Origin of the sequence: Candidatus Paralachnospira sp. LCP21S3_A2, from assembly GCF_052118925.1 — a bacterium.
Classification (GTDB): Bacteria; Bacillota; Clostridia; order Lachnospirales; family Lachnospiraceae; genus Lientehia.
The window spans coordinates 1-57,671 of the sequence record NZ_JBQKGG010000013.1 but is presented as its reverse complement, the minus strand read 5'-3'; the positions used below and the strand labels follow the sequence as shown (position 1 = coordinate 57,671).

The 57,671-nt window shown below is 50.4% G+C and carries 43 protein-coding genes, 1 tRNA gene and 1 pseudogene (1 of these 45 running past the window's edge); 22 read left to right on the top strand and 23 right to left on the bottom strand.

Features of this window, described 5'->3' with window-relative positions; genetic code table 11:
- On the top strand, positions 1–2,585 hold the 3' portion of the coding sequence (locus ACTQ3K_RS09760) for a transglutaminase-like domain-containing protein (protein WP_441567414.1). Its footprint begins 148 nt before the window's first position; the window shows 2,585 of its 2,733 coding nt (coding positions 149–2,733); its start codon lies beyond the left edge, outside the window; it ends in the stop codon at positions 2,583–2,585.
- Between the two features lie 98 nt (positions 2,586–2,683).
- On the opposite strand, the gene ACTQ3K_RS09755 is transcribed toward ACTQ3K_RS09760, so the two are convergent.
- The 7 genes and pseudogenes from ACTQ3K_RS09755 to ACTQ3K_RS09725 all read right to left on the bottom strand — a co-directional run bounded on the left by ACTQ3K_RS09755 (position 2,684) and on the right by ACTQ3K_RS09725 (position 9,826).
- Positions 2,684–3,274 (bottom strand): AAA family ATPase, encoded by a 591-nt coding sequence (locus ACTQ3K_RS09755; RefSeq protein ID WP_441567416.1) that lies wholly within the window; start codon positions 3,272–3,274, stop codon positions 2,684–2,686.
- Positions 3,275–3,435: 161 nt separating this feature from the next.
- Entirely contained in the window at positions 3,436–4,539 is a 1,104-nt protein-coding gene (gene tnpB / locus ACTQ3K_RS09750; protein ID WP_441567417.1) for an IS200/IS605 family element RNA-guided endonuclease TnpB, read from the bottom strand.
- Positions 4,540–4,557: 18 nt separating this feature from the next.
- Positions 4,558–4,962: pseudogene (gene tnpA / locus ACTQ3K_RS09745) on the bottom strand (IS200/IS605 family transposase).
- A 49-nt stretch (positions 4,963–5,011) separates the two neighbouring features.
- On the bottom strand, positions 5,012–6,835 hold the full coding sequence (locus tag ACTQ3K_RS09740; RefSeq protein WP_441567419.1) for an ABC transporter ATP-binding protein: 1,824 nt from the start codon (positions 6,833–6,835) through the stop codon (positions 5,012–5,014).
- Between the two features lie 16 nt (positions 6,836–6,851).
- The gene (locus tag ACTQ3K_RS09735) at positions 6,852–8,615 is read right to left on the bottom strand and encodes an ABC transporter ATP-binding protein (protein ID WP_441567421.1); all 1,764 of its coding nucleotides are present in this window, start codon (positions 8,613–8,615) and stop codon (positions 6,852–6,854) included.
- A gap of 55 nt (positions 8,616–8,670) precedes the next feature.
- On the bottom strand, positions 8,671–9,096 hold the full coding sequence (locus ACTQ3K_RS09730; RefSeq protein WP_441567423.1) for a hypothetical protein: 426 nt from the start codon (positions 9,094–9,096) through the stop codon (positions 8,671–8,673).
- A gap of 166 nt (positions 9,097–9,262) precedes the next feature.
- Complete coding sequence (locus tag ACTQ3K_RS09725; RefSeq protein ID WP_441567425.1) at positions 9,263–9,826, bottom strand: TetR/AcrR family transcriptional regulator; 564 nt, start codon at positions 9,824–9,826, stop codon at positions 9,263–9,265.
- Between the two features lie 178 nt (positions 9,827–10,004).
- On the opposite strand from ACTQ3K_RS09725, the gene ACTQ3K_RS09720 reads away from it, so the two are divergent.
- Both ACTQ3K_RS09720 and ACTQ3K_RS09715 read left to right on the top strand, forming a co-directional pair.
- Positions 10,005–10,340, top strand: a complete 336-nt coding sequence (locus ACTQ3K_RS09720) for a DUF6110 family protein (protein ID WP_441567427.1) — start codon at positions 10,005–10,007, stop codon at positions 10,338–10,340.
- Positions 10,337–12,412, top strand: coding sequence for a heavy metal translocating P-type ATPase (locus tag ACTQ3K_RS09715; RefSeq protein ID WP_441567429.1), 2,076 nt, complete (start codon positions 10,337–10,339; stop codon positions 12,410–12,412). Before ACTQ3K_RS09720 ends, ACTQ3K_RS09715 begins: the two co-directional genes overlap by 4 nt.
- A 152-nt stretch (positions 12,413–12,564) precedes the next feature.
- Here the strand turns inward: ACTQ3K_RS09715 and trxA are convergent, their stop codons facing one another.
- The gene (gene trxA, locus ACTQ3K_RS09710) at positions 12,565–12,873 is read right to left on the bottom strand and encodes a thioredoxin (RefSeq protein ID WP_441567431.1); all 309 of its coding nucleotides are present in this window, start codon (positions 12,871–12,873) and stop codon (positions 12,565–12,567) included.
- A gap of 38 nt (positions 12,874–12,911) precedes the next feature.
- Positions 12,912–13,106 carry a ferredoxin-thioredoxin reductase catalytic domain-containing protein gene (locus tag ACTQ3K_RS09705; protein WP_441567433.1) on the bottom strand — a complete coding sequence of 65 codons (195 nt, stop codon included), beginning with the start codon at positions 13,104–13,106 and terminating at the stop codon, positions 12,912–12,914.
- Positions 13,107–13,259: 153 nt separating this feature from the next.
- On the opposite strand from ACTQ3K_RS09705, the gene ACTQ3K_RS09700 reads away from it, so the two are divergent.
- The gene (locus ACTQ3K_RS09700; protein WP_441567435.1) at positions 13,260–13,814 is read left to right on the top strand and encodes an NUDIX hydrolase; all 555 of its coding nucleotides are present in this window, start codon (positions 13,260–13,262) and stop codon (positions 13,812–13,814) included.
- A gap of 242 nt (positions 13,815–14,056) precedes the next feature.
- Here the strand turns inward: ACTQ3K_RS09700 and ACTQ3K_RS09695 are convergent, their stop codons facing one another.
- Positions 14,057–15,181 (bottom strand): aldo/keto reductase, encoded by a 1,125-nt coding sequence (locus ACTQ3K_RS09695; protein WP_441567437.1) that lies wholly within the window; start codon positions 15,179–15,181, stop codon positions 14,057–14,059.
- A 521-nt stretch (positions 15,182–15,702) separates the two neighbouring features.
- Here ACTQ3K_RS09695 and ACTQ3K_RS09690 point away from each other — a divergent pair.
- Complete coding sequence (locus tag ACTQ3K_RS09690) at positions 15,703–16,038, top strand: metal-sensing transcriptional repressor (protein WP_441567494.1); 336 nt, start codon at positions 15,703–15,705, stop codon at positions 16,036–16,038.
- Between the two features lie 8 nt (positions 16,039–16,046).
- Complete coding sequence (locus ACTQ3K_RS09685) at positions 16,047–16,994, top strand: exonuclease domain-containing protein (protein ID WP_441578597.1); 948 nt, start codon at positions 16,047–16,049, stop codon at positions 16,992–16,994.
- A 91-nt stretch (positions 16,995–17,085) separates the two neighbouring features.
- Here ACTQ3K_RS09685 and ACTQ3K_RS09680 read toward each other — a convergent pair whose 3' ends face one another.
- Positions 17,086–18,531, bottom strand: coding sequence for a D-alanyl-D-alanine carboxypeptidase family protein (locus ACTQ3K_RS09680; protein ID WP_441567441.1), 1,446 nt, complete (start codon positions 18,529–18,531; stop codon positions 17,086–17,088).
- Between the two features lie 220 nt (positions 18,532–18,751).
- Between ACTQ3K_RS09680 and trmB the strand changes: the two genes are divergently transcribed.
- The 3 genes from trmB to ACTQ3K_RS09665 all read left to right on the top strand — a co-directional run bounded on the left by trmB (position 18,752) and on the right by ACTQ3K_RS09665 (position 21,680).
- The gene (gene trmB, locus ACTQ3K_RS09675) at positions 18,752–19,486 is read left to right on the top strand and encodes a tRNA (guanosine(46)-N7)-methyltransferase TrmB (protein ID WP_441567443.1); all 735 of its coding nucleotides are present in this window, start codon (positions 18,752–18,754) and stop codon (positions 19,484–19,486) included.
- 31 nt (positions 19,487–19,517) lie between these two features.
- A complete protein-coding gene (locus ACTQ3K_RS09670) occupies positions 19,518–19,658 on the top strand; it encodes a hypothetical protein (protein ID WP_441567444.1) in 141 nt (46 codons plus the stop codon).
- Positions 19,659–19,886: 228 nt separating this feature from the next.
- Complete coding sequence (locus tag ACTQ3K_RS09665; protein WP_441567446.1) at positions 19,887–21,680, top strand: oleate hydratase; 1,794 nt, start codon at positions 19,887–19,889, stop codon at positions 21,678–21,680.
- Positions 21,681–21,968: 288 nt separating this feature from the next.
- Here ACTQ3K_RS09665 and ACTQ3K_RS09660 read toward each other — a convergent pair.
- From ACTQ3K_RS09660 to ACTQ3K_RS09620, 9 genes are all read right to left on the bottom strand, one after another.
- Positions 21,969–22,041, bottom strand: a tRNA-Lys gene (locus ACTQ3K_RS09660).
- A gap of 258 nt (positions 22,042–22,299) precedes the next feature.
- The gene (locus tag ACTQ3K_RS09655) at positions 22,300–23,001 is read right to left on the bottom strand and encodes a response regulator (RefSeq protein WP_441567448.1); all 702 of its coding nucleotides are present in this window, start codon (positions 22,999–23,001) and stop codon (positions 22,300–22,302) included.
- Positions 22,994–25,687, bottom strand: coding sequence for an ATP-binding protein (locus ACTQ3K_RS09650; RefSeq protein ID WP_441567450.1), 2,694 nt, complete (start codon positions 25,685–25,687; stop codon positions 22,994–22,996). Before ACTQ3K_RS09650 ends, ACTQ3K_RS09655 begins: the two co-directional genes overlap by 8 nt.
- 72 nt (positions 25,688–25,759) lie before the next feature.
- Positions 25,760–26,278: a hypothetical protein gene (locus ACTQ3K_RS09645; protein ID WP_441567496.1), complete on the bottom strand. Its 519-nt coding sequence runs from the start codon at positions 26,276–26,278 to the stop codon at positions 25,760–25,762.
- A gap of 211 nt (positions 26,279–26,489) precedes the next feature.
- Positions 26,490–27,098: a potassium-transporting ATPase subunit KdpC gene (kdpC, locus tag ACTQ3K_RS09640; RefSeq protein WP_441567452.1), complete on the bottom strand. Its 609-nt coding sequence runs from the start codon at positions 27,096–27,098 to the stop codon at positions 26,490–26,492.
- Between the two features lie 13 nt (positions 27,099–27,111).
- Positions 27,112–29,181, bottom strand: coding sequence for a potassium-transporting ATPase subunit KdpB (gene kdpB / locus ACTQ3K_RS09635; protein WP_441567454.1), 2,070 nt, complete (start codon positions 29,179–29,181; stop codon positions 27,112–27,114).
- A 15-nt stretch (positions 29,182–29,196) separates the two neighbouring features.
- On the bottom strand, positions 29,197–31,011 hold the full coding sequence (gene kdpA / locus ACTQ3K_RS09630) for a potassium-transporting ATPase subunit KdpA (protein WP_441567456.1): 1,815 nt from the start codon (positions 31,009–31,011) through the stop codon (positions 29,197–29,199).
- A 613-nt stretch (positions 31,012–31,624) separates the two neighbouring features.
- On the bottom strand, positions 31,625–33,505 hold the full coding sequence (locus tag ACTQ3K_RS09625) for a heavy metal translocating P-type ATPase (protein WP_441567458.1): 1,881 nt from the start codon (positions 33,503–33,505) through the stop codon (positions 31,625–31,627).
- Positions 33,506–33,618: 113 nt separating this feature from the next.
- Positions 33,619–33,837 (bottom strand): cation transporter, encoded by a 219-nt coding sequence (locus tag ACTQ3K_RS09620; RefSeq protein WP_441567460.1) that lies wholly within the window; start codon positions 33,835–33,837, stop codon positions 33,619–33,621.
- Positions 33,838–34,049: 212 nt separating this feature from the next.
- On the opposite strand from ACTQ3K_RS09620, the gene ACTQ3K_RS09615 reads away from it, so the two are divergent.
- From ACTQ3K_RS09615 to ACTQ3K_RS09590, 6 genes are all read left to right on the top strand, one after another.
- On the top strand, positions 34,050–34,787 hold the full coding sequence (locus ACTQ3K_RS09615; protein WP_441567462.1) for a metalloregulator ArsR/SmtB family transcription factor: 738 nt from the start codon (positions 34,050–34,052) through the stop codon (positions 34,785–34,787).
- A gap of 254 nt (positions 34,788–35,041) precedes the next feature.
- Complete coding sequence (locus ACTQ3K_RS09610; protein WP_441567464.1) at positions 35,042–36,244, top strand: dicarboxylate/amino acid:cation symporter; 1,203 nt, start codon at positions 35,042–35,044, stop codon at positions 36,242–36,244.
- Positions 36,245–36,284: 40 nt separating this feature from the next.
- A complete protein-coding gene (locus ACTQ3K_RS09605) occupies positions 36,285–36,845 on the top strand; it encodes a chromate transporter (RefSeq protein WP_441567466.1) in 561 nt (186 codons plus the stop codon).
- Positions 36,842–37,402, top strand: coding sequence for a chromate transporter (locus ACTQ3K_RS09600; RefSeq protein WP_441567468.1), 561 nt, complete (start codon positions 36,842–36,844; stop codon positions 37,400–37,402). Before ACTQ3K_RS09605 ends, ACTQ3K_RS09600 begins: the two co-directional genes overlap by 4 nt.
- Before the next feature lie 135 nt (positions 37,403–37,537).
- Positions 37,538–38,506: a biotin synthase BioB gene (gene bioB / locus ACTQ3K_RS09595; RefSeq protein WP_441567470.1), complete on the top strand. Its 969-nt coding sequence runs from the start codon at positions 37,538–37,540 to the stop codon at positions 38,504–38,506.
- 13 nt (positions 38,507–38,519) lie between these two features.
- Positions 38,520–39,431 carry a hypothetical protein gene (locus ACTQ3K_RS09590; protein WP_441567472.1) on the top strand — a complete coding sequence of 304 codons (912 nt, stop codon included), beginning with the start codon at positions 38,520–38,522 and terminating at the stop codon, positions 39,429–39,431.
- A gap of 61 nt (positions 39,432–39,492) precedes the next feature.
- Here the strand turns inward: ACTQ3K_RS09590 and ACTQ3K_RS09585 are convergent, their stop codons facing one another.
- On the bottom strand, positions 39,493–40,761 hold the full coding sequence (locus tag ACTQ3K_RS09585; protein ID WP_441567474.1) for a PTS transporter subunit EIIC: 1,269 nt from the start codon (positions 40,759–40,761) through the stop codon (positions 39,493–39,495).
- Between the two features lie 205 nt (positions 40,762–40,966).
- Between ACTQ3K_RS09585 and ACTQ3K_RS09580 the strand changes: the two genes are divergently transcribed.
- The 6 genes from ACTQ3K_RS09580 (at position 40,967) to ACTQ3K_RS09555 (ending at position 52,196) form a co-directional block, all read left to right on the top strand.
- Positions 40,967–42,943, top strand: coding sequence for a hypothetical protein (locus ACTQ3K_RS09580; protein ID WP_441567476.1), 1,977 nt, complete (start codon positions 40,967–40,969; stop codon positions 42,941–42,943).
- A 25-nt stretch (positions 42,944–42,968) separates the two neighbouring features.
- Entirely contained in the window at positions 42,969–43,637 is a 669-nt protein-coding gene (locus ACTQ3K_RS09575; protein ID WP_441567478.1) for an HAD family hydrolase, read from the top strand.
- Between the two features lie 102 nt (positions 43,638–43,739).
- Positions 43,740–44,441, top strand: coding sequence for a response regulator transcription factor (locus tag ACTQ3K_RS09570; RefSeq protein WP_441567480.1), 702 nt, complete (start codon positions 43,740–43,742; stop codon positions 44,439–44,441).
- A gap of 31 nt (positions 44,442–44,472) precedes the next feature.
- Positions 44,473–47,379: a histidine kinase dimerization/phospho-acceptor domain-containing protein gene (locus ACTQ3K_RS09565; protein WP_441567482.1), complete on the top strand. Its 2,907-nt coding sequence runs from the start codon at positions 44,473–44,475 to the stop codon at positions 47,377–47,379.
- A 105-nt stretch (positions 47,380–47,484) separates the two neighbouring features.
- A complete protein-coding gene (locus tag ACTQ3K_RS09560; protein WP_441567484.1) occupies positions 47,485–49,776 on the top strand; it encodes a hydratase in 2,292 nt (763 codons plus the stop codon).
- A 161-nt stretch (positions 49,777–49,937) separates the two neighbouring features.
- The gene (locus ACTQ3K_RS09555; RefSeq protein WP_441567486.1) at positions 49,938–52,196 is read left to right on the top strand and encodes a carbohydrate-binding domain-containing protein; all 2,259 of its coding nucleotides are present in this window, start codon (positions 49,938–49,940) and stop codon (positions 52,194–52,196) included.
- A 204-nt stretch (positions 52,197–52,400) separates the two neighbouring features.
- Here the strand turns inward: ACTQ3K_RS09555 and ACTQ3K_RS09550 are convergent, their stop codons facing one another.
- Entirely contained in the window at positions 52,401–53,639 is a 1,239-nt protein-coding gene (locus ACTQ3K_RS09550) for a hypothetical protein (protein WP_441567488.1), read from the bottom strand.
- A 386-nt stretch (positions 53,640–54,025) separates the two neighbouring features.
- A complete protein-coding gene (locus tag ACTQ3K_RS09545) occupies positions 54,026–55,879 on the bottom strand; it encodes a DUF885 domain-containing protein (protein WP_441567490.1) in 1,854 nt (617 codons plus the stop codon).
- Positions 55,880–56,340: 461 nt separating this feature from the next.
- Between ACTQ3K_RS09545 and ACTQ3K_RS09540 the strand changes: the two genes are divergently transcribed.
- The gene (locus ACTQ3K_RS09540) at positions 56,341–57,294 is read left to right on the top strand and encodes a hypothetical protein (RefSeq protein WP_441567492.1); all 954 of its coding nucleotides are present in this window, start codon (positions 56,341–56,343) and stop codon (positions 57,292–57,294) included.
- The last annotated feature ends 377 nt before the right edge of the window (positions 57,295–57,671 follow it).

The following is a 57,671-nucleotide window of genomic DNA, read 5'->3' as shown; positions in this document are numbered from 1 at the left end:
TTTTAATGGAAACCGCGGCGATGGCTGACGAGATGAGCGGCGCCTGCAGCATTCTGTATGAACAGATGCAGACAGATGATTCGGCGGTAGACAGCTTTGTGGAGCGGTGCCGGGAAAGTCTGGAAAAGCAGGAACAGAATATCGAAGCCTTTCAGAATCTGAAGAAGGAGGCGGAACAGGTATCAGCAAAATCGGAGACCGGACAGGCCGTTCAGGACGCGCAGGAGGAATATTTTTCCGACGGTCTTGCAGTCATGGAGGATATGAAAAAGACGCTGGAATTCTATATCGCCCAGAATGATGCGTTCCAGCCGTTGATGGGAGCCATGGCAACGGACAATTCGGAGATTCAGCAGTATCTCCAGACGGTTTATGATTCTGCGAGACAGGTAAAGACAGAGCTTCTGGCGTTGGAAACGCCGTCTTATCTGTCCGATGTCTGGCCTCATTATGTGGGATCCATGGATCTTCTGTTAAAGTACATGGAATCTCAGTCCCAGGGACTTGCGTATTCGGATGTGCTGCGGCTGTATTCAGCCAACCAGCTCATCAGCCGCATGGGACTGGAGGCGGCTCAGTATGAGGAGACCATTTTTGACCTTATGAGCTGGGAATTTACCCATTCGGCAGAGGTGGCGGAAAACAGTGTGAAGCGTCTCGGAGAGGAGATCCTTTCTGACTGCAGACAGGGAACGGTGCAGGAGAACGGTTATCAGACGGAGAGCCCGGTCGTGTATGTCCACAAGTCTGTGGTGGACGAGATCCATCCGAACCTGTATCCGTCCATGGATTCTGTGGCCAACCTGCTTCTCTACACCGATAAGGGGATCAGCAGTGTTATGGTACGGGCGGAGATCGATGGATTCTCCCAGGTTTATGAACAGAAGGTTACGCTGTCGGAGGAGATGACCTATCTTATGATCAAACCGCCGGTGCTGTCGGATATGCCGGATCTTTCGTCCGGGCGTGACACTCAGCTTACGATTTCTGTGACGGACACGGCTACGGGCGATGTGATCGAGCAGGAAACGAAAAACCTGAAGATTTACAGTATTTATGATTATAAGACCAGCAGTGATGAGTTCGGGATTATTCAGAATGACAATATCCTGGCCTGGATGACGCCGGAGACGGACGGTGTGCTGGCGGTACGGCGGAATGCGATTTCCTGGCTGGAGAGCAATTTCGGGAGCCAGTATGGAATCCTGCCGGGTTATCAGTATGCGTACGGCTTTGGTGAGGGAGAAGAGCAGTATGTGACATATTATCAGGTGGCGGCAATCCAGAGCGCCATCAGCAATATGGGTGTACGCTATAACATGGGAGCGTATTCATTTAATGCGACGCAGCGGGTGCTTATGCCTGATGCGGTGCTTCAGAGCGGATCGGGAATCTGTATTGAGACGGCGGTGCTCATGGCCAGCGTGCTGGAATCGGCAGGCATGCACGCCATGATCGTTTTGACACCGGGTCATGCGCAGACGGCGGTGGAGACCTGGTCAGGCTCCGGCCAGTATTTCCTGATTGAAACCACCTGCCTGCCGTTCACGGCAACGGAGGATGGACTGAACAGTCTGATTACGCCACTGGACAACCAGGGCTGGGCGGATTATCTGTCCAATGCAGAGCAGAGGGCACAGCAGTCCGGCGGCATGGTTTATATTGTAGACTGTGATCTGGCGACCACGCTGGATATTAAGGGACTTGCTTATGGGAATGCCAGGCTCCAGGCGGACACCTCCGGTACAAACCAGACACCTGCAGACGGCGGACAGACAACGCCGGGAACAGACAATGGAACCGGGAATGGAAGCGGCGGGACTCCGACCGCAAAGGGCAGCGCATATACCCTGACTCATTATGACGGCGGCTTTTTCAGTATGGATCTGCCGAGCGGCTGGAAGCTGGAGACAGTCGGCCAGTATGCAGGCTTCGGATATCGTGCGTATGATCCGTCCAATCCGGATATTCAGATCTTTTATTTTGGAGAACTGGGGCCGTATTTCCGAAGTGAAGCGGGACGGCAAAAGTATATCAGTACCGGGATGGATGGAAGACTGGCACTTCTTCCGGTTCTGGATCCGGCGTCCGTGTTATCAGCAGTAAATGCCATGAGCAGCTATGCCCAGGCGTATACGACAATCCAGGGAGAAACGTTTAACTTCCCGGCGATTCAGAGCTTTTCCCTGAGCGAGGAGAAGCAGATAACAACGGCACTTTCCTCTCTGGCGGTATATGAATCCGTTATCAGCGGTACACTGATTTCGGGATCGGGGGCATCCTGCCGCGGAATTATACAGGGATCCGTAGTGGATATGGGAAGCTATGAGATTGACGGGGTGGATGCGATGCCGACAATGGCACTGAGCAATGTTTACGGAGTCATTGCACCGGAGGAGACGTTTGAGGCAGTTGCGCCGACACTGCTCCAGTCGCTGGCAAGCTTTGCCTTTACGGAGGAATATGTTCAGGAGGCGATGAATGCGTCCAACGCGATCGCTCAGAGTGCCCAGGAATATTCCCGACAGAATTCGGCTATGATGGAAGAAATTACAAGGGAGTTCAGTGAATATATAAGGCAGTAAAAGAAAGCCGGGGTATGCAGACTGGGAACGCTGCATATCCCGGTGATTTTTTGTTTCATAGGAAAGTGCGTCCTATGAAGCAAAAAATGTGAACGTGTTTAAGAACATACGCTGAGCAGCAGATTTGCACATTCTTCGGCGGTGAGAACACTGGTGTTCAGCTCGATGTCGTAGTTTTTGCGGTCGTCCCAGTCCTTCTGGGTCCAGTATTTGAAATAGTTGCGGCGCTGGCGGTCTCTTTTATCGATCAGCTGTCTGGCGGCTGCTTCCGAACAGCCTTCGCTGTTCATGGTTCGGCGGACTCTGGAATCCAGGCTGGAGGAGTAGATGTAGACTCTCAGCGCGCCGGGGTCGTCCTTCAGGATTTCAGTGGCACAGCGGCCGATGAAGACAGCGGGGCTTTCCTTGGAAAGCTTGCGCATGGTCTTCTGAAGTCCGTAGAAGAGCTGGTGGACGGTGATACCGGGGTGAAGCTGCATCTGGTTCACATAGCTGGACAGGTCGTAGAGGAGGCTGCCGCTCCGCTTTTCATCATAATATTCCAGCATGCTGACGGGAACGCCCTGATCTCTGGCGGCTTTCTTTAAAAGCTCGCCGTCGTAATAGGGGATCCCGGCCAGCTTTGCAGTCAGGATCCCGATCTCCCGGCCGCCGCTTCCGAATTCCCGTTCAATGGCGATTGATTTCATGGAATACTCCTTTCCGCAGCCGGAGCTGCTTTGTGATCCGGTTAAGATACCTGGTGAACTACCCATTGTCTAAAGCCAATGGGCTTCCTGCTTCGCAGACCTCGTAACCTACTATCTCCACAGGCGTTAATTCGGGCAGTCCCTGCCCTATATTGTTATTTTTATGCTATTTGTCTTAATCCTTCTTCCAGTATATTTTTTGCTGCGTTGATATCCCTGTCATGATTTGTTCCACAGACAGGACATGTCCATTCCCTTACTGATAGATTTTTTGTCTCTGTATTTTGGTATCCACAGACTGAACACAGCTGACTACTGGCATAGAATGTGTCTATTTTGACATATTTCCTGCCATTCCACTTTGCCTTATATTCTAACTGTCTTGTCAGCTCATACCATGATACATCACTTATAGACTTTGCCAAACGGTGATTTTTTACCATGTTTTTTATCTGCAAATCTTCCGAAACTATCACTTGGTTTTCGCTGATAATCTCATGGGACATCTTGTGCAGATAATCTTTTCTTGTATTTGTTATTTTTTCATGGCATAATGCTATCTTTTTCTTTGTTTTGTAGTAATTTTGACTTCTTTTCTCTTTATGGGCTAACTGCCTTTGCAGTTTCATCAGTTTTTTTTCGTGTTTTCTGATGATTTTTGGATTTTCGTATTTCTTTCCAGCAGAAGTAATACATAACTCCTTAATACCTAAATCTATTCCTGTATTTTGATTTATATGTGGCAGTTCCACGTGTTCTGTTTCCACTAAAATTGATACATAATATTTTCCACTCGGAACTTGTGATATCGTTGCCGATTTTATCTGTCCGATAAAATTTCTATGCAGTTTTGCTTTTATTCCTTTTAATTTAGGCAGTTTTACTCTATTGCACCCGAAATCTACTGTTATATTGCCATTCGTAACATTTGTTGTATATGACTTATGATTATTGTGTTTACTCTTAAACTTCGGATAACCTGCGTGTTCCTTGAAAAACTTCTGGTATGCAGCATCCATGTTGTAAATCGCATTTGTCAGAGCAAATTTATCCACTTCTTTCAGCCATTCATACTCTTTCTTTAATTGTCTATTGCAGTAATTGTTACAGTCGGTTTTACTAACTGATTTTTTCTCTTTCTCATATACTTCTTTCCGGTATGCCAGTGTCTGATTATATACAAAACGGCAACAGCCAAATGTTTTTGCAATCTGTATTTTCTGCTCATTATTTGGATATATTCTATATTTATATGACTTTAACATCCACTGTCACCGTCTTTCTCAACCTTGATTTTCTATATATCTCTTCCGCATTTCTTCCGATACATTTCCTACACTACAGGCAAAATATCCATCTGTCCAAAAGGTATGTTCTTTCCAGAATTATTTTCGTAAATATTGGAGATATCTTTTCCATATATGGTATGTTGTATAGCTCTTCATCAGGTTTACAATCTTACTAATAGACATTGTTGGTTCTGTCTCTATCATATAGTGAATGTGGTCTTTATCTGTTTCCATATATCTTATTATCACACTGTGTCTCTGACATATTTCATACGAAAACTGTTTTATATCATCTGATATCTGCCTCGAAACCAGTAATTTCTTCCTATATTTACAGACAAAAATAATGTGATATTGTAATAGGTATTTGTGTCTGTTTTTAGATTTCCATGTTCCCATGCCATGAGTATACAATAATTTCTGATTTTTGGCTACCTTAACCCACCGTCTAAAGCCAGTGGGATTGCGGTAGCCTTATTTCAAACTGGCTGTTGTAGAGATCGGCATAGAAGCCGCCCTTTGCCAGAAGCTCCTCGTGGCTGCCCTGCTCGATGATGTCGCCGTCCTTCATTACGAGGATCAGGTCGGCGTTTTTTATTGTAGAAAGACGGTGGGCGATAACAAAGCTGGTACGGCACTCGGTCAGCTGATCCATTGCTTTCTGGGTGATCAGTTCCGTTCTGGTATCGACGGAGCTGGTAGCTTCATCGAGGATCAGCATGGGGCTGTTCTGTATCATGGCGCGTGCGATGGTGAAAAGCTGCTTCTGTCCGGCAGAAACGGCAATGTTTTCCCCAAGAACCGTATCAAAGCCCTGAGGGAGTGTTTCGATAAAGTGGTAAATCCCACAGGCCCGGCAGGCGTGCTCTAACTGTTCGTCAGTGACATCCGTATGGTTGTAAACAAGGTTTTCACGGACGGTTCCCTCCATGAGCCAGGTGTCCTGAAGCACCATGCCGAAGAGGTCATGGACGTTCTCCCGGGTCAGCTCAGAGGTGGGGATTCCGTCAATGCGGATGTTTCCGCTGTTCACCTCATAAAACCGCATCAGCAGGTTTACCATGGTCGTTTTTCCGGCGCCGGTGGGGCCGACGATGGCAACCTTCTGGCCGGGCAGCACATGGGCGGAGAAATCCTTGATGATGATCTTGTCCGGTGTGCTGGGGTAGCTGAATTTCACATGAGAAAATTCTACTTCTCCGCGGACATCCGTAAGGCGTGTTGTCTTTGCACTCTCATCGGAAAGCTCTTCCTCCTGTAGGAAGTCAAAAATCCGGTCACCGGCGGCTGCGGCACTCTGCATCTGGGTCATACCCTGCGCCAGAGTGGTCAGAGGGGAGGTGAAGAGACGCACATACATGATAAAGGCGGTGATCACGCCGAAGGTGATCTGGCCGTTCATAACTAACACGGCGCCGAGAACGCAGACAGCCACATAGCCCAGGTTTCCGATGACGGTCATCAGAGGCTGCATGATACCGGAGAGGAACTGGCTTTTCCGGCTGGCCTCATAGACCTGACGGTTCATTTCATTGAAGGTTTTCTTCACATGATTGTTTGCTCTGGAAAGGCGGACAACGGCATGGCCGGAGTAGATCTCCTCAATGTAGCCGTTCATGCGGCCAAGGCTTTCCTGTCTGGCGATAAAGAATTTCTGAGAGCGTTTCATAATGAAGGCCATGAGTGCAAAGCCAAGAAGCGTTACAAGGATGGCAGCCAGAGCCATCCGCCATTCGGTCACAAACATCATGAGCAGGCAGCCGAGAAACTGAAAGATGGCACTGATCATGGAGGGCAGGCTGTTGGCCATGGCCTGCTGGAAGGTGCTGACATCGTTGGTCACACGGCTTAAAATATCACCATAGGAGATCTTTCCGAAGCATTTCATGGGAACGCGGTTGATCTTTTTACAGAGATCCTGCCGCATCTTCCAGGAGAGCTTTAAGGTGATGGTGGCCATAATGTAATGTTCAATATAGGTAAACAGGCTGCTGCACAGATAAAAGATCAGAAGCATTACTCCGACCCTTCCGATGGCAGTCAGGTCAATGGAGGAGGTCAGTCCGTCTGCGATCAGATCCGTGATCCGGCGGAGCTGGTTAGGTCCGATGAGGGTCAGGACTGCTCCGGCGATGGCCAGAACCATTGCTGCGATCATGGGGATCAGAATATTTCCGGAGTAGGAAATCATTTCCTGAAGGACACCGGTAATCCCACGCTTACTCTTTTCCGGCACATTCATGCCGCGGTTCATCATTCTTCTGTTATTCATAATCGATTTCACTCCCTTATGCACCGAGCTCTTTTTCGGACAGCTGTGACATGGCAATCTCGCGGTAGACAGAACAGTTCTTCAGAAGCTCTTCATGTGTTCCGATGCCCACGGCTTTTCCTTCGTCCAGAACGACAATCTTATCGGCGTTTTTGATGGTGCCGATCCGCTGTGCCACGATCATGCAGGTGGTGCCGTTTAACTGTTCGGCCAGGCCTTTGCGCAGCATGGAATCGGTTTTGTAATCCAGGGCGGAGAACGAGTCGTCAAAGATCAGGATCTCCGGCTTTCGTGCCAGTGCTCTAGCAATGGACAGACGCTGCTTCTGACCACCGGAGACATTGCTGCCTCCCTCGGTGATGGGGGCATGAATGCCATTGGGAAGCTTTGATACAAATTCTGTTGCCTGAGCGAGAGACAGTGCCTGTGTTACGTTTTCATCCGTAGGGGCAGCGGTGCTTTCACCGAACAGGACGTTTTCGCGGATATCACCGGCGAAGAGTACGGCCTTCTGGGTTACATAGCCGATCCGGTTGTAAAGCGCATCGAAGCTGTAATCCCGGATATTTCTGCCGTCCAGCAGCACCTCTCCGGAGGAGACATCATAGAACCGCGCCGCCAGGCTGACCAGGGTAGTCTTACCGCTTCCGGTGGCACCGATGAAGGCGATGGTCTCTCCCTTATTGACCTTAAAGCTTACATGCTCCAGGACATCCTTTCCGGAGGAGGAAGGATAATGAAAGGAAACATCTTTAAATTCCAGAGTACCCTGTTCGGGGGCTTCAGAAGCAGTGCCTTCTTTCAGCCCGATTTCTGTGTCCAGCACCTCGTTGATACGTCCGGCGGAAACCTGGGCATAGGGAAGCAGCATGACGATCATGACCATCATCATAAAGGACATGATGACGTAGGTGGCATATGTTCCGAATACGACGATGTTGCTGAACTGGGAGATCCGGCCGGTCATATCGGTCAGTGCCGTGTTTTCCACGATGGAAGCACCGACCCAGTAGATCACCAGAGCCAGGGCATTCATGGCAAAGGTGACGGTTGGCATGAGGACTGCCATTCCCCGCTGGTTAAAGAGCTGGGTGTTCATCAGAATATCGTTGGCCTTCTCGAATTTATCCTCCTGGTACTGCTCGGCGTTGAAGGCATGAACGACATTGATGCCGGTTAAATTTTCTCTGGAGATCCGGTTGATGTTGTCGGTCAGCTTCTGAACACGCTTGATCCGGGGAAGGATAATGGTCACGATGGTAAGCATAACCACCAGAAGGGCAGCAACGAAGCCGGCAGTGATCACAGAAAGCGTCCAGCTCTTTCCGATGATCTTGATGACCGCCCAGACAGCCATAATGGGAGCCTTGATCAGGATCTGCAGTCCCATTGCCAGGAACATCTGGATCTGGGTGATATCGTTGGTGGTACGGTTGATCAGGCTGGGAACGGAGAAGGCCTGCATCTGTTCCTGTCCGAAATCGGCAACCTTATGAAAGACCTTTTCACCGGTGGTATAAGTGAAGCCGGAAGCAACCTGGGCGGCAAGATAACCGCAGAGGATGCTCAAGAAGGCACTGACAAGGGTGCAGCCCAGCATTTTTAGGCCCTCCCGGCCAACCTGGGCGATCGTACTGCCCTGGGTCTCGATGAGCACGGTCAGGCTGCTCATGTAATCGGGAAGCTTTAAGTCAAAATAAATTTGCCCCAGGATCAGGAGCACACATAAACCGGCCATGCCCCATTCCCGTTTTCTCATTTTTTTCAAAAGTTTTAACACGTTAGTCCTCCTTGATGTTGTCATAGCCTGGAACTGCCAGGGAAACTGCCGATGCTTATTCTCTGCGGCTGTTTAGTTCTTTTTCTTCCGCAGCCAGGGCTTCCAGTGCTGCCAGAAGCGCCCGCTCCGCAGTCTGAACGGCGAAATCCAAGGCATATTCTGCCCGCAGAAGCTTTGATTCCGCCGACTGGGTCATCAGAAAATCATCGGGGCAGGTCTGCTTTAGCTGCTCCTTCGTCTGACAGATGATCTGCTCGACCTGATCATAGGATTCAAAAAGGATCCTGGCGGTTTTTGCGTGAGAATATTTCATGTTATTCCGAAGAATCTGCTGATTGTTACTGATTTCACTCCGAAGCGTGCGGATCATGGCATCGCGCTGTTCGCCGGTCATGGAGCTGATCTGGCTGAGCTGATCTCTCAGCCTGCTGATTTCGCAGTCAAGCTGCTCCAGCTTGATGCAAAGTGTGGTATCCGGCATGTTGATTCCTCCTTGCAGACGGATATGGTCTTTCCTTGAAACGTTACTTATTTTAGCCGGGAACGGAGAAAAGTGCAACTGACAGGTTTTGAATGGTGTATAGACAAAAACGGAAAAGTGTAAAAGAAAATGAAAAAGGGAGATCTCGGAAAGAGATCTCCCGGGTCTATTTTACTGTGGGGCAAGGCCCTGCTTTCGTCTGTGGCGGGATTCCTTCAGTGATAAGACGGTAAACTGTATGGACGATCTCATCCAGATTTTCACTGTCGGCATCGGTCCAGCCGGCAAGGATGCCCATAATGGCCTGGCAGTGGTAGCGCTTTACCAGGTCGAACTGGGACTGGCTCAGATCGGCATACAGATGACGGCTTCTGGCGAAGCTGTCAAAAATATCATAAGCCTGATCGGTCAGCATACCGCGGATTTCCGCAGCATAGTTGGTATTCTGGCTGCGGCGGATATAGGGAATGGAATTAACCGCAGTCAGAAAGAAGAAGCGAAGCTTTTCCTCCGGCCCGGCCTGGGAATCCATGCCCTTCAGCCAGTGTGTGATCCCCTGTTTCATAGCCCAGCGCAGAAGATCCGGAATATCTGCAAAATGATAATAAAAGGTCTGTCGGGTGATCCGGCATTTTTCCACAATATCCTTTACGGTAAGCTTTTTGACCCGCTTTTCAAAGAGCAGGGTTCTGGCTGCCAGTGCGATGGTTTCTTTCATATCTGCTGCCATAAAATTCCTCCGGTCATAACTGCAAGATGGTACAGACCATTATACAGAAAAAAACGGTGGAGGGGAAGAGAGAATTTTATGACGGGCTAAATGAAAAAAATATCAGGAAGGAAGGTTGCGCTTGACAAGACGGGGTTTCAGGATATAATATGCGGTTATTCAAAGGAGGAATTGTATCATGGCAAAAGATTATAAGAAATTAGCGTTGTTTGTAGGCGGCACTTTATTCGGGAGTGCAGGAATCAAGCTCTTATCCAGCAAGGACGCAAAGAAAGTATACACGAACATAACAGCTGCCGTCCTTCGGATGAAAGACAGTGTAATGAGCACTGTGACAACGGTACAGGAGAACGCGGGAGATATTCTGGCAGATGCAAAGGAGATCAATGAGAACCGCGCCGCTGCAGCAGAGACCGTTGAAGATGCTTCGGAAGAATGTGGATGTGAGGATGAAGGCAAGTGCGAAGAGTCCTGCGCATGTGATGAAAAGGAAGAAGCAGCAGAAGAATTATGAAATTTCAGATTGAACATGAAAGCCGCGGGCGGATCCGTATCCGCGCGGTACAGAAACGGATGACGCTGGAGCAGGCCGATCTGTTTGAGGCATGGCTGGGGCAGTTAAAGGGCGTGTCTCAGGCCACCGTTCATGAACGGACCTGCTGTGCCGTGATCTGTTATCAGAGCGACCGGAATGAACTGATCACGGCCATCAGCCGGTTTTCCTATCAGGCAAAGGGCATGGATGCTCTGATGCCGATCCACAGCAGCCGGGAGCTGAACAGAACCTATCAGGAAAAGCTGGTCAGCATGACGGCGTTCAAGTTTTTAAGACGTCTGTATCTTCCGGCTCCGTTAAATGCCATTTATACGGTATGCTGCGGAATTCCCTATGTATGGCGTGCGGCCAGATGCGTAGCAAAGCGTCGGATGAAGGTGGAGCTGCTGGACGGTGTTTCCATCGGAATTTCTCTGGTTCGCCAGGACTTCGGAACGGCCGGCTCGGTTATGTTCCTTCTGCGGCTGGGTGAGCTTCTGGAGGAATGGACCAGGAAGAAGTCCATGGATGATCTGGCACGGTGTATGTCTCTGAACATCGACCGGGTATGGTTAAAGACCGGAGACGAAGAGGTTCTGACACCGATCTCCAGGATTCAGGCGGGCGATGAGGTCTGCGTCCGGGTTGGCGGCATGATCCCGCTGGATGGTGTTGTGACCGAGGGTGAGGCCATGGTAAATCAGGCGTCCTTAACCGGGGAATCCATTCCGGTTGCAAAGCGTCCCGGCTCTGCTGTTTATGCAGGAACCGTCATTGAGGAGGGCGAATGGGTTCTCCGGGTAACGAAGCAGTCCGGAACCGGACGGTATGATAAGATCGTTACCATGATCGAGCAGTCGGAGCGGCTGAAATCCGCAGTGGAAAACCAGGCGTCCAGCCTGGCGGACAAGCTGGTTCCTTATACCCTTGTGGGCAGCGGACTGGTATATCTGATGACGAGAAATGTGACAAGGGCGCTTTCTGTGCTCATGGTCGATTTTTCCTGTGCGCTGAAGCTGTCCATGCCGCTGGCGGTGCTCTCGGCGATGCGTGAGGCAAGCACCTGCCATGCCACGGTTAAAGGTGGGAAATATATGGAAGCGCTGGCAAAGGCAGACACCATCGTGTTCGATAAGACAGGAACTCTGACGTATGCAAGTCCTGTCGTGGCGAAGATCGTGACCTTTGGCGGACGGAAAGAAGATGATATGCTGCGTCTGGCAGCCTGCCTGGAGGAGCATTTCCCTCATTCCATGGCCAATGCGGTGGTACAGGCGGCAAAAGAGCGCGGACTTGCCCATGAAGAGATGCATTCCCAGGTTCAGTATCTGGTGGCCCATGGGATCGCCAGTACGGTTGGCGGGAAAAAGGTCATCATCGGAAGTCATCATTTTGTATTCGAGGATGAGGGCTGTGTGATCAAGCCGGAGGAGCAGGAGGCCTTTGACAGTCTTCCGGTGCAGTACAGCCATCTGTATCTTGCCATTGCCGGAGAACTGGCGGCAGTCATCTGTATCGCGGATCCTCTCCGGGAAGAGGCGGCAGACGCCGTAAAGGCACTGAAGGCTCTTGGAATCAAAAAGACAGTTATGCTCACCGGCGACAGCGAGCGGACGGCAGCAGCCATTGCCGCACAGGTCGGTGTGGATGAGTATCGTTCCGAGGTACTGCCTGAGGACAAGGCAAACTTCGTGGAGGCAGAACGGAAGGCCGGTCATGCGGTCATTATGCTTGGCGACGGCATTAACGATTCTCCGGCGCTTTCTGCGGCAGATGTAGGAATTGCGGTCAACAGCGGTGCGGCCATCGCCAGAGAAATTGCCGACGTGACCATCGCGGCAGACGATCTGTTTGAGCTGGTAAATCTTCGGAAATTATCGGATGCACTGATGAAGCGAATCCATTCCAATTACCGGTTTGTCATCGGCTTCAACGGCGCTCTGATTGGTCTTGGTGCAGTCGGAGTGTTACAGCCGGCCACATCGGCATTATTACATAATGCGTCTACCCTGGGCGTCAGCCTGCGGAGCATGACGAATCTTCTGGATTAGGCCGGGGATTCAAGGAAAACAAAAGAGGTGCGGTTCCGGAAATGGAATCGCACCTTTCTGGGTTCATAGGAAAGTGTGTCCTGTGAAACAAGCATAAAGGGCATTGTGAAATCGAAATCCTATAAAAGCTGGCTGGGATGCGTCCCGTTCTGTCAGATCAGAGCAGTCAGTTCTTCTTTTGAGCAGAATCCGATTGTTTTTCCGGCGGGCTCACCGTTCTTGAAGCAGATTACGGTGGGAATGCTGACAACATGATACTTCATGGCAAGTCCCATCTGTTCATCAACATTCACTTTTCCAACCTTTACCTTTCCCTGATACTCGTCGGCGATCTCCGCAACGGTCGGCGCCAGCATTTTACAGGGGCCGCACCAGTCTGCCCAGAAGTCTACCAGGACCGGCAGATCCGACTGCAGTACTTCTTTCTCAAAATTCAGTTCGGTAAGTGTAATTTCAGACATGATAATCATCCTTTCATAAAGTCGGCAGAGGTTCCTCGTCAGCCTTTATAATAGAGCATACAGTGACAAAATCCCTTAAAGTCCGGATCTTTGATCTGTTCCCGGAACTCCCTGCACATACACTTGTTGTCCTCCGTTCGTTCCAGCCGGCAGGGACAGTATCCGCCGGTCCGTTTGAGCCCTTCTTTTACGGTCCGTACGATCTCAGCATCGGGATTCAACGTTACCTTCATGAATACAGCACCTCCTTTTCTTCATCATACCCCAGTGGGGCATGAGCGTCAAGGGGAGATTTACAGCCGGCAGTATGTTTCCGGCCGGTCTCTTGCAGACCGTCGGAAAGAGTGGTAGACTGATAAGAAAAATGACGAAAAAGAGGATAACGGATGGAGCTGGAGAAGGCACTTGAAAAATTTTGTCCCTGGAATGAGCAGGAAGCGCGGGATCAGGAGGAAATCCTGGCCCGGCTGGCGCGGGGAGAAGCGTTATATACGAGAGAGAATACTGCCGCCCATGTTACGGCATCCGGCTGGGTGGTGAGCCCGGATCGGAAACAGGTTCTTATGGCCTACCATAACCTGTATGATTCCTGGGCCTGGCTGGGTGGTCATGCAGATGGGGAGCGGGATCTGCTGAAAACAGCTATGAGGGAGGTCATGGAAGAAAGCGGACTTACAGAAGTGAAACCGGTGTCGGAGGAAATCTATTCGGTGGAGATCCTGACCGTTAACGGCCACGAAAAGCATGGAAGCTATGTGTCTTCGCATCTGCATCTGAATGTTACATATCTGCTGGAGGCGGATCCGGCGCTTCCGGTGCACAATAAACCGGATGAAAACAGCCGTGTGGCATGGTTTTCCCTGGAAGAAGCGGTGAAACGCTCCAGCGAGCCATGGATTCGGGAGCGGATCTATAAGAAATTGAATGAGAAACTGAAATAGAGGCGCGCGATCCTCTGTCTGAGGCTGTATGGGCGTTCCGCGTATTGATATAAGGTTGATTTATAAATGTAAGCTCGCAGGCCACAGACCATCCTGCATATGCAGGCTGTCGTCTCGCGCGCAGAAGCGCGCGATCCTTTGTCTGAGGCTGTATGGGCGTTCCGCCCATACAAAAAGTCAGAAACAGCCACTGGCAAATGCATTTGCCGATGGCTGTTTCTACCTTTTTCTGCGTGCTTAACTTATTTTTCAAAGTATGCCGCGACTTTTTCCATATCTTCGATGATGGGCAGGTGCTGAGGACAGATGCTTTCGCACTGACCGCAGGCAATGCAGTCGCTTGCTTTGCCGAAGATGGTGGTCAGGCGGTTATAGTAGGAGCCCTGAGGGGTCCACCATTTGCTCTTGATTTCCTGCTTGTCGGCGTTGTAAAGAGAGAAATACTTGGGAATCGGAATGTTCATGGGGCAGCCGTCGGTACAGTAGGAGCAGCCGGTGCAGGGAATCGCGATGTTTGCGTTGAGGGCTGCTACTGCCTTGTCGATGAGTCTGTATTCTTCCTCATTTAAGGGCTTCAGATCCATCATGTAGGAGGTGTTGTCGTCTACCTGTGCAACGTTGCTCATGCCGCTTAAAACGATCTCCACATTTTCCAGACTGGCAGCAAAACGGATCGCCCAGGAAGGAATGGATGCATCGGGATCATACGCCCGGAACAGATCCTCCACCGTATCGGGAACCTGAGCAAGCGTGCCGCCTTTGACGGGTTCCATGACGAAGACGGGTTTTCCATGTTTCTTTGCCACATCGTAGCACTTATGGGACTGGACACCGGCGCTGTCCCAGTCAAGATAGTTTAACTGGAGCTGAACAAATTCCATTTCTGGATGAAGAGTCAGGATCTCGTCTAAAAGCTCCGGGGTATCATGGAAGGAGAAGCCCATTTTCTTCACAAGGCCCTGCTCCTTCTTTTCCTTTAACCAGGTAAAGCAGTCCAGTTCGTTGTAGACTTTATAGAAATCAGAACCGCAGTCATGGAGCAGGTAATAATCGAAATACTCCACGCCTGTCTTGCGGCGCTGTTCGTTGAAGACCGCATCCCGGTCTTCTTTTGTTTTAATGAAACTGGCATGAAGCTTATCGGCCAGGGTAAAGCTGTCGCGGGGATGACGATCCACTAAAGCAGTCTTGACTGCGTTTTCACTCTTGAAGGCGCAGTACATCCAGGCAGTATCAAAATAAGTAAAGCCGCGTTCCAGGAAGAGATCCACCATCTGACAGACCTGGGGAATATCAATGGCGCCACGGTCGTTAGGATCAAGAGAAGGGAGCCGCATAAGGCCGAATCCGAGTTTTTTCTTATTCATGTCAAAATCCTCCTATCATAGTTGGCGGGTATGTGAGTCCGACAGCAGCCTTAACCGAAATGACCAAAGCCAGATAAAGCGCCGTATAGATTCATTATAATAGAAGAACAGGGAAAGGAAAATAGAAAATCCTGTAAAAACAGAAAAAGTCAGGAAACAGTCAGGAACTGAGCTGGCTTCATAGAAACAGCAGGAAGCAGGGCGGGGGCTTGTACGGACTGATAAAGTATGATAAAATGACCGTATTGTGGCTTCGGTAAGGAAGCCGGACAGCAGGAGCGCCGTGAAGGCACCGGACAGAAGATCAGGAAAAGACGGGAGAACGAGTGGTGGGAGAACAGAATACACATATTCATATCAGGGAAGACGGAACGGTAATCCGCCACAGTCACGGACCCGGAGGAAATGGTGAGCCGATGGCACACGGCCAGATTATGGCCTCCGATGAGGCGGCACCCAGGGTCAGCAGTGTGCATTTTCATGAAGACGGCGGACATGTGCATGCGGAGGAGACTCTGCGGATGACGGGGCACAGCCATGAGCAGGAGGAGGAAGCAGAGCATACCCATATCCATACGCACGGCGGCCATCCCCATGTCCACACGAATACCAAGGCAGTGCTGAACCGGATCAGCAGGGCCATCGGGCATCTGGAATCCATCAAGCGCATGGTGGAGGAGGGCAGGGACTGCAGTGAGGTCCTGATCCAGCTTTCGGCGGTGAAATCTGCCATTAACAACACCGGAAAGGTGATCCTTCAGGATCACATTGAGCACTGTATTGTTGATGCGGTGGAATCGGGTGACCGGGAGGTTCTGATCGAGCTGGAAAAGGCTATCGATCGATTTATTAAATAGACTGGGCGGTGAATTGTTTGCATTATATTGTGATGGATCTGGAGTGGAACCAGAGCCCGAGAGGAAGAGCCGGAAAATGCGGAGATATGCCCTTTGAGATCATAGAGATCGGCGCGGTAAAGCTGGATGAGCAGCTTCAGGAGGTCGGACAGTTTCATGAGTTTATCAAACCGGCGGTCTACCGTCAGCTTCATTATAAGACAAAGGAGATCCTGAATCTGGATGTGAAGGAGCTGGAGCAGTGCCGTGGGTTTAAGCCGGTGATCCGGGATTTCCTGGACTGGTGCGGCGACGATTATCTGATCTGTACCTGGGGTTCCATGGATCTGACGGAGCTTCAGCGCAATCTTTCACATTTTCATCAGAAAAATCCATTTCCAAAGCTGGCATTTTATTATGATATCCAGAAGCTTTACAGCCTTCTTTACAGCGATGGGAAAGACCGCTGTTCTCTGAAAACAGCAGTGGAACAGCTTGGAATCCCGGAGGACATTCCGTTTCATCGGGCCATCGATGATACGATTTATACGGTCCGTGTTATGCAGAAGATGGATCTGGAGGCGGTAAAGCAGTATATTTCCGTGGACTATTTCCTTCTGCCGGATAAAAAAGAAGAGGAGCTTTCGCTGGTGTTTGACCGATATGCCAAGAGCGTGTCCCGTGTGTTTTCCACCAGGGAGGAGGCCATGGCTGACCGGGAGATCACTTCAACGCAGTGCTACTGCTGCGGAAGAAGACTGCGGAAAAAGATCCGCTGGTTTATGATCGGCGGAAAGAATTATCTGTGCCTGGCATATTGCCCGGAGCATGGCTACATGAAGGGAAAGCTTCGGATTAAAAAGGCGGAGCACGGCGGAGTCTTTGTGGTAAAGACGCTGAAGCTGATCAATGAAGAGCAGGCAGAGCTGGTACGCCAGAGGAAGAAAGAAATCGAAAAGAAAAAGAGACAGAAATAAAACCACAGGATCTTTCCGGGAACGCCGCAGGGCGGGAGAGATTCTGTGGTTTGTTTCATGCTGTTATGAAATAAGAGCCAGGATCAGCCAGTTATTTTCGGTCAATATAGCTGTCCTTTTTGCTGAGATAGTGCCGGGTTCCCCGACGGCGCTTTTTATAGGCCTGCTTTGTCTGTGAGATCCGGTTTGCCCGGTGGTTTCGGGAGCTGCGGTTACGCAGATACAGAATCAGAAGAACAAGCAGGATCAGAACCAACAGAATCAGAATGACCAGGAGCCAGACGGGAAAGCCGGAACGGCTCCTTTTTACAGTGGGAGTATCCGGGCCGGAGAGCGTTTCCGGTGTGGTTTCATGGGTCTGGGAACCCGAGTTCGCAGCCGGCGAAAAGCTTACGGTTCCGGTTCCGAGACAGACACCATTATAGCGGTATGCTACGGTTCCGATGGTCGTGGAATCCATGGAAGCCTGCTGGCTGGCGGGAAACAGCGTCACGGCAGCATTGAGGCTGTCTGCGGTGATCCCGTCTGGAAGAACTGCCCAGTTATCGCTGTTAAGAGAAAGGGTTCCGGTTTCCGGGTCCAGTGCGGCCTGAGCCAGAACCGCTTCCCTTACGGCCTCCAGGGCAGCAGCGCTTCCGCTCATGTCACTGGCCGAGAAATGCTCAAAACCGTAGTTGAACATGGCGATGGTATCATCATAATGCTTCCAGTTGGATTTTAAGGAAACGGCGATCAGCTCCAGGTCACCGCGTTTTGCATAGGTGACGAGGGTGTTTCCGGCCTCCGGTGTGAAGCCGGTTTTTCCGGAAACGGTGCCTTCATAGGTGTAATCCGATTCGCACATCATCTTGTGAGTCTGCTTCAGATACCGGGTTTCTGCTGTTTTGTTGGTAGGCGGGATTTGATATTTGTCTGCGGAGGAGATGGCGGTAAAGGTTTCGTTGTCCACCAGTGCCTGCATGATCCTGGCCATGTCGTGGGCAGTGGTGTAATGGTTCTCATCATGAAGCCCGTTGGCGTTGATGAAATGGGTGTCGGTGCAGCCAATCTGAGCTGCGCGGTTATTCATCATTTCGGCAAAGGCACTCATGCTTCCGGCCACATGCTCCGCCAGCCCGTTGGCAACCTCGTTGGCGGATTTTAAGAGAAGGGCATAGAGACATTGCTCCACGGTCAGCTCTTCTCCCTCCTGGACACCGATATGGCTGGAATCTGCTTCGATACTGTAAACTGCTGCATGAGAAAAGGTAACGGTTTCATCAAGGGAACAGTTTTCCAGAACCAGCAGAGCGGTCATAAGCTTGGTGATGCTGGCCGGATACATACGCTGTTCTCCGTGTTTGCTGAATAGAACGGTTCCGGTGCGGGCGTCCATGAGAAGTCCTGCTTCCGCCTGGAGCACAGGTCCCTCCGGCCACTGGGAAAGCGTCGAGGGTGATGCTTCCTCCCCGGAATCCTGCGATGCCAGAACCGGAACCGCAGTAAAAACAGAAACTGCCGCGATCAGCAGGCAGAACAGTTTTCGGATTGATTTCATGCTGATAGACTCCTTTATGATTTGGTGCGGAGACATAGGCGGCGCAGGACAGGACCAGGTTCAGAGAAAAAATGTCCGGTCAGCCTGGAAAGTATCAGGTGGGAGTTGCCCCCGCTTTTGAAATAGATTATAATGGAAAAACGGGCTTCTGGCAAGTCAAACGGGGGATCCGGTGGGAGTTTGGAGGCCTGAAAACGGGAAAATGCGAGGAAAATGTCACATGAGACTGAGAAACGTGAAAGGAGCCAGGGAGGAGCTGGCAGAAAGCGTCTATGTAATAGAAACGCCGCAGGAGCATAAGGGTGGCTGGAACAAGGTATTTGGAAACGATCATCCGATCCGGATCGAGATCGGTATGGGAAAGGGGATTTTTCTTCTGACACTGGCGAAGCAGAACCCGGATATCAACTATGTGGGGATTGAGATGTATGCCAGCGTGCTGGTGCGTGCCGTCCAGAAACTGGAGGAAAAGGCAGGAGAGTGCGAAAACACGGTGGAAACACCGGACAGGACAGAGACTGATCCGGCGGAGGAATGCAGACCTGCCGCGGAGACGATGACGCTTCCCAATCTGCGGTTGTTAAATATGCCGGCGGAATATCTGGATCAGGTTTTTGCTCCGGGCGAGGTGGAGCGGATCTATTTAAACTTTTCCGATCCCTGGCCCAAGGCCCGTCATGCCAAGCGCCGCCTAACCTCACCGGCGTTCCTGGCACGTTATCGATCCTATCTGGCGCCGGAGGGGCTTCTGGAATTCAAGACCGACAACCGGCCGCTGTTTGATTTTTCGCTGGAATCGGTGCAGGAGAGCGGCTGGCGGCTTCTCTCCCATACATTCGATCTTCATCATGATCCGGAGCTTTGCGCAGGAAATGTTATGACGGAGTATGAGCGGAAATTTTCGGAAAAAGGCCAGCCCATCTGCAAGCTGACCGCAAAGCAGCCGACTGCATAAGATAAGAAGAAAGCTGCTTCGGGAGCGTATCATGAAGCACAGACGCTGTTTAAAGGAAAAGCTGTTTTTTATCTGTTACAATAAGCGGGAGCTGAACCGGCGGGCCATGAGGATCAAGCGGGCGCTGGATGAGGTAAACCGGATCCTGGATGGCGGCTGCGGCTGCCGGTAGGAAGCCCCTGCTGTTCCATGAACCGTCAGGAGGGGCGGAGAAGCTTCCGTCTCAGACCTGTTCTTTGGGCATTTCGTGAAAAATGTTCAAAAATTACACACTGAAAGCTCTGTGTCCGATTTTCCGGCACGGAGCTTTTTCTGTCTGTGGTAAAGATCGGGAATGCGGATATAATAAGGGCATAAACAAAAACGAAACGACAGTATCAGATGACAGGAGGTTTTCGCTATGTATTATTCCGCAGGAACATATGAAGCTTTCGCACATCCCGAAAAGCCGAAGGATGTCGATAAAAAATCAGCATATATCATCGGAACCGGACTTGCAGGCCTGACTGCAGCGTTTTATCTGGTCCGTGACGGGCAGATGAAAGGAGAAAAGATCCATCTTCTTGAAAAGCTGGAGCTGGCAGGAGGAAGCTGTGATGGACGCAAGGATGTGACAAAGGGCTTTTTCATGAGAGGCGGCCGCGAGATGGACAACCATTTTGAGGTTATGTGGGATACATTCCGCGATGTGCCGTCCATCGAAACACCGGGCGTTTCGGTGCTGGACGAGTATTACTGGCTCAACAAGCATGATCCCAATTATTCCCTCTGCCGTGCAACTGTGGGGCGCGGACAGGATGCCCATACCGACCGGAAGTTTAACCTGGATAAGAAATCAGCCATGGCACTCTCTAGGCTGTTTATGACTCCGGAGAAGGAGCTGGAGGATAAGAAAATCTCCGATGTGCTGCCGGATTCCTTTTGGGAGACCAATTTCTGGCTGTACTGGCAGACCATGTTCGCATTCCAGCGCTGGTCCAGTGCTCTGGAGATGAAGCGGTATCTCTGCCGTTATGTGCACCACATCGATGGACTTCCGGATTTCAGCGCACTGCGGTTCACCAAATATAACCAGTATGAGAGCATGATCCTGCCGTTAGTAAAGTATCTGGAGGCACATGGTGTTCAGATTGAATACGGCATGGATGTAAAAAATGTAATCTTTGAGACCGAGGGCAGCAAAAAGACCGCAAAGCAGATCGTGTATGAGAAGTGCGGAACGCAGCAGACCATTGATCTGACGGAGAATGATCTGGTGTTCATCACCAACGGCTGCTGTACTGATTCCTCCTGCTATGGCGACCAGAACCATGCACCGGATCTCAGCGGATTAAAGAACGGCTGTGGTGAATCCTGGGATATGTGGAAGGCCATTGCGGCCCAGGCATCGGACGGATCCTTTGGAAATCCGGAGGCGTTCTGCAATGACATTGATGCGACAAACTGGATGAGTGCAACGGTGGCAACCTCCGATGAGCGGATCATAAAGCATATCATGGATATCTGCAAGCGTGATCCCCGAAGCGGAAGGGTGACCACCGGAGGAATTGTGACGGTCAAGGACAGCACGGAAAACTGGTATCTTTCCTGGACCATCAACCGCCAGCCCCAGTTCAAGTCCCAGGATAAGAACATGGTGCTGATCTGGCTTTATGCCCTGAATACCAACAAGGAAGGCAATTATGTGAAGAAGGCAATGCGGGACTGCACCGGTGAGGAGGTTTGCAGCGAGTGGCTGTATCATATCGGAGTTCCGGAAGCGGAGATCGCAGATCTGGCGAAAAACGCCTGCAATACGACCACCTGTTTCATGCCTTATATCAACGCGTTCTTCCAGCCCAGAAAGAATGAGGACCGGCCTCATGTTGTACCGGACGGCGCTGTAAACTTTGCGTTCATCGGCCAGTTCGCCGAGACGCCCCGCGACACCATCTTCACAACCGAATATTCCATGAGAACCGGTATGGAAGCAGTTTATACACTGCTGGATGTTGACCGCGGCGTACCGGAGGTCTGGGGCAGCAAGTACGATGTGCGGGAGCTTCTGCGGGCCTGCTATTACGCCATCGACAAAAAGCCCCTGGCAGAAGCCGACCTGTCCCTGATGGAGCGAGAGGCATTAAAGATTGCACTGAAAAAGATAAAGGGAACCGATCTGGAGATTTTATTAAAAGAAAGCGGATTGGTGAAATAGAAAGGAACGGGGAGCAGCGTGTATGGCGCTGCTCCCCGTTTTAATGACCCGGAATCAGAGCGTCAGGCCTCAGCCCAGCCAGCAGCGCTGTCTGCCGCCGCATTGAGCGGTTAGCTCTTGCGGCGTTGCCTGAGGCTGAATGGGCGTTCCGCCCATTCTCCGAAAAGTCCATATACACCACAGCAAATAAATTTGCGTGGTGCACATGGATTTTTCGATGACGCTCGGAACTGTGGGCACAAAAAAACACCGTCCCCGATGTCATTTCATCGAAAACAGTGCTTTGCGTGCGCCTCCAGGGGCTCGAACCCTGGACACCCTGATTAAGAGTCAGGTGCTCTACCAACTGAGCTAGAAGCGCATATTCTGTTGTGTGCTTCGGTGTGTTTCCTGAGCACGAAAATCATTATATATCATGTTTCGGGAAAATGCAAGCCTTTTTTAATATTTTTTTCAAAAATTTTAAGCTGTGTTCCGAACGTCAGATAAGCACAACCCGCTTATCAAGCCTGAAAGCAAATGGGAAGTATCCATACTGCTCCACGAATATACGGATGAGCAGGTCGTGCAGAAGCTAAAATGTGAGCAACATTGAAAAATTCAGGACGAACACATAGCATTATTCTACTTTTATCATGCGGTAACCCACACCGATATGTGTTTGGATGTATTGTGGAGATTCGTCTGTTGGTTCCAGCTTTTTCCGCAATGTCGCCATAAATACCCGCAGGGAAGCGACATCATTATCCCAACTGCGCCCCCAGATATTTTGCGTGAGAAAAGTATGGGTTAGTACCTTGCCAACATTTTTGGACAGCAGGCACAAAAGCTTATATTCGATAGGCGTCAGGTGCAGTTCGGATTCTCCAAGATAAGCACATCCCCCAGCATAATCCACCTTCAGCTCACCATTCACAAATACAGAACTGGCGGTTACCATTTCCGCTGTCATCAGGGCGAGTCTGCGCTGAGTTACCCGAAGTCGGGCCAATAGTTCTTCTACGGAAAAAGGCTTTGTCAAATAATCATCCGCCCCGGCATCCAGCGCCTGGATTTTATCATTATCCTCGCTGCGGGCGCTTATTACAATAATCGGGACATTGGACCAGGAGCGAACTGTTTGAATGACCTGAACGCCATCCATATCCGGCAGCCCCAAATCCAGTAAGATGATTTCAGGATTGTGCGATGTGGCCTCCATAATGGCTGTTGAACCATTCGGTGCTGCTATATAACGATAATCATTTGTTTTTAAAGTGGTTGTAATGAGATTTCGTACAGACAGGTCATCCTCAACCACTAATATCAAAGGTTTATTCATGAAGTTCTACCTCCCCGGCGGGTAATGTAAATGTAAATACAGAGCCATTTGGCTGATTGTCTGATACGGAGATTGTGCCGCCATGGGCAGTCACAATAGATTTACAGAGGGACAGGCCTAATCCAAGGCTTCTGCGGCTGTCGATCACTTTATTGGCTCCACTATAAAACATGTCGAAAATATGGGGCTTCTGCGCATCGGGAATCCCCGGGCCGTTGTCGGAAACAGAAACTGTGACCCATTGATCCTTCTGATCGGTGTGTATTTCAATTACTGAACCGGCAGGGGTATATTTGATGGCGTTGTCCACTAAATTGATAATCACCTGAACGATCAGCTTAGCGTCAATGTGGGCAAGGATGAAGTCTTTGGTGCTGGTCACACGAATCGTGTACTCTTTGCTTTTTCTGTTGATATGCTTCAGAGCTTCGGAAACTACCTCATCCATGAGTTCGATACTCCGGGTAAGATTGACCTGTTTGCCTTCAATTCGTGTGATTGCCAACAGATTTTCGACCAGATTGATCAACCACATGGAATCGTCATAAATATCAGTAAAGGTTTGCTCCTTTAGCGAATCGTCCATCTTTTTATAATTTGCAAGCAAATTTCCTGCGTTGCCGGCAATTGCTGTCAAAGGAGTCCGAAGATCATGAGAGATTGCCCGCAGCAGGTTGGCACGGAGCTGTTCATTTTCTGCCAGGACAGCCGCCTCTTTCTTCTCTCTGGCATTTTTGATATTTTCGAGTGCCAAGGCGCATTCGCCAAGAATAGAAAGCAGCACGCTGTTTTCAAAAGAGTCCAACGGAATGCCGTTCACAGCAACGCCGGCTACTCCGTATACATGCTGGTTAACTCGAATCGCAAGGTATAGACACTTTGCGCTGGATAAAGTATCGGTTGTTGCCCCTGCATGCTTGTTGTTTCGGAAGACCCAATCGGCGACTGCTTTCTCATTCTCAGAAATCAAACACTCTTGAGTGCTATGAATAGTACGAAAAATATTGGGGGCGGCAAGCTCTTTACCGTTAGACTGGTAGACGATGATATCTTTTTTCAGCAGCTTCATGAGCTGCTCTGCTGTAACGGTGATCACCGCATTCTCATCCTGCTCTTTTTGCAGAAGCTGATTGGTTTCAAAGAGAATCTTTGTACGGTAAGCTGTATGGGCAGATTGTTTTGCATTTTCTTTCAGCCGGGTAGCAAGAGAGCCGGAGAGCAACGTTGCCGTAAACATAATGCTAAAGGTAACAATATAGTTCGGATCGTCAAAGTGAAATGTCAGTCTCGGAGTGGTAAAAAAGAAATTGAATACCAACACGCTGACAATCGAGGTCAGAATCCCGCATAGGCGGTTGGATGTGATCACGGCGGTCACAAGTACGCCTAATATGTAGACTGCAACAATATTACTCTCTGTGAAACCCAAGGCATCAAAACTACAGCCAATGAGTGTAGCTGCCAGCAATACGAGTATACTTTTCAGAACATCCCGCAGGGGCATTGTTTCGATCTGTGCCTTTTTCTTTTTTTCCTGATAACCGGAACCTGTGCTGGCGTCCGGGATCACATGAATATCCAAATTCGGTGCGCTGGAAATCAGGCGTTCTGTCAAGGTAGGCTTGCTGAAGAAATTCTTTCGTGTAATAGTACTACGTCCGATTACGATTTTGGAGATACCGGAAAGACGGGAAAATTCTGCAATTTGATAAGGCACGTCATCGCCATAACATGTCTCTATCGTAGCGCCAAGCTGCTGAGCCAACCGTTTATTGTATTGCAGCCGCTTTTTATCTTCGTCACTCATCGATGCTGTGTTGGGTGTTTCCACATAAAGGGCGGTAAATGTTCCTCGGAATGCTCTTGCCATTCTGGCAGCAGTCCGGATGATTTTTGCGTTGGATGGCGATGAGGAAAGACATGCCAGAATGCGCTCGTCTGTATGGTAATCACCCCGGCTCTGTACTCTGGCTCGTTCTGTCAGCAGATTTACCCGGTCGGCGCACCGGCGAAGGGCAATTTCCCGTAATGCAGTCAGATTTTCAACCGTGAAGAAATTAACAATGGCTCGCTGCGCCTGATCCTCCCGGTACACATTTCCACTTGCCAGTCGTTCTAACAACTCCGCAGGTTCAATATCCACCAGTTCCACCTGATCCGCCTGATCAAAGGCGGAATCCGGAATACGCTCCCGCACAAGAATGCCGGTGATGGAGGCCACAGTATCGTTAAGACTCTCGATATGTTGGACATTGACCGTCGTATAGACGTCCATTCCGGCGTTCAGTAGTTCCTGCACATCCTGATACCGCTTCGTGTGGCGGCTGCCTTTTGCATTGGTATGGGCATACTCATCAATCAAAATGAGCTGAGGCTTCCGTTTTAACGCGGCGTCAATATCAAATTCACAAAGCATCATTCCCTCATAGGCAATTTGCTTCACCGGGAGCTGCTCCAGACCGTCCAGAAGTGCCAAAGTCTGAGGCCGGGCATGGGGCTCTATGTAACCGGCAACCACATCGACGCCACGCTCTTTGGCTTGATGAGCCGCTTGAAGCATCGCATAGGTCTTTCCGACACCTGCGGCATAGCCGAAAAAGATTTTAAGTTTTCCCTGCTTCTTAGTGGATGTATTGCTGCAAATCGCACGAAGAAGCTGATCCGGATTTTGTCTTGGCAGTTCCATTTTATCCCTTCCTATCCGTCATTTAAGTAAGAGCGCTCTCTCTTTTTCCATTATAACACACAAGATCAACATTTACATCTGCGACTGATTTACGGCAAATCGGTTCAGGTATCCGGCAAAAGAATTGATTACGGATGATTTTTCCGAATTCCTCCACAGTGCTTTTTGCGTAATGGGATTCTGGGTGATCGGGTCAATGGGCAAGTCAGTATATTTCATCAGAACCGGGGAGCAGCAAAGAAATAGCGTCCGTGCATGATAAAGAGTCATTTCTGATACAATGGTATTTTCCGGTAAAAAAATCATATCCAATCTGTGCATTTCCAGTTCTTCGCATAGCTCCCAGTCTTCCCCGCTGAGAATATGGATAGAGACATCCGGATGCTGTTTTCCGTAAGCTTCGAAAACATCTGAGAGGCTGTCTGCTATGAAGGGGTTAGAAAAACCAATTCGCAAACTGTTTTCATCGTAAGTCAGGAGATGATCCTGCCCATTCCAATTGTTTTCCAGAAAAGCATCCAGCTTTTTCATCAGAAAATAGCCAAAAATAAATACAGCTGATGTGCTTACAAGCAAAAGAACGATCTTCATGGGCTTACCTCCAACTTCTTTTTGACAGCACCACTCTCATAATTGCAAGTTTCTTTTAAGTCCCTTTATTTGTTTTTAATCAATCATAGATCAAAGTGGGTAAAGAGTGTACAAGAGAAGACGAATCCGTATTAAGACCGTCTAAAGATACGGAAAGGATTCTCTGTTAGCATGAGTTTGCACTGGAAAGCATAATTTTGCTGGGTTCACTTCATTTTTTCAGGATACCGTCCAGCATCAGATTGACCTCCAGTACATTGACGGTCTCCTCGCCAAAGATGCCAAGGAATCGTCCGTCGGTACACTTCTGGATGATTTTACGTACTTCATCTTCGGTCATATTATTTGCCTTTGCAATGCGTGCTACCTGATACTCCGCTGCTGCCGGGGAAATATGGGGATCAAGCCCACTGCCGGAACAGGTAACAAGGTCCACAGGAACGGCAGTATCGTTCATGGCCGGGTCAGCAGCCCGGAGCTTTTCTACACGCTCTGCCACAAGCTGTGCATATTCCTCACTTGCCGGAGAGAGGTTGGAGGGAGCGGCATACATCAGTGCCTTTCCGTTTTCATCCGTATAGGTTGAAACATCAATATTCATAATACGCCCCCACATATGGGCGTCATCTGTATATTGCTGCCCAAGTAATTCACAGCCATATTTTTTTCCATCTACTTCAATGATGCTTCCATTGGCATTGGACGGGAAAATAAGCTGAGCAATTCCTGTGACAATGCCTGTATAAACCACGCCGCACAGCAGTGTAAAAATCAGAAAGATCATTGCCGCTTTCGGCAGTACATTTTTTATTGTTTTCATGACAGATACCTCCTCAAATCAGCCCGGTAAAGACCAGCAGAACATCAATCAGTTTCACAAAGATAAATGGAGCCGCCAGACCGCCCAGACCATAAACCAACAGGTTCCGAGACAGCAGTTTTCCGGCGGAAACTTCACGGTATTTCACACCTTTCAGCGCCAATGGAATGAGCGCAATAATGATGAGTGCATTATAAATAATCGCAGAGAGGACAGCACTTTGCGGGGAATGCAGTCCCATAATATTCAGAGCAGACAAACCAGGATAAAGTCCCATAAACAGTGCCGGAATAATGGCAAAATATTTTGCCACATCATTGGCGATGGAGAAGGTGGTCAGGCTGCCTCGTGTCATCAAAAGCTGTTTACCAATGCGTACAATATCGATGAGCTTTGTGGGAGAAGAGTCCAGATCCACCATGTTGCCTGCTTCTTTTGCTGCCTGTGTGCCGCTGTTCATGGCAACTGCAACGTCTGCCTGTGCCAGAGCCGGAGCATCATTTGTGCCGTCGCCGGTCATGGCAACCAAATGTCCCTTGGACTGAAAATCACGAATCATTGCCAGCTTTCCTTCCGGTGTTGCTTCCGCAAGGAAGTCATCCACACCGGCCTCGGCAGCGATGGCCGCAGCCGTGATTGGATTGTCACCGGTGATCATAATGGTCTTGATTCCCATTTTCCGTAGGTCTGCGAATTTCTCTTTCACGCCCTGCTTGATAATATCCTTCAGATAGATAACTCCGAGAATCTTGTGATTCTTTGCCACAACCAGAGGTGTGCCGCCCTTGGATGCAATCGATTTGACAACTCGATCACAGTCCGGGGAATACGTACCGCCTGCGTGAGTCACATAACTCTGTATGGCATCTGCTGCACCCTTACGGATTTCGTTTCCGTCAAAGTCTACACCACTCATACGGGTCACGGCAGTAAAGGGGATAAAGTGCAGATTCTTATTCTGAAGGCTTCTTCCCCGAATTCCAAATTGCTCCTTTGCCAGCACAACAACGCTTCTGCCCTCAGGGGTTTCATCTGCCAGAGAAGAAAGCTGAGCGGCATCTGCCAGTTCCTGAACATCTACGCCATCCACCGGAATGAATTCCGATGCCTGCCGATTGCCCAGGGTGATGGTTCCTGTTTTATCTAACATCAGGATGTCTACATCCCCGGCAGCTTCAATGGCACGTCCACTCATAGCCAGAACATTTGCCTGATTCAGCCTTGACATACCGGCAATACCGATGGAGGAAAGTAATGCACCAATGGTAGTAGGAGCAAGGCATACCAGCAGCGCTACCAGAGTTGTTACAGAGGTTGGATTCTCAATTCCTGCCAGCTTTGCAGAAAAAATGGAATAAGTGTAGAGGGAGACTGTCACCAAAATAAAGATGATGGACAAGGCTACCAGAAAAATCTGCAAAGCAATTTCGTTGGGCGTCTTTTTCCGGGCAGCACCTTCTACCATCGCAATCATTTTGTCCAGAAAACTTTCTCCGGCTTCGTTGGTTACTCTGACAAGAATCCAGTCCGACAGTACCGTGGTGCCGCCGGTCACAGCGCTGCGGTCGCCGCCTGCCTCACGAATTACAGGAGCGGATTCTCCGGTGATGGCGCTTTCATCCACAGATGCCGCACCTTCTACGACTTCGCCGTCTGCCGGAATCTGCTCGCCGGCTTTGACGATCACCAGGTCCCCCTTTTTCAGCAAGGTGGAGGGAACCACGGTCACGCTGTCCTTCTGCGATACGGAGGGAATTCTATGTGCGTCCACATCCTTACGGGATGCCCGGAGAGAATCTGCCTGTGCTTTACCGCGGCCTTCTGCAATGGCCTCGGCAAAGTTGGCAAATAATACGGTAAACCAAAGGATAACGGCAATCGCCAGTGTATATCCGCTTGGAGCATCCTTCAACCCGAACAGGGACACCACCCAAAGGCTGCTGGTCAAGATCGCAGACACAAAAACCAGAAACATGACCGGGTTTTTTGCCTGTGTTTTCGGACTTAATTTCACAAAAGAATCTTTAATTGCCCTGCCGAGCATTTTCCGGTCGGCAAAAGCACTTTTCTGTTTTGTACTCATATCTGTAAACCTCCTTTACGCAATGCTGCCAAAGAACTCAGCAAGTGGACCAAGGGCAAGTGCCGGGAAGAAGCTCAGCGCACCGATCAGCAATACCACAACAATCAGCAGGAAAACAAACACTCCATTTGTCGTAGACAAGGTGCCGGCAGTCGTGGCAATTTTCTTTTTTCCGGCCAGACTACCTGCGATTGCAAGTGTGCCGATGATGGGCAGAAACCGGGCAAAGAGCATCATCAGTCCCAGACTTACATTCAAAAATACGGTATTCGCATTGAAACCGGCAAAGGCAGAGCCGTTATTGCCGCCACAGGATGAGTAGGCATACAGCATTTCAGAGAAACCGTGGGCGCCGCCGTTGTTCAGGCTATTCATGACAGAGGGCACTACAGCGGCAAGACCACTGCCGACCAGAATTGCAATGGGCGTTGCAAGACAAACCAGTACCGACCATTTCATCTCATAAGGCTCAATTTTCTTACCAAGGAATTCTGGAGTACGGCCTACCATCAGACCGGCAATGAACACTGCCAGAATGGCAAACGCAAGCATACCGTAAAGGCCACAGCCCACGCCGCCGAAAATAACCTCGCCAAGCTGCATCAGCAGCATAGTCACCATACCGGCAAGGGGCGTGTAGCTGTCATGCATGGAGTTTACAGAGCCGTTGGAAGCCGCGGTGGTGAAGGCTGCCCAGGTAGAGGACGCTGCAATGCCGAAGCGGGACTCTTTTCCTTCCATATTGCCACCTGCCTGTTCGGTCATTGACAGATTGACTGCGCCGTCCTGTGCAAGCTGGGATGTGCCGGTATGTTCGGAGACAGCGATGCAGCTCAATGCAATAATCAGGCAAAGGAACATTGCCATAAAGATTGCAATCCCCTGCTTTTTGTTTTTTACCGCAGAGCCGAATGTGAAGCACAGAGCCGCCGGAATCAGGAGAATGGAAATCATTTCAATCAAATTGGTAAAGGCATTAGGGTTTTCCAATGGATGTGCGGAATTGACGCCCATATAACCGCCGCCATTGGTGCCGGTCTGTTTGATTGCAACCTGACTGGCTGCCGGTCCCATGGGGACGAACTGCTCGCTGATGATCTGTGCATCCGAAACGATTTTGCCATCTACAGTGACGGTTTCAGTGTCTGGATCAATGACCGCATCCTTCAGAATTTCACCTTCCGCATTGATGGCAATCGGTTCTACAAGAGATACGGTTTCTGCACTTTTCAGGTTTTGGATTACACCGCCGCCTGCCAGCAACAGAGAAATGACAAGATTCAGCGGGAGCAGGATGTGAATGACAATGCGTGTCAAGTCCACCCAGAAGTTTCCGACTCCTGAGGATTTCACTTTGGTAAAGCCACGGATCAGAGCAAACAGAACGGCGATGCCAGTGGCTGCGGAAACAAAGTTCTGAACAGTCAGACCTAAAGCCTGGGTGAGATAACTTAATGTGGATTCACCGGAATACGCCTGCCAGTTTGTATTGGTAATGAAACTTGCAGAAGTATTAAATGCCAAATCCCATTTCACACCGGGAAGATGCTGCGGGTTTCCGGGAAGAAAGCCCTGTAATAGTTGAAGAAGGAACAAAAAAGAGAGTCCGATACCGGAAAAGATCAATACACTTACCGCATATTTTTTCCATGTCATCTGTTCTTCTTTGTCTACACGCAGAACCCTGTAAACAAGGTTTTCGCACGGTGTGAGAATTTTGCACAAAAAGGTTTTCTCGCCACTCATAACTTTTTTTATGTAAGAGCCCAGCGGAATTGCCAGAACAACCAGAATGGCAAGGTATAAAACATACTGAATTATGGTGCTCATGCCTGATCATCTCCCTTCATTAAAATATAGATATACCACAGCAGCATTGCTGCCGCACATACACCTATGAGTGCAATTAGTATTTGCATAAGATTCTTCCTCCTTTTTGATGTTCCCAATATCATAAAACCTTTCCTCTAAAAATGGCATTAATCATCTTTTGTGCATTTAAAGATGAAATAAAGATTACAAGTAACCTAAAATGCATGCCATTGGAAAGGCGATAACGATTGTACTGATGCAGACACACGTCAAAACAAGTAATGGCATTCCAACAAAGATGTAGATGAAGCCAAGCAGCGGATGATGCCAGATAAAGTGCTCCGCTTTTGCGTCAAATCTCTGTTCAAATCTTCTCGCTACATTTGTAATGCTCATAACTGTTCACCTCATTTCTTTCTTGCAAAGAGATAATACCGCCAAAAGTATTAAGTGGGGAAAAGTGTCCTGCAATCGAAACTAAGATTGTATAAGTTTTGTTAAAAAAAGAGCCAGTCCCGGAAGTGAGGACTGACTCCATCGTAGAATGATTTTAAATTGTGTCTTTGAGAAGAGAATATCCTTGAAAAATTTCGATTCTCCCAATGTCCCTGATTCAATCGGAGCACAGGCGTTACTCTCTGTATTTTAATGCGCGGATCGCATTTAATACGGCAATGATCATGACGCCGACATCGGCGAAGATGGCGGCCCACATGTTGGTGATGCCGGCAGCGGTGAGAGCCAGGCAGCCGAATTTGATGATCAGGGAAAATACAATGTTCTGCTTTACGATGCCGATACATTTTCTGGAAATTTTGATTGCCTTGGCGATCTGAAGCGGGTCATCGTCCATGAGAACGATGTCGGCTGCCTCGATAGCAGCATCGGAGCCCATGGCGCCCATGGCGATTCCGATGTCAGCACGGGTCAGAACGGGGGCATCGTTGATGCCGTCGCCCACGAAGGCAACCTTTTCGCGTTTGCTCCTGCCGGCAAGAAGCTTCTCGACTTCCTTGACCTTGTCGGCGGGAAGCAGCTCGCTGCGGACTTCGTCAACACCAAGCTCCTTTGCTACGGTATCAGCCACACGTTGGGAATCACCGGTCAGCATAACGGTCTTTTTTACGCCTGCTTTCTTTAAGGAAGCGAGGGCTTCCCTGGAGTGGGGCTTTATCACATCGGAGATCACGATATGACCGGCGTATTTGCCGTCAACAGCCATGTGGATGATGGTTCCGACGCTGTGACAGTCGTGGTAATCGATCCCAAGCTTTTTCATGAGCTTGGAGTTTCCGGCGGCGACGGCATGGCCGTCTACCCTTGCGGTAATTCCGTGGCCGCTGATTTCTTCAATATCGGAAACGCGGCTGCGGTCGAGTTCTTTTCCGTAAGCTCGCTGGAGGCTCTTGCTGATGGGGTGGGAGGACGCACATTCTGCCAGGGCTGCAAGCTCCAGCAGCTTTTCATTTTCCATTTCATTATGGTGAACGCCGGTCACTTCAAACACACCCTGGGTCAGAGTGCCGGTCTTGTCAAATACGATGCAGTCTGCATCGGCGAGGGCCTCCAGGTAGTTGGAGCCCTTAATGAGGATACCCTCCTTGCTGGCACCGCCGATTCCGGCAAAGAAGCTGAGGGGAATACTGATGACCAGTGCACAGGGGCAGCTTACAACCAGGAAGGTTAAGGCACGGTAGATCCAGTCAGTCCAGGCGGGATCCATGCCGCAGATGACCCGGATCACCGGAACAAAAATGGCAAGAGCCAGAGCGGCAGCACAGACAGCCGGAGTATAGATCCTTGCAAACCGGGAAATGAAGGCTTCGGATCGGGACTTCCTGGAGCTTGCATTTTCCACAAGATCCAGGATCCTGGAAACGGTGGATTCGCCGAATTCCTTGGTTGTACGGATCCTCAGAACACCATTTAAGTTGATACAGCCGCTGATGATCTCATCGCCCTCCTTTACATCGCGGGGAAGACTCTCTCCGGTTAAGGCGCTGGTGTTCAGGCTGGCAGCTCCGCTGATTACGATACCATCAAGGGGAACCTTTTCGCCGGGCTGCACTACGATGATGCTGCCGACAGCAACCTCATCGGGATCCACCTGCTTTAAGGAGCCGTCCTCTTCGATGTTGGCATAGTCGGGGCGGATATCCATCAGAGCGCTGATGTTCCTGCGGCTTTTTCCGACGGCGTAGCTCTGGAAGAGTTCGCCGATCTGGTAGAAGAGCATAACGGCGATTCCTTCGACATACTCGCCGCTTTTTGTCCAGATGGCAACGAAGAATGCCCCCAGCGTGGCAAGTGCCATCAGGAAGTTCTCATCAAATACACGACCGTTTAAAATTCCCTTTCCGGCTTTTTTCAGAATGTCATATCCGATCACCGCATAAGCGGCCAGATAGGCAATCAGCTGCGGAATACCGGTCAGCGGAAGGAAATGGAGCGCGATCAGCATAACCGATGTGATGATGATGCGGATCAGCATTTTTTTCTGCTTCTTTGTCATAATAATCTCCTTATTATTCCGGAAAAAGAAAGTCTCCGGAGATTTTACAGCAGGAAATCCGGAAGGATTTCCGATAAAAAAGGGGCCAAAGAATTTTGACCCCGAAACGCATATTACAGTTCAATTTCACAATCGGGTTCCACCTTCTTGCAGGCCTTCAGAACCTGTTTCATAACAGCCTTGGCATCCTGGCCTTCCTCAAATTCCACGATCATCTTCTGGGTCATGAAGTTTACGGTCGCGTCTGCAACACCGGCCGTTTTTTTGGTGGCCTCTTCCATCAGGTTCGCACAGTTTGCGCAGTCTACTTCGATTTTATAAGTCTTTTTCATGAGACATACCTCCGATCACAATTAAATATTTGCTTAATCATCATGGCTGTAGTATACTAAGCAAAAATCCAAAAATCAAGGGAATTGTGACCGGGATTTCCAAAAAGGCGAAGGGGATTTCGGAAAGGGAGAAAAAGGCGATTTTCGGAGAACAAGGCTCAAGAGGATCAGGGGAGATCCTGAAAATGTCCGATGGAAAAAGGAGGATTGTTATGAAAGAACTTGCTGTGGAAGAAATTACGCTGCCTCACCATCATGGAGAGAAAAAGCGGATGGGCAGTCTGTGCCGGGAATTGAAAAACATTGAACATTTTACGGCGGTCTCGGAGATTTTCCGTCAGCTTTCAGATCCCACCAGAGTCCGAATCTTCTGGCTTTTAAGCCATCAGGAGGAGTGTGTCATCAATATTGCCGCCATGATGGAAATGTCCAGTCCGGCGGTGTCCCACCATCTGAAATCGTTGACGGAAAGCGGGCTTTTAGTGAGCCGGAGGGATGGCAAGGAGGTCTATTATAAGGCTGCGGACACGGAGCAGATCGGTCTGCTTCATGAGATCGTTGAACAGGTCATGGAGATCACCTGTCCGGAGAAGGAGGTGGACTTCCAGGCATCTTCGGAGGAGATCATCCGAAACGTTCATAATTATCTGGTGGAGCATATTTCCGAGCGGATCACCATCGAGGAGCTGTCGAGGATCTTTCTTATGAATACAACGACGCTGAAGCGGGTATTTAAAAAGGTATACGGCTCCACCATCGCAGCCCACATGAAGGAGCACCGCATGGAGCAGGCGGCCATGCTGCTGATCAAGACCTCCGATGACATTGCTTCCATCGCCCAGGGGGTAGGCTATGAAAGCCAGAGCCGCTTTACCACAGCCTTTAAGGAAACCTATGGAGAGCTGCCGACCGAATACCGGAAGCGGCATCTGCGCGGGGGCGACATCTGATTCCGGTCCGGTGTCAAATGTCGGTATCCATACGGACTCCGTAAAGCTCCTTGCCTTTTCTCTTCATATTTTGTATAATGAGAACATCCGCGCGAAAAAGACAACTATCCGTGACTGGCTGACGAGCCGGAAGACCTGGAGGAAGTTTTCGGCTGTCTGTGGGCATGGGAACGGAGGATGTGTTTTTATAGGAGAAGGTCTGTGAAAACAGAGCAGACTGCGTGGAACTATGGAAGAAATGTGAGGAAAAGACGATGAAAAAGAGAAAATTAGGACTTCTGGTGCGGCTGCTGCTGGGAATCCTTGCCGGTATGATCCTGGGAGCGCTGGGTGGTCTTCTGGGAATTGAAGATACGGCCGTTTACAGCGGCTTTGTACGGATCCTTGTAACATTCACAACCCTGTTCAGCGAGTTCCTGAGCTTTATCATTCCGCTGCTGATCGTGTCCTTTGTGGCTGTCGGCCTGGCAGATCTGGGGAAAAAGGCGAACCGTCTGTTCGGAATTACCCTGATCCTGGCATACACCTCCACGATCATTGCCGGATTTGTGTCCTTTGCGGCGGGCAGTGCGATCCTGCCGTCCATGATTCATCCGATCACGGATGCGAATGTGAGCGCCAGAACGTATGAGGCGCTGTTCACCATAGAGGCAGAGCCGGTGTTCGGTGTCATGACGGCGCTGGTGCTGGCGTTCCTTCTGGGGCTTGGCATGGCAAACAGCAGGGGAACAACGCTTCTCGGATGTATCCGTGACCTTCAGGAGATCATCACAAAGACTTTAAATAAGGTCATCATTCCTCTGATCCCGGTTTACATCGCCGGTCTGTTCTGCAAGATCGCAGCTGAGGGGGAACTGCTTCAGACCATCAAGGTATTTATCAGCCTGTTTGTGCTGATCCTGATCTTTCAGTGGCTGTATATCCTGTTCCAGTTCCTGGTATCAACTCTGGTCTGCAAGGAAAACAAGTTCAAGAGCATAAAGAACATTGCTCCGGCATACTTTACGGCGCTGGGAACCCAGTCCTCGGCATCTACGATCCCGGTGAACCTGGACAGCGCAAAGAAAAACGGCGTGTCGGAGGATGTGGCAAACTTCGTGATCCCGCTGTGTGCGACCATCCATCTGGCGGGCGATACCATCTGTCTGGTGCTGGGCGCCATGGGTATCATGATGGCAAACGGCATGACTCCGTCCTTATCCATGTTTGCACCGTTTATTCTGATGCTGGGAGTGACCATGGTGGCGGCGCCCGGTGTACCCGGAGGCGGTGTCATGGCGGCACTTGGTCTGATTACCTCTATGCTGGGCTTTACGGAGCCCATGTCCCAGCTGATCATTTCCCTGCATTTTTCGCAGGACAGCTTCGGAACGGCCTGCAACATTACCGGAGATCAGGCCATTGCCTTTGTTGTAGATAAGGCAGATAAGAAAGCGGATAAGAAAACGGAAGAATAAGGACAGAAGCCGGGCGGTGCGGTGAAACAGAAAGCAGGAAATGATGAAGGAGAAAGAAAAGCGGTATGTCAGACTGTTTCTGACATTTTTAAAGATCGGTGCATTTACCTTTGGGGGCGGCTATGCCATGATTCCCATGATCCAGAAGGAGGCAGTCGCAAAGCGGCACTGGATCAGGGATGAGGATATTCTGGATATTGTTGCAATCGCGGAAAGCACGCCCGGCCCCATTGCCGTCAATTCGGCGACCTTTGTGGGATACGAAACGGCAGGCTTCTGGGGCGCATTCTTTGCGACTCTTGGGGTCATGCTCCCGTCCTTTGTGATTATTTCGGCCATTGCCTGTGTGCTGCGGCAGTTTGAGAGCCTGCAGGCAGTCCGGTATGCGTTTTTCGGAATCCGTGCCGGGGTTCTGGCATTGATCATCAAGGCACTGGTGTCCATGTACAGGCAGTGTCCGAAGAACCTGCTTTCCTGTGTGCTCATGGCGGCCTCTTTTGCAGCAGCAGTCTTTTTTAAGGTCAATGTGCTTCTCATCATTGCCTGCTGTGCAGCGGCAGGGCTTGTCAGTACACTGGCAGAGGGGAGGCGGCGCTCATGATCTATCTGGAGCTGTTTCTGACGTTTTTGAAGATCGGTGCATTTACCTTTGGAGGCGGCTATGCCATGCTCCCGCTGGTGCAGGCGGAGGTGGAGGCTCACGGCTGGATGAAGCTTTCGGAGCTGGTGGATTTTGTGGCAGTCAGCGAGAGCACTCCGGGGCCCTTTGCCGTCAATATTTCGACCTATGTGGGCATGGAGACCGGCGGCCTTGCCGGAGCATTTTTTGCAACGCTTGGTGTGGTACTGCCGTCCTTTGTGATCATTCTTCTGGTGGCAAAGTGTTTTCAGAAATTTAAAAGCAGCCGGGTGATTTCCGGCGCCATGGCGGGGTTAAAGCCGGCGGTGATCGGGCTGATCGGTTCGGCCGTGATCTCTGTGGGACAGACGGTGTTTCTGCCCTCGGGCGGACTTGTCCTGAATCCGGCGTTTCTGGTGTCGGCCGTGATTTTTGTGAGCTGCCTGCTTTTCATGTTCAAAAAGCTTCACCCGATCCTCATCATTGTTCTGGCGGCAGTTCTTGGGATCGCGGCAGGATATCTCGGGTGGATCCCGTGATATGGTAAACCGAAAGAATAAAAAGGTTGACAATCAGGAGAGGAACTTTTACAATGAAACCCAGAAAACGGATAGGTAATTCCCGCGTGGAAGCTTCCTTTCCGTAATAAAAATTCTGGAAAGGAAACGATTGTCATGACCATACAGGAATTAAAGGAAGAGATTTTTAACGGAAAACGGATCGGAAAAGAAGAGGCGCTTTTTCTCGCAGATCAGCCTTTGGAGGAGCTTTCCAGGGCGGCGGACGAGATCAGGCGCCATTTTTGCGGCGACAGCTTTGACATCTGCACCATCATAAACGGAAAGAGCGGCCGCTGCTCCGAGGACTGCAAGTACTGTGCACAGTCTGCCCATTATCACACCGGTGCGGAGGAATATCCGCTTCTGGATACGGAGGAGATCACCGCACATGCCAAATATAACGATGAGCGCGGCGTGCTCCGCTATTCCATCGTAACCTCCGGAAAACGGCTGAATGACAAAGAAGTAGATCAGATGTGTGAAAGCATCCGTGACATCAAGGCAAAGACCGGGATCGGCGTCTGTGTATCCTTCGGCCTTTTGAACGAAGAACAGTATCGGAAAATTAAGGAGGCCGGAGCCGAGCGTGTCCACAACAATCTGGAGAGCTCCAGGCGGTACTTTCCCGAGGTCTGTACCACCCACACCTATGATGACAAGATCGCAGCGCTGCGGGCAGCCCAGGCAGCCGGATTAAGTGTCTGCAGCGGCGGAATCATGGGACTTGGTGAGACCATGGAGGATCGGATCGATATGGTGCTGACAGCCAGAGAGCTTGGTGTCCGTTCCATTCCCGTCAACATGCTGAATCCGATTCCGGGAACGCCGTATGAGCATAATGAGAAGCTGAAGCCGGAGGATATGCAGCGGATCGTTGCCGTGTTCCGCTTCCTCGTACCGGATGCGTCTATCCGTCTGGCCGGAGGCCGCGGACTGCTTCCCGACAAAGGCCGTGCCTGCTTCTGCTCCGGCGCTAACGCAGCCATTTCCGGAGATATGCTGACCACATCCGGAATTACCATTGAGACGGATATGCAGATGCTGAGAGAGCTTGGATATACGCCGCGGAAATGGGAGCGGTAAAGGAGAAACCTATATGAATGAGCTGTCGAACCGTATCGCCTGTTACCATCTGCCGGGTCTGTTTGAGTTTTATGAGCTGTACCGGCTGTTTCTGCCGTTATTCCGGAAGCATCCGGAGTATTTTTATGACTGGTGTGAGATCGGCTCTGTTTACGGTGCGCCGGGAGATTGTATCTGGGGTGGAGGCCGTGTCGGCGGCGGAGACAGTGATCCTCGGGAGGTATTGGAACTCCTGTGTGAGTATGAGATTTCCGCCCGGCTGACCTTCAGCAATTCGCTTCTTCGGGAAGAGCATCTGGCGGATGAGAAATGCAATGCACTCTGCCGGCTGTTTGAAGAAAGTGAAGGAGTGCCAAACGGTGTCATTGTCCATTCGGAACTGCTTTTAAACTATCTGAAAGCCAAATATCCGGGGCTGTATATGGTTTCTTCCACAACGAAGGTACTGACGGATTTTGAACAGTTCCGGAAGGAAGTGAACCGGGAGGAGTTTCGGTACGTGGTGCCGGACTTCCGGATTAATAAGTCATTGGAAAGGCTGGACAAGCTGGAACAGAGTCAGAAGGACAAGGTGGAATTTTTATGCAACGAATGCTGCTATTTCGGCTGTAAGGACCGGAAGCAATGCTATGAAGCAGTCTGCAGGAGAAATCTGGGAGAAACGGAAGCAGAATATTCCTGTACTGCGCCGATGGCAGCGGACGGCTACCGGTTCTCCGAAGCAATGAAAAATCCCGGATTTATCGGAGTGGATGCCATTCAAAATACCTATCTTCCCATGGGCTTTTCCAATTTTAAAATTGAAGGACGGGGACTGGGAAGCGCCCTGGTTCTGGAATTTTTACTTTATTATATGGTAAAGCCCGAATATCAGATCCATGTGCGGGAAGCCGTTTATCTGGATAATATGCTGGATCTGTTCTGAGGAAGAGGTACGACTGGAATATGTTGACTCGAAAATGGTACTCAGCCGGGGGGCTTTACAGTTACTTGTTTGTTGTTTCGTGCAGCTCCTTATCCTCAAATCCGATGATCCAGGTCAGGATAAAGGAAGAGACAAAGGAGATCACTACGGTGAGAACAGCACAGATAAACCGGTCACCGAGAAAGATCGGCAGGGTGATGAGGCTGGGAGAGGCGTAGGCGGCGGAACGGACACCGGTGATTCCGGCGAATGCACCGCCGATCCCGGAGGCGATCATGCTGGCAAGGAACGGACGCTTTAATGGCAGCAGAACGCCGTAGATGGACGGCTCGGTGATCCCCATAAGAGCAACCACGGAGGTCTGGATTCCAAGACTCCTGTTTTCACGCCGTCTGGATTTTAAGGCGACAGCCAGAGCCGAGGCCCCCATGGAGATGTTGGCAGCCAGGAAGGCAGGCCGGGTGAACGGATCGAATCCGGTGGCGTTGATGGAAGCCAGGGCCAGCGGCAGGAAACAAAGACTGAAGCCGCCGGTGACGATGAGCGGAACCAGCGCCGCCATAAGTGCGATAGCGGGCCAGCCGATCTTGTTATGAATGAAATCCAGAGCGCCGCTTAATCCGTTTCCGATCAGCATTCCGACAGGGCCGAGAACGAACAGGATCAGCGGAGCCATGATCAGGGTCAGTAAAAGCGGGACTGCGAAAAAGGAGATGATGTCGGGAACCCATTTTCGCAGGAACCGTTCCAGAAAGGCACTGGCCAGTCCCACCAGAATTGCAGGGACAACGGTGGAGCTGTAAGAGATCATGGGAACGGAAAGTGTCAGAAAGCTTAAAGAGGATCCGTCCTTGACCAGATTCAGAAAATCCGGGTGGAGCAGCATGGCAGTCAGAAAAACAGCCAGATACGGATTTCCGTCAAAGCGTTTTGCGGTTGAATGTGCCAGCAGAAGCGGCAGGAAATAGAACCCGGCATTGGAAACAAAGGAAAGCACATAATAAGTATCGCTGGTTTCCGACAGAAGCCCGAGAGCTGCCAGGAGCAGCGTCAGTGCCTTCAGGATCCCGGCGGCGGTGATGACCGGAAGTGTCGGGACAAAAATATCGGAAATGATCCCGACGAGCTTGTCCATCCTCTTTTTTTCAGGCGCCGGCTTGCCCGGCGTATGATCTGTCGAAGCAGCAGCACTGCCGGTGGGTTTGCCCAGTCTGGTGCTGGTTCCAGTCTGCCCGGCAGCAGTTTCGGCTTGTCCGGCAGCGGTTTCGGCTTGCCGGAGGTTTGTTTTTTCGTTTGTCAATTCTACTTCAGAAGTCTGTGTTTTATCCATAATAAAAATCCCCCAAAAAACAGATTATGTACAGATCGGTTTTATTATAGAACGCCGGATAAGAAAAAGAAAGAGAAAAAAGAGGAGTTTTCATAAATCATTCGTTTGGTTAAGAAATTTTTAAGTTTACAAAGATTTCTGATTGACTTACAATTTGTTTATACTGATTAGAGTATGGAATGAAGCAGAAAGGTGTTTAGCCGGAATGGAACTGACTTTTGGTGAACAGATCAAAATTATTTTAAAACGGAAGAATATGACGATCCGGCAGCTTGCGGAGCTGATCGAGGTACAGACGGGGAAGCCGATGTCACGGCAGAACCTGACGCAGAAGCTGAACCGGGATAATTTTCAGGAGCAGGACATGCGGGAGGTGGCTCAGGCACTGGGGTGTCTGGTTCAGATCTCGGTGATCGATCCCATGGAGGCTACGGTGGCATCCCTGCAGGCCATCATGCCGGCAAATCCGGTTTCGGATGAAACCATGGTGCTTTCGGATGAAACCATGGTACTGCCGGATGAGACCATGGTGCTTTCGGACGAAACCATGGTACTGCCGGAGAACCCCGTGGGAGAGCCGGGGGAATCCTCGGAGAGACCGGAGGAGCCTGCGGCGTGGATGGAAAAAACGGCGGTGCAGGGAAGAGGAAGACTGGTAAGAGGCGGACGACGAACCATGGCGGTGCTGAAGCCGGCTGTAAGTCCGGAGCCGGAAGCGGCAAAATGGGGTGTGAGGACGGCAGAAGAGAAGCAGCCTGAGCCGGAGCCGGCAAAGAGCGTTAAAACCGGAACTGAACCGGAGCAGGCGGTTGAGGTCAACGGAGATCTTTTGAAAGAAATTGAGCAGGCACTGAGCCAGTCGGTGGAGAGTGAGCTTCGGGAGGAAGGCGGAGCCGGAAGCGCGGAGCAAAGCGGATATAACAGCGCAGGAGCAGAGAACGGACGGAAGCAGCAGGAGCCTCAGAATGATCCACTGGCCTGGGCAAGCAGGCGCCCAGCAGTATGGCCGACACTTCATATCCCGGAGGAGCCGGCACAGGCGGAAGAGAAATCCGCCGGCAGTGCAGAGGCGTCTGAGGAGCTGGAATTTGAACCAATCGAGGTGGAATCCGAGGAAGCTTCGATGAAGCCGGAGCCATATGCCAAAGCGACGGGGAACGCCGGGGAGCCGGAATATGCAGATGTGGAGCCGGAGGACGCCGGAGTGCCTGAATATGCAGATATGGAGCCGGGGAACGCCGGAGTGCCGGAATATGCAGATATGGAGCCGGGGAACGCCGGAGCTCTTGAATATGCAGATGTGGAGCCGGAGAAGGCCGGAGTACCGGAATATGCAGAATCAGAAACAGATCCTGCAGGCTCCGAATATGAGGCCGGGGAAGCCATGCAGTCCGGGAAGCCCCAGGATCAGCAGCCGGAGGAAATCCATCCGGAGCAGCTGGTTCAGCTTGATCCGGTATTCTTTGAGTTAGATGAGCTGGACGGCGGAGATGTATCCGGCGTATCGGCGCCGTATTCGATCAAACGGGAAGAAAGCAGCGGCGAGGGTTCCGAAAGCGGAATGGAATCGGAAACCGGGGATGAGGATACAGATGAAACCGGGGACGGCGGTCATGCTCCCATCGATTATCACTCCATGTCATCTATCCCCGGCGGAGATGTCTCCTACGTATCGGCTCCGTATGTGATCGAGCGGGAGGAGGAGCCGGAGGAGCCGGCGTACAACGGATTTTATGAAATCCCGGAGGACGAGCTGGCGGATATTGCTTATGATGAGTCGGAGGATCGTATTCCCGATTTCGGAGAGACAAAGGAAGAGCCGGATCTGGGCAAAAAGCTGGCGGAATGGGATGCTGCCGTACAGAAGACCCTGGAAAAGCCGCTGTTTCTGACACCGGAGGAGCGGCGTGCAAGGAAGGAAGCCGAAGCGGCAGAAAGGGCTGCGGCCGAAGCGGAAGCAAAGGAGGAAGCAGCCGGACTTCCGACGGTGGATCCTGCCACGGGGCGGGAGTATGAGACAAACACGGTGATGCACCATCCGTCAAAGCCGGATACGCTGTTAGTTTATGACAGTGACGAGCACCGGTGGATCGAGCAGAATGAGCGGGCGTTCAATAATTTCCAGATCCGGAAGCGGGCGCTTCTGGGAAAGGATTATGAACCGCCGGTTTACTTGGACTAAATAAGAATATACGAGGAGAACAGTCATGAAAAAGACATATAAAGGAATTATTTTTGACCTGGACGGAACACTGGTAAATACCCTGGAGGATCTGGCGGACAGCGTGAACGATGCGCTGACAGCCATGGGTTATCCCACCTGGCAGGTGGACGACTACCGCATGAAGGTGGGGCGCGGATTCCGGAATCTGATGGAAAACAGCGTTCCGGCGGACAGACGGGAGGACAGTGCAGTGATCGATGAGATGCTGACCCATTTCGTGGCTGCCTATGACCGGCGTTACCAGAACAAGAGCTGTCCTTACGAGGGAATCCGGGAGCTGCTGCATGATCTGGAAGCCCATGGGATCCAGGTGGCAGTTAATTCCAACAAGCGGACGGATTACACGGAAAAGCTGGTGAAGAAGCTGTTCCCGGAGGTACCGTTTGTGGCTGTGTTTGGTGAGCGCCAGGGGATTCCGAAGAAGCCGGATCCGACAAGCGCACTGGAGATCTCGGGTCTTATGAAGCTTGCTCCGGAGGAAATGCTTTATATCGGTGATTCTGGAACCGATATGAAGACAGGAGCCAATGCCGGTATGGATACCGTTGGCGTTGCGTGGGGCTTCCGGGGACGCGGAGAACTGGAGGCCACCGGCGCTGTCTATGTAGTGGAAACGACCGGAGAGATTCTGGAGATCGCCAAGGGACGATAGAGGCAGAGGCTGTTTCGGAAAAAATAAAGAAAATCTGAGGCGGTTATTAAGAATCGACTGGTAAAATAGGCTTAGCTTGTGAAAAATGCAGGAGGGGAAAGCATGGATGAAATTACGGTACTGGTATGCGATGATGACCGGGAGATCGTGGAGGCGATCGACATTTATCTGAGGCAGGAGGGCTACCAGGTATTAAAGGCATATGACGGTGAAGAAGCGATCCGCCTGCTGGCAGAGAATAAAGTGGAGCTGGTGCTCATGGATGTCATGATGCCCAGGCTGGACGGAATCCGGGCGACGTTAAAGATCCGCGAGACGAGCAGCGTGCCGATCATTATCCTGTCGGCAAAATCCGAGGATGTGGACAAGATCCTGGGGCTGAACATCGGGGCCGATGACTATATCACGAAGCCTTTTAATCCGCTGGAGCTGGTGGCCCGGGTAAAATCCCAGGTGCGCCGCTACACGAAGCTGGGGACGCTTGCCATGGAAAACAGTGAGACGATCCACAAAACCGGCGGTTTATGCATCAATGACGACACCAAGGAGGTCACGCTGGAGGGTGAACCGGTCAAGTTAACCCCCATGGAGTATAACATTCTCCGGTTTCTTGTTATGAACGCCGGAAAGGTCTTTTCCATCGAGCAGATTTATGAAAATATCTGGAATGAGGAGGCCATCGGTGTGGACAATACGGTGGCGGTCCATATCCGTCATATCCGGGAGAAGATTGAGATCAATCCGAAAAACCCCACCTATTTAAAGGTTGTCTGGGGGGTCGGATATAAGGTAGAAAAGCTGTAGAAGGCAGAAAAGCTGTAGCAGGAGGTTTGCGGTGAAGGGACGAAGCTATACGCGGAGAAAGAAAATAAGGGTGCTGTTTTTGTTTATCCTTTTCATGGGGATCATTATGGCAGGAAGCTTCGGACTTTATTATGTCAACAATTTCAGCAAATATCTGTTCAGCAAAAAGGAGCTGCTGACTACGGAGCGGTATGAGGATACGGAGACGCTGGAATGGAACATGCTTGACGATGTGGATCAGATCTTTGAACTGACGGCATTGTCCCAGGTGTTTGGAAACCGGGACGAGGAAAATATCCGGACGCCGCTTTACACGGCCAGGATCAACGGAACGGATTATAATCTCTGCCTGAGGGATCTCCAGAAAATCCAGACGATCATCAACAGCTATTATGAAAATCAGTATGGATCGGAAGGCGGACAGCTATACAGCGAGTCGGAGACCTGGACGGAGGATTCTGCGGATCATACAGGAGGAGACAGTGCGCCCACGCAGATGAAAGACGGATCCTATGAGGCAGAGACCGATGAGACGGCGTCCTCCTCCTACAGCTTTTATGAGGATGTGAAGGAGCAGGTCGGCTCCCAGGCGTGGCTGGATCAGTATCTGGATCAGTTTTCGGTATTGTATGCCGGCATGATCAGCGGCGAGGATTATGACCGGGATAAGATTTCGGACGAAGAACAGAAAGAGCTGGATGCGCTGGAAAGCGAATGGTTTACCATGGATAATGACAGCCGGGAGGCCATTGTAAAGGCCAATGGCTGGGAAAATTATTACGGAGATCAGTGGCCGCAGCGCTACGCACTGGAAAATTCGGCGGAGATCCTGATCTATCCGGGCCAGCGGGTCCTTCTGCTCCATGATTATATCCAGCAGAAGGAGATCCATGAGCAGGAGACGCTTCTGGAGGCATGTGACACAGCCCAGGACAGGCTGGATACCTTTTACAGACTTAAGAACCGGCTGGATGCGGAGGAGACCAACCTGCGCTACATTGTCCGTGATGACAGCATGAATCTTTGGGAAAGCAACACGGAGCTGCCTGAGTCGGAGCTGATGAAGCTGGAAAAATACGTTTCCTATGAAAGTGACAGCCACCGGATCCATACAAATTTCGAAAAGGCGGAGCCGTCGGCGTCAAGTCTGGAATATCTTTCCTCTTCGCTGGTGGGAACGCAAAAGGGTGCATCGTTTCTTGTGGCGCTGGACACCACATATCCGGTCCGGGATGATTACAGCCTGCAGTCGGCGGATTTTGCAAGCTGCCGTCCGATCCTGATCCTGTCGTTATTTGCAATCATCGGCGGATTTTTAGGCGTGGTACCGTCGTTCATCTATCTTCTGGCATCGGTAGGGCATCAGGAAGATTATGACGGGATCTGGCTGGATAAATTCGATCAGTGGCCGACAGAACCGGCAGTAGCTCTGATTATCGGCGGAATGCTGGTGATTGTCTGGTTTGGCGGAATCCTGGCACGGGTTCTTGCCTACAATTTTTTCACATCCCGAATGATCTATGATATCATGTCCATAATTTCGGCGGCCGTTTCGCTCATTATCGGACTGATCGGATTTTTCAGTATGGTAAAGCGGCTGAAGGCCGGTATTTTATGGAAGAACAGCCTGCTGCGGAAGCTGAGCATGAAAATCGGAAGCTGGATCGGAGCTATGGTGCAGAGCTGGCCGGTCAGTCTGAAAACCGCCGGATTCATTGTTCTTTACTGGATGTTCACGATCCCTCTGTGCATGTTTATTGCCATCAGCCGGCTATGGGGATCTCATCCGTTGTATTTCACAGCGATTCTGGTGTTTACGGGCGGTCAGCTCGGAACAGCAGGCTTCGTGTTATGGTCGGAGGTCAAGCGTCAGAAGATCCTGGAGGGTGTGCAGAAAATCGCAGAGGGAAATCTGGATTATGTGATCGATGAAAATGGCATGACCGGCAGCAATAAAAAGCTGGTGGAATGTATCAACAACATCGGAGCCGGGCTTCAGGATGCGGTGGACACAGCCGTAAAGAGCGAGCGCATGAAGGCAGATCTGATCACCAACGTGTCCCATGATATTAAGACTCCGCTGACCTCCATCATCAATTATGTGGATCTGATGAAGCGGGAAAATATCACCAATGAGCGGTTGAAGCGGTATCTGGAGGTGCTGGATCAGAAGTCCCAGCGGCTGAAAAACCTGACGGAGGATCTTGTGGAGGCATCAAGGGCGAGCTCCGGAAATCTGACGCTCCATCTGGAACGGCTGAATTTTGTGGAGCTGGTAAAGCAGGCCTGCGGTGAGTTTGAGGAGAAGTTTGCGGAACGGAAGCTGACGGAGGTAACCTCGTTCCCCGAGCATCCGCTTCCGGTGATCGTGGATGGGCGGCGGACCTGGCGGATCATTGAAAATTTATTCCAGAATACAAAGAAGTATGCCATGCCGGGAACCAGGGTTTATGTGAGCGTTGAGGAGGCAGACGGCTATGCCTGCTTTACCATGAAAAATATTTCCGAGACGGAACTGAATATTTCCGCAGAGGAGCTGACGGAGCGGTTCATCCGCGGCGATTCGTCCCGAACCACCGAGGGCAGCGGCCTTGGCCTTTCCATCGCCCAAAGCCTCACCAGGCTTCAGAATGGCATCTTTGAGATCTATCTGAACGGCGATCTTTTCCAGGTCTCTGTCCAGTTTGAACTGGCACCGGAAGAACCGGAGATGGAAACGGCTTCAGAAAAGGAAACAGAGGCTGATAGCGGAACAGGCGCAGAAACCGGAACGGATCACAGAACGGAATCAGCTTCGGAGTCCGGAGACAGAACTGCCGTCCGGACGGAGTCTCCGGCGCAGATCGGCGGTGGAAGCAAAGAAGAAGCCGAAGCCGAGGCAGAGTTTTTAAGAGAGGCAATGGAAGAGCTGAAAAGCAGTGGACTGCTGAAGGGATAAAACATATCGGAAATAGGAGCTTTCTCTTGACTTGTAAGGAAAATTTTATGATAATGATACCAGTGTAAAACGACTGGAAATGACAGCATACAAGGAGGACTAAAAATGGTTACCTTATGGAAGCAGGGAGCTTACCTGATAAACGGAACAGAGCTGGTTCCTGATGATGAAGCAGGGAGAGCGAAGCTGGCAGGAGAGCTGGGTGCATGTCCGGACCGGGCAGAGGCAGCGAAGCAGACCATGGCTTACGGAATCCTGGCGGCACATAATACGTCCGGGAGCATGGACAAGCTGAAAGTAAAGTTTGATAAGCTGACATCTCATGATATTACTTTCGTGGGAATTATTCAGACGGCAAGGGCCAGCGGACTGGAGAAGTTTCCGGTGCCGTATGTGCTGACCAACTGCCACAACAGCCTCTGCGCCGTAGGCGGAACCATCAATGAGGATGACCATATGTTTGGCCTTACCTGTGCGAAGAAATACGGCGGCGTGTATGTGCCCCCTCATCAGGCAGTCATCCATCAGTTTGCCAGAGAGATGCTGGCGGGCTGCGGAAGAATGATCCTGGGCTCGGACAGCCATACCCGTTACGGTGCGCTGGGAACCATGGCCATGGGTGAGGGTGGACCGGAGCTGGTAAAGCAGCTCCTCGGAAAGACCTATGATATCAACATGCCCGGTGTTGTGGGCATTTATCTGACCGGAAAGCCGGAAAAGGGCGTTGGTCCTCAGGACGTGGCGCTGGCCATCATCGGTGCGGTGTTTGCGAACGGATATGTAAACAATAAGGTTATGGAGTTTGTCGGACCTGGAGTAGAGAATTTAAGCGCAGATTTCCGGATCGGTGTGGACGTTATGACCACAGAGACCACCTGCCTGTCTTCCATCTGGACCACCGATGAGAAGATCCGTGAATTCTATGAGATCCATGGACGGGAAGCGGATTATAAGGAATTAAAGCCGGGGAAAACGGCATACTACGACGGAATCGTGGAGGTAGATCTGAGCAGAGTGAAGCCCATGATCGCCATGCCGTTCCATCCCAGCAATACCTATACCATCGAGGAGGTTAATGCAAACCTGACGGATATCCTGGCCGATGTGGAGAAGCGGGCCAAGGTAAGCCTCGGCGGCGCGGTGGATTACAGTCTGGCGGATAAGGTCCGTGACGGAAAGTTCTATGTGGAGCAGGGAATCATCGCAGGCTGCGCAGGCGGCGGCTTTGAGAACATCTGTGATGCGGCGGATATTCTGGCAGGTGCAAGCATCGGAAACGGAGCCTTCACCCTCAGCGTATACCCGGCAAGTATGCCGGTTTACATGGAACTGATCAAGAACGGTGCGGCGGCGAAGCTCATGGAGACCGGTGCTGTGTTAAAGACCGCATTCTGCGGCCCCTGCTTCGGTGCGGGTGACACGCCGGCAAACAATGCGTTCAGTATCCGTCATTCCACCAGAAACTTCCCCAACCGGGAGGGCTCCAAGCTCCAGAGCGGACAGATCGCTTCGGTTGCCCTTATGGATGCGCGTTCCATCGCAGCAACAGCAGTCAACAAGGGCCGTCTGACACCGGCCACGGATATTGATGTAAATTACACGAAGCCGAAGTACTTCTTTGATAAGACCATTTATGAAAACCGTGTCTTTGACAGCAAGGGCGTGGCGGATCCCTCGGTGGAGATCCAGTTCGGTCCCAATATCAAGGACTGGCCGGAGATGTCGGCGTTGACTGAGAACCTGCTCCTGAAGGTGGTTTCCGAGATCCATGATCCCGTAACGACCACCGATGAGCTGATCCCTTCCGGCGAGACCTCTTCCTATCGTTCCAATCCTCTCGGACTGGCAGAGTTTACCCTGTCCAGAAAGGATCCTGCGTATGTGGGACGTGCGAAAGAGGTTCAGGCGGCGGAGAAGGCAAGAATCCGCGGTGAGCGTCCCTGCCAGGTGCTTCCGGAGGCGGGCGAGGCTATGAACGCTGTCCGCACAAGGTTCGAGGATGCCGGACGGGAGAATACCGGAATCGGCAGCACCATCTTTGCCGTGAAGCCGGGCGACGGATCGGCAAGAGAGCAGGCGGCGTCCTGCCAGAAGGTTCTGGGCGGCTGGGCCAATGTGGCCAATGAATATGCCACTAAGCGGTACCGCTCTAACCTGATCAACTGGGGCATGCTTCCGTTCCTGATCGATAAGGGAGACCTGCCCTTTAAGAACGGAGACTGGCTGTTTGTTCCCGGAATCCGGAAAGCCGTAGAAGAGAAGCAGAGCGAGATCAGGGCGTATGTGACCGGTGACGGCATGAAGGAGCTCACGCTCCGTCTCGGAGACCTGACGGATGACGAGCGCCAGATCATTCTGGACGGCTGCCTGATCAATTACTATAAGGCAAATCATTAAAGAATGCCGGGGCTGCCGGCGTTATAAAACAGAGATTATAAAACAGAGTTGAGTTTCAGAGAAATTTAAGCTTCCTCCTGTATGATGTTCCCATCAGAAGAAACCGGGGCATGGTGTTTCCGGTGCAAAGGATCTGACGAGAATCATACAGGAGGTTTTTTATGAAGAAAATCAGACAGGCGGCAGCGGTGGTCATGACAGGGATACTTCTTGTGACGGCGGCAGGCTGCCAGACGGCAGATACAGCCCAGGGAGAGTCCGGGCAGACAGCAAACACAGTCCAGGGAGAGTCCGGGCAGACGGCAGATGCGGAAAGCAGCGGGGAAACCGGGCAGACGGTGGATCAGTCGGTGATCGAGGCCGCAGCAGAGGAAGCAGAGAGCATAGACGACAGCTGGTCGGAGGATGAGGTGGATTCCGTTGTGACGCTGGAGGGAGATACCGCAGAGGAATCCGGAAGCGGCGTCCAGATTGACGGGAATACGGTGACGGTCGTAAAGGGCGGTACCTATCTGTTCCGCGGAACCTTAAACGGACAGATCGTAGTGAATACGGATAAGAAAACGGATGTACGGCTGATCCTGGACGGCGTGACCATCACCTGCGAGGACAGTGCACCCATCGATGGGATCCTGGCACAGACCATCACGGTGACGCTGGCGGAGGGAAGCGAAAATGTCCTGACCGACGGCACCGGGTACGTTTATGATGATGCGTCCAAGGAAGAACCGAACGCGGCGCTTTATGCCAAGAATAACCTGGTCATCAACGGAAACGGAAACCTTACTGTCAACGCAAACTGCAACTATGGGATCAATGCCAAGGACAGTCTGATCCTGGCAGGCGGAACCGTCACGGTCAACAGCGTGGGGGACGGGATCCGCGGCAAGGATTCGGTGATCATTCTCGGAGGAACGTACAATGTTACCAGTCAGTCCGACGGGATCCAATCCTTTAATGATGAGGATGACGACTGCGGTTGGATCTATGTCGTCGACGGAACCTTTGTGATCGATGCCCAGGAGGACGGATTCCAGGCAGAGACGCTTTTGCTGACGGAAGGCGGAAGCTATCAGGTGACGACCGGAGGCGGAAGCGAAAACGGAAGAATCCATAACGAAGAAATGGGCGGTATGCCCGGAAATGGCGGAGCGCCGGGGAACGGAGCGCCCGGAGGAAATGGCGGAGCGCCGGGAAACGGAGTACCCGGAGGAAATGGCGGAGTTCCAGAGAACGGAGCCGGCGCCGGAAATAGTGGAGCACCCGGGAATGGAGCACCCGGGAATGGAGCCTCCGGAGGAAATGGCGGAGTTCCAGAGAACGGAGCCGCCACCGGACATGGAGGCGGACCCGGAAACGGAGATACAAACAGTTCCGGCGAGGAGCGGGAAACGCCGCCGGACATGGAGAATGGAACGCTTGCCGATGGGGAAACCATGCCGGACATGGGAGATATGACGCCGCCGGACATGGAAGACGGAACCTTTGCGGACGGAGAAACGCCGCCGGACATGGGAGATATGACTCCGCCCGGTCAGAATGACGGAAATTCAGACAGCGGAAGCAATGCGGATGAGAGTGATGACGATATCCTTGACGATGCTGATGATGTGACGGATTCTGTGAGCCGGAAAGGACTGAAAGCAAGACTGTTGTTATCCATCAGCGGCGGAACCTATGAGCTGAACTGTGCCGATGATTCGCTCCACTCCAATGGAGATCTAACCGTCAGCGGCGGAGCCTTCACCATGGCAACGGGAGACGACGGTGCACATGCCGACGGAACGCTGACCGTAAACGGCGGCGAGATGGAGATCACCACCTGCTATGAAGGGTTAGAGGGAACGGAAATCGATGTAACAGGAGGAAGTGTGACGCTGACTGCTTCCGATGACGGAATCAATGCGGCGGGCGATGCCGGTGCAGTTCTGGTGTCCGTCAGCGGCGGAATTCTTCAGATCAATGCGTCCGGCGACGGACTGGATTCCAACGGAGATATAGTAATGACCGGGGGCGAGGTCTATGTGAGCGGCCCCACCGGAGACGGAAACGGTTCGCTGGATTATAGTGGAGAATGCCGCATCGACGGCGGCCTGCTATTCCTGGCCGGAAGCACCGGGATGCTCCAGAATCCCAGTGAGGATTCCGGTCAGAATACCATCACGGTGGTATATTCGGAGCAGCAGGAGGCCGGAACGGAAGTGTCCCTCTGGACGGCCGACGAAGCGGTGATTGCGTCCTTTACGCCGGCGAAAGCTTACGCAAGCATTCAGGTATCCGCGCCGGAGCTGGATGACGGAACCGTGGTGTCCCTTTACAGCGGAGAAGAAAAGCTGGGAGAAATTACCGTGAGCGGAAGTGTAACCGTGGCAGATGAGACCGGGGCCGAGACCAGTGTGCGGACAATGGGCGGCCGGTAAAAGGAAGTATAAATGCGGCTCCACTCACACATTTCAGGCGGTTCCGATTGGAAGTCACCGCTGGAACGTGCGGGGAAGCTGCAGTCCGAAATAGCCTGCTTTGCTGCCGTCTGGATTAAAGCAAAGTAAAACACGGAAATAAGAGCGATGCGGACAAGAGGGTAAAACCGCACCTTATGATTTACCAGGTAAGACATTCAAGATTCAATTCCCGAAATGTGACGGAGTTTTTTGTTTGTTCAAACCATCCGATTGTAGTTCCGTGGCTGATGAAAAGTCCGTTTCCATTGTTTTCCCAGGAAAGAAATTCTTTTTTTCTAAGTTGACGAGATAGTTGTTTCGGGAATTTTGAAAAACAGCAGCCTGACAATCTGGCCAGAGTGCGTGATAAATTTCAAATCCGGCGGAAGTCTCCGGTAATTCCCAGATATCCAGGGAAGTCAGATCAATCAGAATCCCGCTGTTATCACCGTTTTGAATATCTTCCAGTTTGTTTTTGTATAGAGATAAAAATAGATAATCCAGGTTTCCGCTAACATAGTGGGAAAGCCCGTTTTTAATTCCAAAACTTGAGCTTTTTCCAAGCCCGTCGTCTTGATAACGGACGATTTGGACATCCGGCTGATCTTCTGGATGGTCGCCATTCAGTTGTTCATGTTCCAGATAAATGGCATCATTACTGCCTCCGCTGTAAAGAATATAATCTCCGGTAATGGTGCCGTCTTTGTTTTGAGAATGAGCGGTCCGGGCAACTACTTTAAAGTTTTCCAGTGATTTTAGCGGATCAAGCTGCTCTACAAATGAGAGGCTGGTAAAATCTTCGGTGTCGGCTGTAATAAAAATGTCGGATTCATTATGCCATACCTGTGGGATTGATGTCGTTCGTACGGAGTATATCTCATGGCTTTTTCCAGAGGAATCAATTCGGCAGACGCAGACGAGCCAGGGAAGATCGGAATCTGTTGGTGAAGCTGAAACAAGATAGAGCCTTCCGGCGATAATGACTTCATCAAGAAGATAGGGAAATTTTTCTTCACACAGTATGGATTGAATTTGAAGAGTTTCTCGATTGATTTTCTGATAAACGATTTCATCAGAATCGTCCGAAGAAACGGAACAGAAAATAGAATGTTCATCATAATCAAGCAGCTTGTACTGTTTCGGTAATTCATTTTCTGAAGATACAAGAATTTCTTCTGAACAGAAGTTCTGAATTTGAGACTCTCCATTTTCAAGTTGTTTTAAAGACCGTCTGCTGCTGCGAAGATTTATATCCCAGGTATCCTGATTGGAATCAGCTGAGGATTCTATGCTATCTGATTCAGTTTGATTGCTTTCAGGAGAGTTTGTGTGAGACATAGATGATTTATTTGAGGAACATCCAGATAAAATTACTGCGGAATATATGATTCCCAAAAAGCAAATCCATTTTTTAATATACATATTTTATCACCAAATCATACTCTGACGAAAATGAGCACTATTTGCAAGACATAAAATCAAAAAAATCTTTTCTTCATAAAAAACTCCTTTCATGTAGATAATTATGTTTTGACATGGACATGGTTGATTAGTTCCATTGGAATGTCCTCCTTTCTATTTTATACTAATAGAATATCAAAATAAAAAAATCTGTCAATAGAAAAATGCAAAATAAAATAACTTATAAATTTATAAAAGAAAATAAATAGAAAATATTATAGAATAAAATATATAAATAAATAGATTTCTGCGTAAAATAGAACGAAATAACGGAACTCCAACACAACGGCCGATACCGTTTTCAGCAGTTGTATGGGGGTTCCGCTATTTCGCTGTTTCGGAGCATCCTACTTCTGCTCTTCCAGCCACTGATCAAGATACTCATTCAGTGTGGTGAAGGAGCAGGTGCCCATATTCAGAATAAAGGTATGGAATTCTTTCAGGTCGAAGCTGCTTTCCAGGGCGGCTTCGGCTTTTTCGCGCAGGAGTATGAATTCCAGGTAGCCCACATAATACTTGAGGTAATAGGCGGGTTCGCTGACGATGGTGTTATAAAAACTTTGAACGAACTCTTCGCCCTGATCACCGAAGTAGGTATCGATCAGCTCCGCAATCTCATCGGTGCCGCAGCCTTCGTAATGGATCTTTAAATCGGCAAGCGCATGAACGGCGAGGGTGATGGAGGAGTTGATCCGGTAAAGCTCTGCCAGATCGGCGGAACGGTCAGTGAGCTGGTTGTTCATGGCATAGGATTCATGCTCCACATAAAGTCCCCAGCCTTCGCTGTAGCCCTCATAATCCAGAATCTTCCGCAGCGGTTCGGTGATGGTGGCGGATGCGTAAACGATCTGGTAAAGATGACCGGGGTAGCTTTCGTGAGCCAGCGTGGAAAACAGGCTGCTCTCATCGGTCTGGCTCTCGTTGATGTAGATGGTATTTTCTGATAGCGCATCAATGGGAGGAATCATGTAGAACGCAGGGCTGGTCAGGTCAGCCATGTAATCCGGCACATACTTGATCTGGTAGGAAGCATCCACGGGAAGCTCCGGATAATCTGCCTTCATGGCTTCTTTCAGATCTTCGATGATCTCCTGGGGAGTCCGGTTCTCAGGAATCGTTCCGTCAAACTGATCCATCAGTTCCGGATTTTTCTTAAACAGGAGCTGCATCTTCAGAATTTCGGTACTGATCCGGTCTTCGATCAGCGCAGTCAGTTCCTCCGGTGTGTGGCCGGAGCCGACCATGCTTTTGATCAGCCATTCATAATATCCTTCTCCGCCTTCAATCTGGCAGAGACCGCTGTTTGTATTTCCTGTGCTGCGGATTTCCTTCAGGCAGGAGATAATGGAACGGTAGCAGGGAAGGACCCTGGTGTTTACCAGCTCTTCATTCTGTGCTGTGTACTTTGCCTTCTGATCCTCGGAAAGAGCGTTCAGGCTGTTCAGACGCTCCGTGAAGGACGAAAGATAAATGTTTTCTTCACTGGAGGTCAGGAATGCTTCGATCGCATCCACGACCTCATCAATCGAGGAATCCGGCATGACGAAGCCTTGCTTCGCCCGTTCTTTTTCGAACTGGATCAGGGAATCCACATAGTCGGGAACGAGCGTCAGAAGTTTCAGATAATCGGTTACATCCTGTTCGCGGCGGAAGGTATATTCGGCCATGGTGACAGAAAAATTACTCTGAAAACCGGTGATCGGAGAAAATGCTTCCTGATAATAGTAATAATCGGAGCCTTCGAGCGCCGTTTCCAGATAATCCATCAGCACATCATAGGTAAGCTTCTGATCCTCAGTAAGATCGTTCCGGTCGATGGCATCCAGCCGGTCAAACAGATCATCCTCTTCGCTGGTTACATCGTCCTCTTCCTCCAGACTTAACACAGGAAGAGCCACATCGTAATCGGTGATTCCGTAATTTTCCGGATACGCCAGGGAATAGTGAAGCGTGATCATGTCAGAGGTGACTTCATCCTCAAAAAGCTCCTTACAGAGCTTGGAAAACTGATCCCGGGTTTTCTGAGCGTCCGCAGACGGAGGCTGGCTCTCATTCTGACTGCCGGATGGAGCGGTAGCGGAGGGGGTCTCCGATCGGAAAGGATTTCTGCCATTTGTAAGCTTAACAGGCAGCGTGCAGCCGCTGACCATCAGGAGCAGTGCAAGAAACAGGGCAAGAAGTCTTGTGGTTCGTTTTTTCATGAGTACCTCCTTCTGTAAGGCGTCCTATGGTGAAGTATATGTAAAAACAGGAAGAAAAACCAGCAGGATTAATGGAAATTCTCTTCCGGGTTAACAGAATAAAGAAAAAAAGATTTACCATTATTATACAGTTGATTATAAGCGAAAGATAAAGCAAAATTCAAGCACTACATAAAGTCCTGTGAGGAATGGAAGAAGCCAATGCTCTAAGAAAAAGAGGAGAGTAATAGTCTAAAAACTACTCGAGATTTTGGAAAAAATCTGCCATAATACGGTTGTATATCTATAGGGTAAGAGGAATGATATCCTTTTTGCGTTTGCCGGAAGAACGGTGGTTTGATATGGAAGTCCTAACCACGACCGGCAGATCGATCTTTCCGGTTAAACCTTCTAGCTTCTCCGGCATGTCCGCTGTCGGAGAAAGTAAGTAGCGGACAGAAATGATTCTGGGAGGAATGAAAATGAAGAAAAAACTTCTAAACCTTCTGCTTACGCTGTGTCTTGTGCTTACGCTTGTTCCTGTATCGGCATTTGCAGCAGAAGCGCCATCGTTTGGTGGTGGGACAGGTACACAGGAAGACCCGTGGCTGATTACTTCACAAGAGGATTTGATTGCTTTGGCAGAGTTTCTGAACTCTGGTAATGCAGAAACGTTTGATACTGAGGCCGCAGGTATTGGAAACTGCTATGGCTATTACTTCAGGCAAACTGCTGATATTGACCTGACAGGGGTATCGTGGGAACCGATTGGTTATTTCGGGAGTTACTATTTTGCGGGAAACTATGATGGTGACGGTCACAGCATAACAAATCCGGTTTCTACCGGAAAAGTAGACCCGGACGGTTTTGCTACGGCGGGCATTTTCGGATGGGTCGCTTTCGGCTCGGTTCACAATCTTCATGTAAAAAACGCAAACTTTGTGGCAATCGGTCAAAATAACTACAGTTATGTGGGCGGTATTGCAGGTTTGTGCTATGGTTCATCCATCAAAAACTGCTCGGTTGTGAATTCTTCTCTGGAGAGCAGACGCAACAACAATAATAACTGTGCAGGAAGCATTGTGGGTTATTCCACCGGCGGAACATTTGAAAAGTGCGCTGCCGAAAACAACCAAATTAGAACTATGGCTTACGGCGGTGGTTTTGTCGGTGAAGTGGACGATGACCCTGACTATGGAGTCGGCAATTCTAAATTTACAAACGGCTATGTTGCAAACTGTACTGTGATTTCTGAAACTGATGATAGTCAGGGAACAAGTTTTTCGGGCGGTTTTGCTGGAGAGATTACGGCTTCAACATTGACCATTCAAAATTGCTATGTGTATCAGGCGACGCTTTCTACCGTGGGAAATGCTGTGCCCCAGGAAACCGGTGTTTTTGCGGGCAACCTGTGGGGGGGGCAGTACGATTGCTGATACAAACTGCTTCTTCGGAGCGTGCGGAATAACGAAAAACGCAGGTACAGCCGGTGAAAAGACAGAAGAAGAATTTGCAAATGGCACGGTGGCAGAATTGCTGGGAGAAGCATTTGCGCAGGCTGGTGATTATCCGAAATTCAATGGTCCTGCCGATTATAGCACGTTGAATGAATTTTAAAAATCTGATTTGGGTATAGAAACCATAAGTTAGTCATGCAATGGTATACTGAATAGGTATCCTCCTGCAGAAGGAGGTCCTATGCCGAAAGAAGAAAGGAAAAAGGGGACACATTTAACTTGGGATGACAGGCATGAAATTCAGAAGGGACTGAAAGAACATCGTACCTTTAAAGAGATTGCATACATTATAGGCT

Bases quoted from the DNA above. Each gene is read 5' to 3' on its own strand.
- ACTQ3K_RS09755 (WP_441567416.1), bottom strand. From the start codon at position 3,274: ATGAAATCAATCGCCATTGAACGGGAATTCGGAAGCGGCGGCCGGGAG.
- tnpB (WP_441567417.1), bottom strand. From the start codon at position 4,539: ATGTTAAAGTCATATAAATATAGAATATATCCAAATAATGAGCAGAAA.
- ACTQ3K_RS09740 (WP_441567419.1), bottom strand. From the start codon at position 6,835: ATGAATAACAGAAGAATGATGAACCGCGGCATGAATGTGCCGGAAAAG.
- ACTQ3K_RS09730 (WP_441567423.1), bottom strand. From the start codon at position 9,096: ATGCCGGATACCACACTTTGCATCAAGCTGGAGCAGCTTGACTGCGAA.
- ACTQ3K_RS09725 (WP_441567425.1), bottom strand. From the start codon at position 9,826: ATGGCAGCAGATATGAAAGAAACCATCGCACTGGCAGCCAGAACCCTG.
- ACTQ3K_RS09720 (WP_441567427.1), top strand. From the start codon at position 10,005: ATGGCAAAAGATTATAAGAAATTAGCGTTGTTTGTAGGCGGCACTTTA.
- ACTQ3K_RS09715 (WP_441567429.1), top strand. From the start codon at position 10,337: ATGAAATTTCAGATTGAACATGAAAGCCGCGGGCGGATCCGTATCCGC.
- trxA (WP_441567431.1), bottom strand. From the start codon at position 12,873: ATGTCTGAAATTACACTTACCGAACTGAATTTTGAGAAAGAAGTACTG.
- ACTQ3K_RS09705 (WP_441567433.1), bottom strand. From the start codon at position 13,106: ATGAAGGTAACGTTGAATCCCGATGCTGAGATCGTACGGACCGTAAAA.
- ACTQ3K_RS09700 (WP_441567435.1), top strand. From the start codon at position 13,260: ATGGAGCTGGAGAAGGCACTTGAAAAATTTTGTCCCTGGAATGAGCAG.
- ACTQ3K_RS09695 (WP_441567437.1), bottom strand. From the start codon at position 15,181: ATGAATAAGAAAAAACTCGGATTCGGCCTTATGCGGCTCCCTTCTCTT.
- ACTQ3K_RS09690 (WP_441567494.1), top strand. From the start codon at position 15,703: ATGACGGGGCACAGCCATGAGCAGGAGGAGGAAGCAGAGCATACCCAT.
- ACTQ3K_RS09680 (WP_441567441.1), bottom strand. From the start codon at position 18,531: ATGAAATCAATCCGAAAACTGTTCTGCCTGCTGATCGCGGCAGTTTCT.
- trmB (WP_441567443.1), top strand. From the start codon at position 18,752: ATGAGACTGAGAAACGTGAAAGGAGCCAGGGAGGAGCTGGCAGAAAGC.
- ACTQ3K_RS09670 (WP_441567444.1), top strand. From the start codon at position 19,518: ATGAAGCACAGACGCTGTTTAAAGGAAAAGCTGTTTTTTATCTGTTAC.
- ACTQ3K_RS09665 (WP_441567446.1), top strand. From the start codon at position 19,887: ATGTATTATTCCGCAGGAACATATGAAGCTTTCGCACATCCCGAAAAG.
- ACTQ3K_RS09655 (WP_441567448.1), bottom strand. From the start codon at position 23,001: ATGAATAAACCTTTGATATTAGTGGTTGAGGATGACCTGTCTGTACGA.
- ACTQ3K_RS09650 (WP_441567450.1), bottom strand. From the start codon at position 25,687: ATGGAACTGCCAAGACAAAATCCGGATCAGCTTCTTCGTGCGATTTGC.
- ACTQ3K_RS09645 (WP_441567496.1), bottom strand. From the start codon at position 26,278: ATGAAGATCGTTCTTTTGCTTGTAAGCACATCAGCTGTATTTATTTTT.
- kdpC (WP_441567452.1), bottom strand. From the start codon at position 27,098: ATGAAAACAATAAAAAATGTACTGCCGAAAGCGGCAATGATCTTTCTG.
- kdpB (WP_441567454.1), bottom strand. From the start codon at position 29,181: ATGAGTACAAAACAGAAAAGTGCTTTTGCCGACCGGAAAATGCTCGGC.
- kdpA (WP_441567456.1), bottom strand. From the start codon at position 31,011: ATGAGCACCATAATTCAGTATGTTTTATACCTTGCCATTCTGGTTGTT.
- ACTQ3K_RS09625 (WP_441567458.1), bottom strand. From the start codon at position 33,505: ATGACAAAGAAGCAGAAAAAAATGCTGATCCGCATCATCATCACATCG.
- ACTQ3K_RS09620 (WP_441567460.1), bottom strand. From the start codon at position 33,837: ATGAAAAAGACTTATAAAATCGAAGTAGACTGCGCAAACTGTGCGAAC.
- ACTQ3K_RS09615 (WP_441567462.1), top strand. From the start codon at position 34,050: ATGAAAGAACTTGCTGTGGAAGAAATTACGCTGCCTCACCATCATGGA.
- ACTQ3K_RS09610 (WP_441567464.1), top strand. From the start codon at position 35,042: ATGAAAAAGAGAAAATTAGGACTTCTGGTGCGGCTGCTGCTGGGAATC.
- ACTQ3K_RS09605 (WP_441567466.1), top strand. From the start codon at position 36,285: ATGATGAAGGAGAAAGAAAAGCGGTATGTCAGACTGTTTCTGACATTT.
- ACTQ3K_RS09600 (WP_441567468.1), top strand. From the start codon at position 36,842: ATGATCTATCTGGAGCTGTTTCTGACGTTTTTGAAGATCGGTGCATTT.
- bioB (WP_441567470.1), top strand. From the start codon at position 37,538: ATGACCATACAGGAATTAAAGGAAGAGATTTTTAACGGAAAACGGATC.
- ACTQ3K_RS09590 (WP_441567472.1), top strand. From the start codon at position 38,520: ATGAATGAGCTGTCGAACCGTATCGCCTGTTACCATCTGCCGGGTCTG.
- ACTQ3K_RS09585 (WP_441567474.1), bottom strand. From the start codon at position 40,761: ATGGATAAAACACAGACTTCTGAAGTAGAATTGACAAACGAAAAAACA.
- ACTQ3K_RS09580 (WP_441567476.1), top strand. From the start codon at position 40,967: ATGGAACTGACTTTTGGTGAACAGATCAAAATTATTTTAAAACGGAAG.
- ACTQ3K_RS09575 (WP_441567478.1), top strand. From the start codon at position 42,969: ATGAAAAAGACATATAAAGGAATTATTTTTGACCTGGACGGAACACTG.
- ACTQ3K_RS09570 (WP_441567480.1), top strand. From the start codon at position 43,740: ATGGATGAAATTACGGTACTGGTATGCGATGATGACCGGGAGATCGTG.
- ACTQ3K_RS09560 (WP_441567484.1), top strand. From the start codon at position 47,485: ATGGTTACCTTATGGAAGCAGGGAGCTTACCTGATAAACGGAACAGAG.
- ACTQ3K_RS09555 (WP_441567486.1), top strand. From the start codon at position 49,938: ATGAAGAAAATCAGACAGGCGGCAGCGGTGGTCATGACAGGGATACTT.
- ACTQ3K_RS09550 (WP_441567488.1), bottom strand. From the start codon at position 53,639: ATGTATATTAAAAAATGGATTTGCTTTTTGGGAATCATATATTCCGCA.
- ACTQ3K_RS09545 (WP_441567490.1), bottom strand. From the start codon at position 55,879: ATGAAAAAACGAACCACAAGACTTCTTGCCCTGTTTCTTGCACTGCTC.
- ACTQ3K_RS09540 (WP_441567492.1), top strand. From the start codon at position 56,341: ATGAAGAAAAAACTTCTAAACCTTCTGCTTACGCTGTGTCTTGTGCTT.